Genomic DNA, 57,671 nt, shown 5'->3' on the forward strand with positions numbered 1-57,671 from the left:
CACGCACTTCCGGGGAAAATTTGTTCGCGTTGTTCTTGCTCATGGCTCCATTCTCTCAAGAGTTGGAGCCTCCGCGAAACCCGGGGCGGTTCACTTGGCTGGCAGGCCGAAACAGGCGGTATTGACTGGGAGCATCTGAAAAACCTGCGCAAGAGCGAGGTAAGTCGCCTGAACCAGGTCTACGAAAGGCTGCTGCACGAAGCCGGGGTCGAGTTGCACCGCGGTTGGGCGACGCTCACGGGACCGAACTCCTTAGCCGTTGGCACGCGAGCGATCCGAGCGCGCCATATTCTCCTGGCTCCTGGTGGCAAACCTGTGCGGCCACCCATTTCTGGCGTCGATCTCGCCATCACGTCCGATGACGTGTTCGATCTCGTCAGCTTGCCGCGTAACCTGGCCGTCGTAGGCTCTGGCTACATCGCGGTGGAGTTTGCATCGATTTTCACCGGGCTCGGGGTCCAGGTAGATCTCATCTACCGAGGCAGCCGTCTTCTCAAGGATTTTGACAGGGAGACGTCCGAGTTTCTCGCCAACGAGCTGGAGAAGGCGGGGGTGCGCCTCCACCCTCACAGCGGCATAGAGAGTATCGAATCCGACGGTCGGCAGCGAATCGTGACCACCAAAGCGGGACGCAGGCTCTCAGCAGATCAGGTTCTTTTAGCAACCGGTCGGCAGCCGAATCTGGATCGTCTGGGATTGCAAGCGGCCGGCGTCCATCTCACCGAATCCGGCGCGATCCAAGTCGAAGATCATCGGACTTCCGTGAGTTCGATATGGGCAGTAGGAGATGCGGTTGGGGGCCCCCAACTCACGCCCGTTGCACTGGCCCAAGCCATGGACGCAGTCGGCCTGATCTTCCCCGCTGGCGGGGCGCGGCGTCGCGTGTCCCTGGAGCACATCCCTACCGCGATCTTCACCTCGCCTTCGCTCGCGTGCTGCGGTATGACCGAGCGGGTGGCCAAGGAGCGCTACGGCAAGGTCGAAGTGTTTCGAAGCGACTTTCGATCGTTGAAGGATACCGTTGGCAGTACTCCGGCTAGAACGTTCCTCAAAGTCATCGTAGACACTTGCTCCGATCGCGTCGTCGGGTTGCACATGGTTGGTCGAGATGCTGGAGAAATTGTGCAGGGTTTTGCGGTTGCGATGCAGTGCGGGCTAACCAAAGCTGATCTGGACGCAGCGGTTGGCATCCACCCTACCGTGGCAGAAGACTTTCTCTCCATGCGGTCCTGGAAAGAGGCCGAGCCGAACTGACGTCATGATCGAGTTCTATTTCTGGCCCACTCCAAACTGCAGAAAGATCTCCATCCTTCTGGAAGAGCTGCAGCTTCCCTTCGCGCTACATCGCATCGACATCCATTCAGGACAGCAAAAGTTGCCGCAGTTCCTTGAGGTCAATCCGAACGGACGCGTGCCCGCCATCGTCGATCACGAACCCGCGGAGGGTGGCAAGGTTGTACTGGCCGAGTCAGGTGCGATCCTTGTGTATTTGGCCGGAAAGGTGGAAGGGTGGCTCCCACGGAAGCAGTCAGACTTGGCCGAAGTCTTGCAGTGGCTGTTTTGGCAGATGTCGGCCCTCGGGCCGATGCAGGGTCAGGCCTCGCATTTCCTGAACAGTGCCTCCGATCCTTGCACGTACGCCCGCGACCGATTCAAGGCAGAGGTAGCGCGGCTCTACCAGGTTCTTGAAGATCGCCTCGCCACCCGCCAGTACCTGTGCCGGTCGTTCGGCCTCGCCGACATTGCTTGCTTTCCTTGGGTCAGCCTGAGCGCACGCGGCGGCATCGACTTGAGCAAGTACCCATCGGTATCAAGATGGATGGACGCCCTGTCCGCTCGACCGGCAGTTGGACGCGGCATGGTGCTCACTTAGTCCTGCGGCCTCTCACGCTTCGCCGCCTAGCAGGCTCAACCTGTGTCGCTGCGGCACACCGGGGACAAACAGTTGCGCTTTTCATCAAAGTGAGTGACAAGGCCGCCAGAGGATCTCAGGCTCATGGACTGGATGGCATAAAGTCAGACACATCGCGTTACCAGCTTCGCAGTGGAGTCGGAAACCTCCGTCGTTGCATCGTCGCACTCTGTGCTGATGCGTAGCCGTCGCCTCCGTTCTCGTAGGCCGCGAGGCAATCCTACTGCCGAATGATTACCCGGGAAGAAAGGCTTCATGCTTAAGAGCATCGAGAAGATCAAAGGACTTGGCGTTTACCAGAGTTACGTCAAGCCTGCAGGCACTCAAGATTTTGGCCTCAAGAATCTCATCTACGGCTGGAATTACTCGGGCAAGACCACACTCTCTCGTCTTTTCGCTCAGCTCGAGAGCCGATCACCAAATCCTGACCTGACGGGTTGCGAGTTCACATTCGGCGGCCTTGAGGAACCGATCACGGAGAAGAATTTCAGCCGTTGCGGACTGTCGGTCCGCGTCTTCAATTCGGACTTCATCAGCGCCAATCTTCACTTCAACGGGCAGAGTTTCAATCCCATATTGTTGCTCGGCAAGGACTCCGAGGAGGCGCTGCGAAGTATCGACCACCTCAGCGCACGGATCAAAACGGCGGAGCACATTCAGCGCAGACTGAACGAACGCATCGATGAACTCAAGACGCGGGTTGCGAACGCCAAGACCGACACGGCAAAGACCATTCGGCAACGCCTCAAGATCGATCCATACACGGCCTCTCATCTGGGGCAGGACCTCCTCGCGGTCAGCAAACTTCAGTCTCAGCTTCTCGAAGAGAATGAGCTTGCGGCAGCCATCGAACTCGCTCTGACACCCGACTCGGAAAAGCCGAGCACGGTGGAGAAGATCCTGAGTTCTCCGTCGATCGTGAAGTTGCATAGTGAGGCCGTCACCGTCCTTGCCGCAACCCCTAGTGTTGCCAGCATGTTGGCGCCGACCCAAAACTGACCATCTAGAAGACGAAGTGCCGATCCAAAATTGACCAGGGTGTTCCACTGACCTGCTGAAACTTTCGGCAGGGAGCAAGGTGATCACCATGGACATGATTGGCAAGGTCAGGCGCATGAAGTTGCGCGACCAACTCTCCCTCAGCGAGATCGCAAAGCGCACCGGGTTGTCGCGCAACACGGTCAAGAAGTGGCTCAAGGCGCCCAGCGAGGCGGTGCCCAAGTACGAACGGGTCAGCGCCCCGGGCAAGCTCACGGCCTTCGAGCCGACGTTGCACCAGGCCCTGACGGCCGACAGCTATCGTCCCAAGCAAGGTCGGCGCACTGGTCGTGCCTTGCTGGTGCAAATCCAGGCCCAGGGTTACCGCGGCGGCTACAGCGCCGTCACCGACTACATCCGGCGCTGGCGTGTCCAGGCCCTGGCCAGCCCGAGCAAAGCCTTTGTCCCGCTCAGCTTCGAGCTGGGCGAGGCCTTCCAGTTCGACTGGAGCGATGAGGCCATGGTTGTCGGCGGGGTGTTCTACAACGTCCAAGTGGCGCACCTGAAGCTGTGCGCCAGCCGGGCCTTCTGGCTGGTGGCCTACCCGAGCCAGGGCCACGAGATGCTGTTCGACGCCCACACCCGTTCGTTCCAGGCGCTCGGCGGCGTCACGCGGCGAGGCATCTACGACAACATGCGCACCGCCGTGGACAAGGTGCAGCGTGGCAAGCAGCGCATCGTCAATGCGCGCTTCGCCGCCATGTGCAGCCACTACCTGTTCGATCCCGACTTCTGCAACGTCGCCTCGGGCTGGGAGAAAGGCGTGGTCGAGAAGAACGTGCAGGACAGCCGGCGGCGCATCTGGATCGAAGCTGGCACGCGGCGCTTCGGCTCCTTCAGCGAACTGAACGCCTGGCTGGGTGAGCGCTGCCGTTCTGTCTGGGCCGACACCGCGCACCCGATCCACCGGCAGTTCACGGTCGCCGAGATGTGGGAGCTGGAGAAAGGCCACCTGATGTCCATGCCGGCCCCGTTCGATGGCTACGTCGAACGGCTGGCCCGGGTCAGCAGCACCTGCTTGGTGACGGCCGCCCGCAACCGCTACTCCGTGCCCTGTGAATGGGCTGGCCACATCGTCAGCACCCGCGTCTATCCCGGGCGCATCGACGTGGCCGCGGCCGACGCCGTGGTGGCCAGCCATGCGCGGCTGCCGGGCAGCGGCCAGACCAGCTACGACTGGCAGCACTACATCGAACTGGTGCAGCGCAAGCCCGGTGCTTTGCGCAATGGCACGCCATTCTTGGACCTGCCGGCGCCGCTGCTGCGCTTGCGCCAATCCCTGCTGCGCCATCCTGGCGGGGACCGCGTCATGGCCCAGGTACTGGCCGTGGTGCCGCAGGCCGGTCTGGAGGCGGTGCTGGTGGCCGTCGAATTGGTGCTCGAAGGCATGGCGCCCAGTGGCAGCATCAGCGTCGAGCATGTGCGCAACGTGCTGGCCCGGCTGAACAACCCTGTCACCCCGGAGCAGGCCAAGACCTCGCTGCGGCTCAACCAAGTCCCGGTGGCCGATACGGCACGGTACGACCGACTGCGACCGACCCATCTGGACGGACAGGAGGTCGGCCATGCGTGACGCCACCAACGATGTGCAGGCGCAACTGAAGGCGCTGCGGCTGAACGGTATGGCCACTGCCTGGGCCGATCTGACCGAGCAAGGGGGCGATACCACCTTGGCCGCTTCACGCTGGCTGATCGAGCACCTGCTGCAGGCCGAGGACGCCGACCGGGCCATGCGTTCGATTGCCCATCAGATGAAGTCCGCCCGCTTCCCCATGCACCGCGACCTGGCTGGCTTCGACTTCGCCGTCTCGCAAGTCGACCAGCAGTTGATCAAGAAGCTGGCCGATCTGACGTTCACCCAGGATGCGCAGAACGTGGTGCTGGTCGGTGGACCGGGCACTGGCAAGACCCATCTGGCCACGGCGCTGGGCATCTCGGGACTGACCCGGCACGGCAAGCGGGTGCGCTTTTACTCCACGGTCGATCTGGTCAATGCGCTGGAGCAGGAGAAGACCCAGGGGCGGGCTGGCCGCATCGCCATGAGCCTGGTGCGCATGGACTTGGTCGTGCTGGATGAATTGGGCTACCTGCCGTTCAGCCAGGCCGGCGGCGCGCTGCTGTTCCATCTGCTGTCCAAGCTGTACGAACACACCAGCGTGATGATCACCACCAACCTGACGTTCGCTGAGTGGTCCAGCGTGTTCGGCGATGCCAAGATGACCACGGCCTTGCTGGACCGGCTGACCCACCACTGCCACATCATCGAGACGGGCAACGAGTCCTACCGGTTCCGCCACAGCAGCCATGAGGCCAAGGGGCGGATCAAGACGCGGGAGCAGAGCCGCAAGGTGACAACTGCTCAGTTCGTTGGAGACGCGGAGGGGGCCTCGCCTGACGGCTCGGGAACAGCCCAAACCAATGCAAGAAAAGGAGGCTCGACCGAGGCGGACAACCTATAGTTATTCACAGCTGGCCTTCACGAGGGCCGCTCCAGCCCCTGGTCAATATTCGATTGGCACTGGTGGTCAAGATTGGATCGGCGCCGACAGCCAGCACCCTCAGGCATCTCGAAGACAACCCGGCCTTGGAGCGTTGGGTGGAGTCTGGTTTGCCGCTTCACGACCGTTCCGATACCTGCAAGTTTTGCGGCCATGAACTGCCTCACGATCTGCTGGAAGCCTTTCGGGCCCATTTCTCGAAGGACTTGGCGGATCACAAGTCGCGTGTGGAGGCGTTGCTTGCACGGGTCAAGGCGGCGACGCTCACCTTGAATTTGCCAAAGGCTGCTGAACTCAATGCGCAGTTTCGCAAGCGCTACACCGCGGCGAGGGAGCCACTTCCCGCAGCGGTCGAGCTGTTCAACAAGGCCATCGACCAACTCGCGAAAGAAGTCCAATGCAAAGCCGATGACCCCCGCAGAGCCATGGAACCCAGCCCGTTGGTACCTGGCCTGGAAAGCGGCATCACCGATGCGGTGGCCTCGGTCAACCGGCTCATCGACGAGAACAACGCGCTGGCCTCGAACTTCACGGCTGCAAGAGCGAAGGCCTTGCTGCGAGCGCGATACCACCATGTAAAACAATTCGATGAAGAGCAGAAGGCCGAAGGTCGGGAGCGTCGCAAGGCGCAGCTTGCCGCAAGGCGCGACGCGCTGGTGTCCTATTGCGAGAATTTGAAGCCAGTCATCAGCAACCTACAGGCTCAGATCAGCCGCGCTCAGAAAGGCCGCGAGACGATCAACGAACGGTTGTTGTCCATGCTCGGCAGTGAGGCTGTCCAGATCCAGGTTGTCAAAGATGCGTCAAACCAAGAGCGATTCCAACTGGTCCGCAAGACAGGAGCCGTCGCCAGGAACATGAGCGACGGGGAACGGACAGCGATTGCCTTCTCGTACTTCCTCACAAAGCTCCAGGAGATCAAGCCCGCAGACTTCAAGGACACCATCGTCTACATCGACGATCCCATCTCGAGCCTGGACGCCAACCACATCTTTCAGGTGACCGCGGCCATTCGCGCGATGTTCTTCGAACAGCAGGACAAAAATGCACCGTGGCAGACCACCTGCAGGCAGCTCTTCATCTCCACGCACAATTTCGAGTTCTTCAATCTCCTGCGGGAGATCAAGCCGGTCGCGAGCAGCAAGGGTGCGCGGCTGTACTTGATCAGAAGGGTGTCCGACAAGTCCTCGACGCTTGAGGACATGCCCTCCTCACTCGCCCGTTACCTGTCTGAATATCACTTTCTTTTCGAGGTCATCCATCGCTTCCACAAAGCACCTGACAAGACGGCTCAGGAAGTCTTGATGCTGCTACCCAACGCTATGAGGCGCTTCATCGAACTTTATACGTATTCTCGACTACCAGGACCGAAAGATTCGGAGCAAGTCGACGAGCGTGCCGAAAGTCTCTTCGGCGCCGAGCGTGCGAAGCGGATCCTCAAAATCTTCCATTACTTCAGTCATGGCAACACGCTCGATCGGCTCGCCGGCAACAACGAACTGATCTTCAACCTTGAACACGCGGTGAAAGACTTGATCGATGCCATCACCGAAACGGACAAGGCGCACATGGATGCCTTGATTGCCGCATCACAAGCCTGACAGATCGTTCCAAGTCCGGCGCCGGTGCGACTTCGCTTGGCCATGATCACGGCGGCTCAAGCGAGGGGACACACTCAGAAAGCGTGCTGCGCTAGTCGTCCAGCAGATAGCCGAGATCGCGAGACAAGGCACCGGCCAGCTCGACAACACGCGGCGCCAACTGCCGCATCCTCGCCATCGTCAAGCGCTCGAGCGGTCCGGAGATCCCAAGGGCCGCGACGGGCCGTTCGAAACCGTTGAAGATCGGCGCGGCCACTCCGCCCACCCCCTCCCGCCACTCGCCGCGATTGACCGCATAGCCGAAGCGGGCAGCTTTGGCCAGTTCCTCCCGCAGGACTTTTCGATCGACGACCGTCGACGGTGTGAAGCGAGGCAGCTTGGTCGGCAACGTGTTGATGCCGCTATCGCGTTGCGCAGCGAGCAGAGCCTTTCCGGTCGCGACCGCGTGGGCGGGAGCACGCCCTCCTACCATCGAGTAAGCTCTGATCGGCTGCACGCTGTCGATCTTGTCGATGTAAATGACCTCAGCGCCCTCGAGGATCGATAGATGCACCGTCTCGCCGGTTTCTTTGGCCAACGTCGCCATGTACCCAGGTGCGATCTTTCGAACGTCGAGTTGGCCGAGCTGCCGAACACCCAAGGCGAACATTTTCATCGTGCCGCGGTACCCGCCCTCTGCGGGGTCACGCTCCACGTAACCCGCATGGGTCAGGGTCTGCAACGTCCGATGTGCATTGCTACGCGTCAAGCCAGTCCGAGCAGCCACGTCTTCGATGATTTTGGCCTCACCTTGCATCTCCGCCAAGGTCTCCAGCACTGCTAAGCCTTTGAGCAGCGTCTTGTCCATTTCTCACCGTGCGTCTTAAATGATAGGAAATCAGCTTAGCACACCAACGACTCGCGACATGTCCAAGATGCGTCATGTCCAGGCAATTCATGCCGCGCCAATGCTCGGCGGCATTTGTCGAGAAGGATCCGCGGAACGTTCCGGCCGTCCGCATGAACTCAGCGGTCTGCAGGGGATATGCTAGGATGATTTCCCAATTATTGAGACATTTGCGCTCGGCATGGACAAAACTCTGCTCAAGGGTCTGGCTGTTTTGGAAGCGATTGCCGATATGCAAGGCGAAGCGCGCGTCATCGAGGACGTGGCCGCGCGAACCGGGCTCACGCGGAGTAACGCGCACCGTACCATGCAGACGCTCATGCACGCTGGCTACGTGGAGCGCGATCCCGTCGATGGAGGCTATCGAGGGACCAGCAAGATGTTTGCAGTCGGGGTCAGGCAGCAAGGCCGGCTCGATGTGCGAAAGATTGCCCCACCGCACATGGCTACGCTGGCGCGCGATGTGGGCGAGACCGTCCACCTATCCATCCTGAATGGATTCGAGGTGATCTACATCGACAAGATCGACAGCGATCAACCCATTCGCGCCTATTCGATGATCGGCGGACGGGCGCCTGCGCACGCTGTAGCAACCGGTAAAGCGCTTCTCGCTGCACAGCCGGCCGAGTTCCTGGAATCTCTTCCTGCCAAGCTTGAGCGCTACACGCAGACCACGATCGTTGATCGCGAGGCTCTCATCGCAGAACTGAGCAAGGCAGCGAAACAGCGTTATGCGGTCAATCGCGGCGAATGGCGTGACACGGTAGGAGGCATTGCTTCCCCTGTCTTCAACGCGTACGGCCGACCGGTCGCAGCGCTGGGGATCTCGGGTCCGCTCGATCGGCTGACGCCCTCCTTGATGAAGTCTGGCGCAGCCCGCGTCGTCGAGGTCGCAGGCGGACTGTCTCGCGCGTTAGGATTCACGGGCACCTGACGTGACCTCTGCCTCTACACTCTAGTCGAAGGCATCAAGGCGCATTACCGGCCCGCCTCACCATCCGCAAATCCTTTGGCGCGACCCGATCACCTGGCGTCGCAAGGACGCGGTCGACCACGCCGTCCAGATCGGCAGTGACGTGTGCTTTCGTCTCCATAGCATCAAGCACGCACACGCACGATGGCATGGATCGCATTCTGCAAGCACTTGCTGCTGCATTCGGCGCAGGGCTGTGTCAGTCTCCTACCGAGAAGAGCCAACTGTGTCGTCGACTGCGCGTCAGCAACGCTCAAAGATGGCAGCAATGCCTTGGCCACCGCCGATGCACATGGTGACCAGCGCGTACTGACCGCCCACACGATGCAACTCCGCAATGGCTTTGGTCGCGATGATAGCGCCGGTTGCGCCCACAGGATGCCCCAACGAGATGCCGGAGCCGTTGGGATTGACCACCGCGGGGTCCAGGTCAAGCTCATGTGCCACTGCGCAGGCCTGGGCTGCGAACGCTTCGTTGGCTTCAATGACTGATATGTCGCGCACGGAGAGGCCGGCGCGCTTCAGAACGCTCTTCGTCGCCGGCACGGGGCCGATGCCCATGTAGGCGGGCTCGACGCCTGAGTGTGCGTACGCCACCAGCCTCGCCAGAGGCTTCAGCCCCAACGCCGCGGCGCGGCCGCCTTCAACAAGTGCCAGTGCGCCGGCGCCGTCGTTGATGCCCGATGCGTTGCCAGCAGTGACCGTGCCCTCTTCCTTCTTGAAGGCTGGGCGCATCTTGGAGAGCGTATCGATGGTGGTGTCGGCTTTCACATGCTCGTCTACTTCGAACAGCGCGACGCCTTTGCGCGTCTTCAGCTCGACGGGAACGATTTGCTCCTTGAAGCGCCCCTCAGCGATGGCAGTTGCGGCCCGACGATGGCTCTCCACAGCAAGCTGGTCCTGCTGCTCACGGGTCACGCCATACCGAACCGCAACATTCTCGGCGGTGATGCCCATATGGACCTTCTGCCACGGGTCGTGGAGGATGCCCAGCATGTAGTCGACCAACGCAACGTCGCCCATTCGCGCACCGTGCCGCGTGGCCAGGTCCAAGTACGGCCCCCGGCTCATCGACTCCGCCCCAGCGCCGACGGCGACGTCGCAGTCGCCAAGCAGAATGGACTGCGCCGCGGTCACGATGGCATGCAGGCCGGAGCCGCACAGTCGGTTCACGTTGAACGCGACTGTTTCGATGCTGCAGCCCGCGTCAATCGCTGCGACGCGGCTGAGATAGGCGTCACGTGGCTCTGTTGGAACGACATTGCCCATTGCGACCTGTCCGACCTCACGCGGGTCGACACCAGCACGCTCCAGCGCCGCCTTGACAACCGTGGTCGCCAGTTGCGTCGGCGGGACATCCTTGAGTGCTCCACCAAACGTGCCGATTGCGGTGCGCGCGGCACCGACGACGAAAACTTCTCGCTTGCTCATTCAAAACTCCATGGAAGGACGCGGGGCCGCGGGAAAAAAATGCCCGTCCGCAAGAGCCAAGGGAACCCCGGGCTCTCACGCGCAGGTCGGTCAGGTCAGTCGACGGAAATCTTCGAGTCGCGAACGATGGCTGACCACCGGTCGGCGTCCGCTTTAACGAAACCGGTGAAAGCAGCCGCATCCTGGTACGCGACTTCGAGGCCCACCCGGGCAAGCTGCTGTTTCACCGCGGGGTCGGCCACGGCCTTCTCGACCGCCTGTTGCAGCTCAATCACGGTTGCAGCTGGCGTTTTCTTCGGGACGAAGAGGCCCTGCCAGTTCTCCAGTTCGATGCCTGGCACGCCCAGCTCGGTCAGGGTTGCCACATCAGGCAGAGCGGCGGCCCGGTGCTGTCCCACCACTGCGAGAACGCGAATCTTGCCGGACTTCGCCTGCTCCACGTGGTCGGGTACCAAGTCGATGGCCACGTCGATGTGACCTGCAATCAAGTCGGTGGTCATTCCGCTGCCGCCCTTGAACGGCACCATCGTCCACTCGATACCCGCCGACTTTGCAATCAGGTGGCCTACGAAGTGCGGGATGGTGCCAACTCCAGCGGTGCCGTAGTTCAGCTTGTTAGGATTCTTCTTGGCCATGGCCACCAAGTCCTGGAACGTCTGAATCTTCGACGATGCAGGTACCGCCACACTGAAGCCGGTCTTGACCACCTTCGCGACGGCGACATAGTCCTTATCCATGTCGTAGTTCAGCTTTCCGGCGTAGAGGTGTGGGGCGACCGTGATGGGAGCAGGCAGACCCACCAGCACCGCGGAGCCGTCGGCCTGCATGTTCTTGATGAGGCCCACGGCCAGGCGGCCACCCGCGCCGGGTTTGTTGTCGACGATGACCGGGCGTGGCAGGATGGTCTGCATCTTGGCGGCCAGGATTCGAGCCATGACGTCCGACGTGCCGCCGGCACCGTAGGGAACGTAGAGCGTCACCGCCCTGGCACCATCTTGCGCCACCGCGCTTGAGAGTCCAGCTACGGCGACTGCCGCAGCCACAAAGGCTTTCAGGATTTTGTTCATGATGTTTTCCCCGGGTCGCATGGACCCGATGTCGTCCAGGAATGGATGTGCCGGCGGAACCGGCCATCCGCTACGTGCAACCTCGGATGAGGCTTCCGATGCGCTCGATGCCGGTCTTGATGTTTGAGTCCGACGCGGTGGCGAAGCTCAACCGCATCGTGTTGCGCTCCGGGTGCTCCACGTAGAACGGAGCGCCGGGAACGAAGGCGACGCCGGCGGCGAGCGCCTTCGGCAGCAATTCGGTGGTGTCAATGTGTTCAGGCAGGGTAAGCCACATAAACATGCCGCCTTTGGGCTCTTCGAACCTCACAGAGGGTGGCATGTGCGTTCTGACCGCGCCGCACATGACCTGGCTCTTGCGGGCGTACAACTCGCGGATGCGCTGGAGATGGCCGTCCATGAAGCCGCTCTCCAACAAGGTCGCCATCGCCATCTGCGTGAGCCCTGAAGTGTGCAGGTCGATGCCCTGCTTGACCTGTTCCATGGCTCGGATGACGTGGACAGGCGCGATGACAAACCCCAGCCGGATGCCGGGTGACAGAATCTTGGAGAAAGACCCCAGGTGAATCACGTTGCCAGGTGACAGCGACAGCAGGGACGGCAACGAGGACCCGTCGAAGGACAGCTCCGCGTAGGGGTCGTCTTCTACGATGACCAGTCCGCGCGACTGGGCGACATGGTCAAGTGCTTCCCGCCTGGCTGCATCGAGGGTGCGGCCCGACGGGTTCGGGAAGTTCGGCACCACGTACACGAGCCCGGCCCTGCCGCCGCCGCAGGCGCTCGAGCGCTCCGCGAGCGCGTCGACCACCAAGCCCTTTTGGTCGCTGCCGATGCCCACGAACGCTGGCCCGTAGGCACGCAGGGCTTGGGTTGCGCCCAGGTAGGTTGGGGATTCCGTGAACACCGTGGCGCCTTCATCGACCAACACGCGTCCGACGAGGTCGAGCCCTTGCTGCGAGCCACAGGTAATGAGCACGTTCTCGGCCTGGATTGCCACGCCGCGGCCGCGCCACTGACTGGCGATGAGCTCGCGCAGGGGCAAGTACCCGTCCGTCGCTCCGTATTGCAGTGCGACTCGCCCTTGCTTGCTCAGCACCGCGTCAAAGCACGCACGCATTTCCTCCACCGGGAAGGAATCGGGTGACGGAAGGCCACCCGCAAGGGAGATGATGTTCGGGTTGAGGACGGTCTTCTTGGCAATCTCACGAATGGCCGAACCGCCGCCTGGTTGAATCTTTTTTGCAAGCTGCACGTGCTACCCCTTTTCTGATTTCTGGTGCTTGGTCGGTACAACGCCGGTGCCCTTGGGCACAGTGCTTGGGCTATGCGGTTACGGTCTCAGCAAGGGCGACGTAGCGGTCCAGATGCACGTCGTCGTCCCCCAGACGCGAGCTCAGCATGGAGAGCCAGCTGGCATAGTGGGCAGGCTCAAGCTCCCATGTCATCCCAATGCCGCCGTGAAGCTGGATGGCTTCCTCGGCGATGCGACGCGCGGCTTGGTTTGCGGTGAGCTTCGCGGCTGAAATTGCCTGAAGCTGTGCGGAGCCACTGAGGGCCGCTGCATTGATGACGGCGGACCGGGCCTTCTCCAGCTCGAGCATCATTTCAACGATGCGGTGCTGCAGCGCCTGGTTTGCGCCGATGGGTGCACCGAACTGCTTGCGCACCTTGAGATATTCGGTCGTGGCCTGGACGAGCTGGTCCATCGCGCCGACAGCCTGGGCGCTGATGGCCAGCGTGCCCGCAGCGATGGCTTGCTGAAGCGCGGTGTGCCCTTCGTGCACCGGCCCAATGCGGGCGCTGTCGGCAACGACAACCGACTCCAGCACCACTTCGCCCGCGCGACCGCCGTCAATCTCCGGATACGGCCGGACGCGCAGTCCTTCCGCTGACGCATCGACCAGGAAGGGCGTGATGCCGTCCTCGTCCGCGCTTGCACCAGCAGTTCGCGCGCTGACCACGAAGTGCTGCGCGTCCTGCGCGTTCGGCACGGCTGCCTTGATGCCGTCCAAGACCCATGCGCCTGAGCGCTGCTGCGCGCATGCAGTCACGTACGAAGGCTCCCACAACGCGCCAGGCTCGCAATGCGCCAGCGTCACCACCTGCTCGCCAGAGACGAGCTTGTCCAGTACCGGATGCGTGGCCGGCGTGCTTGCCAGAACCTGGCCTGCCATCAAGGCCCCGAGGAACGGCAGGTCCACGACCAGCTCCCGTCCCAACGCTTCGAAGACGTTGACGACATCGAACGTGTCGTCACCGAACCCGCCGACGTCTTGCTGGAACAGGGCACCGACAGCGCCAATCTCCGCCAGGCTTCGCCAGCCTTGCGTCTTGGCGGCAGTCGAGCCAAACTGCTTGGAGCGGTGGGAGGGGGTGGACAGGTTGTCGCGAGCGAAACGAGCGATGCTCTCTGCGAGGGCTTTGCGTTCGTAGCTGAATTCGAAATCCATGGTGCTGACCTCAGAGACCAATCGTCTTGGAAATGATGTTCATCTGGACCTCGTTGGAGCCACCGAAGATGGACAGCTTTCGGTTGTTCAGGTACGTGACAGCGGCCCGCGTGGAGGCGGCCGGTCCGATGTCCTGAAGGTCGAGCTCGGCCTCGTCGGTGAGGTCGTTCACCACGCGCGGGCCATACACGCCCATCGCACGCAGTGACAGCGCGTTGATGGCCTGCCGCAGTCGCGAACCTTGAATCTTCAGCATGGAGGCCGCGGCAGCGGAGCCACCGCCCTTCTCGACAGCTGCGAGCGTGCGGAAATTGGTGACGCGCAGGTTGCCCGCTTCAATTTCCAGGAGCGCGAGCTCTCGGCGAAAGCCGGGCTGCGACAGGAGAGGAGCGCCGCGTCGCTGCACTGTTGCCGCGGCCTTCTTCAGGCGGTAGAGCGCCGCGTATGCGTAGCCCACGCCGGCCATGCCGGTGCGCTCATAGCCGAGCAGGTACTTGGCACACGTCCATCCGTGCCCTTGCTGCCCCACGAGGTTCTCCACGGGAACCTCGACATTGGTCAGGAACACCTCGTTGACTTCGTGTTCGCCGTCGATGGTGATGATGGGGCGGACCTCGATGCCAGGCATCCGCATGTCGATGAGCAGAAAGCTGATGCCCTCCTGCTTCTTCGCAGTCTTCTCCGTGCGCACCAGGCAGAACATCATGTTGGCGTGCTGCCCAAGCGTCGTCCACGTCTTCTGGCCGTTGACGATGTACTTGTCGCCGCGCAACTCGGCTGTGGTCTTGAGCGAGGCAAGGTCCGAGCCGGCACCCGGCTCGGAGTAGCCCTGACACCACCAGTCGCTGCCATCCAGAATGCGCGGCAGGTAGTGCGCCTTCTGTTCCTCGCTGCCGAACTTGATGAGCACGGGCCCCAGCATGTTGATGCCGAACTGGATGGGCCGCGGCGCGTTCGCCATTGCGCTCTCATACTCGAAGATGTAGCGCTGCGTGGCGGTCCAGCCGGGACCGCCGTGCTCCTTCGGCCAGTGGTTGGCCAACCAGCCACGTGCTTGGAGGATGGCATGCCAGCGCACCATGTCCTCGCGGCTGAGGCGCTCGTCCATGGCGACCTTGTTGGCAATGTCTTCAGGGAGTTCTGCGCGCAGGAAGGATGCAACCTCCTGGCGGAACTGCTCCTCTTGGGGCGTGAAGTCGAGATTCATGTTGGGTCACAGCCGGCTTCGAAGCCGGCAACGAGATGGTGCGGGGGGGGCGGGCTCAGCGAACGGCGGTGTCGGCGAACATGCGGGTGGCGCTTGCCAGCGATGCGCGGCAGTCCTGCAGCATGCGGTCGATGAGTGCCTGGCACGTCGGGATGTCGTCGATGAGGCCGATGCACTGGCCGGCCCAGATGAGACCGTCGTCTGCTTGGCCGGACTCGAGAGCTGCGCGTCCCCGAGCACCAGAGACCAGCGGCCTGAGGTCTTCGAACGTGGCGCCCTCGGCGCGACGCTCGAGCTGGTTCACTTGTGCTGCAACGGCGTTGCGCCAGACGCGAGCCGTGTTGCGCAGGCCGCGGAAGATGAGTGTGGTGTCGTTCTCGCTGGCACCCGTCAACGCCTCCTTCACATCCACATGGATGGGGGCCTCCTGGGTCATCATGAAGCGCGTTCCCATGTTGACCCCCTGAGCACCCAGCGACAGCGCCGCGGCCATCGTGCGTCCGTCCGCGATGCCGCCCGAGGCGACAACGGGGATGTTCAGCCTGGCGCACGCAGCGGGAATCAGGATGAGGCCCGGAATGTCATCCTCACCGGGATGTCCAGCGCATTCGAAGCCGTCGATGCTGATGGCGTCCACCCCGCGCTTCTGCGCAGATAGGGCGTGGCGAACCGAGGTGCATTTGTGGATGAGCTTGATGCCGGCGCGCTTGAAGGCTTCCGTCATCTCGTCGGGGTGTCGGCCGGCAGTCTCCACAATCTTCACGCCGCTCTCGATGATGGCCTGTGCGTAGTCGCCGTAGGGCGGCGGCGACGCGGTGGGCAGAATCGTCAGGTTCACCGCGAACGGCGCAGAGGTCATCGCCCGGCAGCGCTCGATTTCGGCGAGCAGTGCCTGCGGCGTGGGCTGCGTCAAGGCAGTCAGTGTCCCGAGGCCGCCTGCATTAGACACAGCGGCGGCCAGCTCAGCGCGCCCCACCCACATCATTCCCCCTTGGATGATGGGATAGCGGATGTTCAGCAGTTCGGTAATGGCGGTTTTCACAGTTCAGTTCTCCTTGGCAGCGTCAGGCCGACTTGTTGCTCTTGACGGGACCGAGTGGTTTGCCACCGAACACGTCGAACTCGGTACACGCCTTGGACCAGGCTGCCGGCGGCATGTGCAGGGTGGCGGCGCGCATGCCCGACTTGACCGCAGCGACGGCATTGGCTGGGAATGCTGCGATGGCGGTCGCGCGCTCTCGCGTTCTGGCCAGCACTTGGTCGTCCTCCACACACTCGGTACCGATGCCAAGGCGGACCAAGTCGTCCGCGGGGATGCGCTCCGCCGTCAGACAAAGACGTGCTGCGACCGCTTCGCTGTGGCGCAAAGCAAGCCAGGCCGCAATACGGGGCGCGGCCATGCCGATGCTGATTTCCCCCACCTGCAGGAAGGCGCTGCGGCCGCAGACCATGAGGTCGCCGGCCAGCGCGAGAGCGGCCCCGCCATTGATGGCGTAGCGCTCAAGGGCGACAAGCCACACCTTCTTGCTGGACACCAGGGCGGTGTGGACAGATTCCCACAGGGAGGGCCATCCGGCTACCCAGTCGGGTTTGGGCTCTGCCGAGAACGCTTTGGTGTCCAGGCCCGAACAGAATGCACCGCCTGCGCCGCGGAGCACGACGGCGCGGATATCCTGGTCCTCTTCTATCTGAGCGATAGCGTCCTTCAACGCGCTGGCCAAGGTTCCTTCGACCGCGTTCTTTCGGTCCGGCCGGTTGAGGATGAGTTCGCACCAACCTGGGTGCTTTTCGAGAAGGACGACGTCCATGGTGACTTCCGCTTTGTGGGGGTTCGGTTATTGCGCAGGACGGATGCCTGTGCTCTTGGCGACGGCGGTCCAGCGCTTGAGCTCATCGGACAGGAAGCTGCCGAACGCTTCCGCGGTGCCGCCGGTTGGCGTCAATCCGAGCGAGCGAATGGACTCGATGACGCGCGGGTTCTTCAACGCGGTGTTGGCTGCGGCGTTGAGCTTGGCCGCGATGTCCTGGGGCAAGTTCGCAGGGCCGACCAAACCGAGGAAGCTCTCAGCGTCCACATCCTTGAACCCGGACTCCCGCGCCGTCGGCAGGTTGGGCAGGCCTGGCGCGCGAGCGGCTCCTGGCGTCACGATGCCTTGCAGCTTGCCTTGCGCAATCAGCGCTGCGGTCACGCCGCCCAAGTCGAACAGCAGCGGCACATCGCCAGCAAGGGCTGCGCGAGACGCTTCCGCCGAACCCTTGTACGGGACGTGCGTCAGCTTGAGCTTGTACTTCTGGGCCAGCATCTCGCCCCAGCTCTGGGTCAGCGTCCCGGCTCCCGGGCTGGCATATGGCACGGACTCAGGTTGCGCGCGAATCCATTCGATGAGGGAACCGAGGTCCTTTGCGGGCACTTTCGGATTGACCGCAACCAGGATGGGCATGTTGGCCAGGGCCGCGATGGGCTTCAGGTCCCTGAGCGCGTCGTACGGGGTCTCGATGCCTGTCGCCGGATTAAGCACAAGGTTCGCAGCGACCACCAGCAGGGTGTAGCCATCCGGCTGGGCACGAACGACGTAATTGGTACCGATGGAACTCGCACCGCCTGCCTTGTTCTCCACGATGATGGGCGTGCCGAGCTCGGTCGACATGGCCTGTCCGACGATGCGGGCAACCGCGTCCGTGGGACCCCCGGCGCCGTAGGGGACCACCAGGCGAATCGGTTGCTTTGGATAACCCTGTTGTGCCGAGGCCACCCCGCAGAATGCGGCGCTTGCCATCACCGCTGTTGCCCAAAATTTGTTCAATTTCATGTCGTCTCCTCTGAAAAAGGCCGAACGCGGCCACCCTTCCCCAATGGAAGGGAAAAAAACGCGAATGGAATCAGGCGGTCTGGTCTTCTTCTGTGGGCGCCTGAGCCCCGGTCAGGCGCTGGCGCACCTGCGTGGAAACCGGCGCGGTCAACGCTCCGGTCAGCATGTCGATGAGGTTTTCAATCGCACGCTGCATGTCAAAGCCTCGGTTCTTGCGACTGCGGCGGGCGCTGACGCGCTCAAAGTCCGCAAGGCTGAAGAACAGATAACTGATGGCTGAGAGGTAGCGCTGCCGCAGGAGGGTCTCCGGCAGTTCTGGCAGCGCTGGGCCCATGTACTGGTAGACCCGTCGGAAACCGCGGTCGATGTCATCAGCGGTAGCTGCCGAAAGTTCGATGTCCGGATGCAGCTGCACAGCTGCGAGGAAGCGGTTGTACGTGTTGCCGTTGCTCGTCATGAGCTTGGACGCCAAGGGCCAGACGAGGGCCTCGACCAGGCCACGCACATCGCGCTGACGTTCGGTGGCCAAGAGGCGACTGATGTAGTCGTTGCGCAGGATGTCCAGTTCTCGCATTCCCGCCTGCAGGATTGCGCGCACCAAGGCCTCTTTGGAGCCAAAGTGGTAGTGCAGCGCGGAGTTGTTGCGCTGTCCAGCTTCCCGGGCAATCTCGCGCATGGAGACCGCATCGATTCCGCGCTCTGCAAACAGGCGTTGCGCCGTCTCGAGCAGCAGCTCCGTGCCCTCGCTCTTGGATGCAGCGGCGCGCGGGGATGCCTTGGGCTTTGGGGTGGAACCGGTCGTGGCCATCGTTTTCCTTGGAAGGGAGCCGCAGGCGGCTCCTTAGAGAATCACCTCAATCAGAGACGGTCCACCGGATGCAAGTGAGCTCCGCATGGCCGCCGCGAACTCGGCCAGGTTCGTGACTCGGGTGGCACCGACACCATGACCGCGTGCCAGCGACACCCAGTCAAGCGCTGGCCTGTCGATGGTGAGCATATCCGTCGCCCGCGCACCAGGTTCCCCTGCACCCACATTGGCGAATTCACCCCGCAGAATCTGGTAGGTCCGGTTTGCGAAGATGACCGTGGTGACGTCCAGGCCTTCTCGAGCCATGGTCCACAGCGCTTGCAAGGTGTACATAGCACTGCCGTCGCCAACGAGTGCGACGACCTTGCGCTCGGGCGCTGCGATGGCGGCCCCGACCGCCACTGGCAGCGCATAGCCAATGGAGCCCCCCATCGTGGTCAGCCACTCATGCGGTGCAGCATCGTGCGTGACCCCATCGAACCCGCGACCGGTGCTGACCGCCTCGTCGACCACAACGGCGTTCTCGGGAATCAACGTGGCCAGCAAGGCACCAATCGAAGCGGGTGTCAGCGGGCCTTCAGTGTCCGCCGCCTGGCGCCGGCTCGGCGTCACGAACGCAGTGCGTGTGGCGTCCGTTGCTTCGGCGAGCATGCGAAGCGCGCCTTCGACATCGTTCCCGCGATGGGCCAGCCGATGCAGGTTCGTCCCGGGCGAGTACAACCGCCCCGGCTTGTTCGGGTAGGCGAAGAACGCGACTGGTGGCATAGCGCCCACCAAGACAATGTGCTCGAAGGCAGCGAGCTTCTGCACCGCGGCGTCGACGCTGTAGGGGAGCCGAGGCAATGGAAATCTGCCAGCACCACGGGAAATCCGTTCTGCGTAGAACTCGCACATCACGGCACAGCCAGTTGCGGCCGCGATGCGGCCTGCCCACTGGGCCGCGCCTTCGCGGACAGCGGGTCCGCCCAGGAGCAGCAAGGTGGACTTGCCGGAAGACCGCAGCGTCTTTGCGATGGACAAGACGGACTCGGCGTCCACCGCGTCTGGTGCCGCAGTCATGACTGCGCCTTGGGCCGCAGGGGCATCGCCGAACTCGGACCAAGCTTTGTCGGCGGGAAGAATCAAGCTGGCAATTTGCCCCGGTCGGGCGCTCGCAGCGGACACCGCGGCACGGCCGGCGTTCGCGACTTTGTCCACCGATTCCACCGTGTGCACCCAGTGCGACATCGGGCGCGCAACGCCTTCCACGTCCGATGTCAGAGGGGCGTCGAGTTCCAGATGCGCGGTCGCGTGCTCGCCCACGACGTTGACGATGCCCGAATGCGCCTTCTTGGCGTTGTGCAGGTTCGCAAGACCGTTGGCCAAGCCCGGACCCAGGTGCAAAAGGGTTGCGGCCGGGCGGTCGGCGAGTCGGTAGTACCCGTCGGCGGCACCGGTCACGACGCCCTCGAACAGTCCGAGCACGCAGCGCATGCCGGCAATCCGGTCCAGCGCGGCGACGAAATGCATCTCAGAGGTGCCGGGGTTGGCAAAGCACGTATCGACGCCTGCGTCCAGCAGGGAGTGCACCAGGGCTTCAGCACCGTTCACGTTTGTTCTCCAGTTTTTGGGTCTTGATGCGGCCGAAGTCTAGGGGCGCCAGTTCTGTTAAGTCAAGTGCTTTAGAAAAACAGTCGAATGCTTGATTCTGTGTAAAGCAAGTGCTTTAATTGCGCTCCCGACCAAGCGGCCCGCGCACGTCGCACGTGGCGCATCGGCGAACGAAGGAGACAAGAGTGGCTTTGGCAAGACGACATTTCCTGCGGCAGTGCAGCGCCCTGGTGAGCACGAACGCTCTGCGCGCGTCGGGGGCGGCAGCCCTGGTTCTCGGCAGCGGAAGCGCGATGGCGCAGGCTACCCGGACGACCACACTGCTCGTCGGCTTCCCCGCCGGCAGCGGTGTGGACTACGTCGCCAGGCTCCTGGCGGACCGGCTTCAGCAGGTCCTGAACCGCACCTTCATCGTCGACAACCGAGTCGGAGCGAGCGGTCGCATTGCAATGGAGCAACTCAAGCGTGCACCGAACGACGGGTCCGTTCTCGCAGTCGTTCCGTCTGGCATGTTGAGCATCTTCCCGAGCTTCTACCGCAAGCTGGCGTACGACCCGCTCAAGGACTACACCGCCGTCGCCAAGTTCTGCGACTACCACATGGGCTTGGCCTCGGCGACGACGGCGCCCTACAAGACGCTCCCCGAATTCTTGGAGTGGGCCAAGCGCAACCCTGCGAACTACGGCCATCCCGGCATGGGAACAGCCCCCCACTTCACCGGCTACCTGCTGGCTCAGGACGCGGGCGTGAAGCTCCAGGATGTGAGTTACCGCGGTGGCCCCCAGCTCACCCAGGCCACCATTGGCGGCGAGATTGCGTTGGCTGCAAACCTTTCCGGCACGTTCCGCGAGCTTGCCAAGGGCGGGCGCATTCGTCTGCTGGCGGTCACCGCTCCGCAGCGCTCACCGACGACCCCGGACGTGCCCACCCTTGCGGAGTTGGGCTTCCCGAACGGCGTGGTCCAGGAAAACATCGGCCTGCTTGCTCCTGTGGGCTTGGACAGGGCACTGGTTGCCCAACTTGCCGATGCCGTTCGCCAAGTCGCGGCAGAGCAGGCGTTCCAAGAGAAGCTGCAGGTGGGCGACTACTCCTCGGCCTACCTCGACGGCGCCGCATACGTCGGGCTGACGACGAATGCCCAGGCACGGTGGGCAAAGGTCATCGAGCGTTCGGGATTCCGCGCCGACGAGTGACCTGAGCACAACGCGGTCTCGACCATACAAACCCACCCCCCTTTTCTTCCTCAAGTCCTCGAAGTACTGCCATGCATGAACTTCCGCTCAGCGGCATCCGCATTCTTGACATGGCGACGGTGTTGGCCGCGCCGTTCGCCGCAACGCTCTGCGCCGACATGGGCGCAGACGTCGTGAAGTTGGAGCTACCCAATGGCAACGACACGTTGCGCGGCCTGGCTCCAGTATTTCAAGGCCATCCGCTGTTCTGGAAAACGGCAAACCGTGGCAAGAAGGGAATCTCCCTGGACGTGCGCAAGCCGGCGGGCCGCGACCTGTTCCTCAAGCTCATCGCCGACTTCGATGTGCTGGTCGAGAATTTCCGGACCGGAACCCTCGACGGGTGGGGGCTCGACATTGCGACGCTCCACCGCCACAACCCTCGGCTGGTTGTGCTGCGCCTCACTGGTTTCGGGCAGAACGGCCCCTACGCGCGCCGGCCCGGCTTCGCGCGTATCTTTGAGGCGATGAGCGGCTTTGCGAACCTCACCGGCGAACGCGACGGCCCGCCGCAGCACATGAACTTTCCGCTCGGCGATGCCATCTCCGGTTTGTTCGGGGCGTTCTCGATAGCGACCGCTCTGGTGGAACGCAATGCGAAGCCGCGCAACGAGCAGCGGGGCGTCGAGATTGACCTCGCAGCCACCGAAGCAATGATGCGCCTTCTGGACCCGCTCGCTGCCGAATACGTGGTTGCCGGAGTAGACCGGATGCGCTCTGGCTCGCGGGCGACCTACACCGCGCCGTCAAACGTATACCGAAGCGCTGACGGAGCGTGGATTACGCTGGTCGGCTCCGGTGATGTCACGTTCAAGCGTGTTTGCGTGGCCATGGACCGGCCCGACCTTGTCGACGATGACCGCTTCTCCTCCTCCGTGAATCGCACAGCCAACTTGGAAGCTCTGGACCAGCTCATCGACACATGGTGCGTCGGTCAAACATTCGAGCAGCTGTCGAAGAGGCTCCAGAACGCGCAGGTTCCCTTCAGCAAGGTTTACACGACAGCTGACTTGGTCAACGACCCGCACTTCCGAGAACGCAAGGCGTTCATTGAACTGCAAGACCCGGACGTCGGTTCGATTCCTGCGCCGGCACCGGTACCGCGATTCATCGGTCGCCTTGCTCGCATTCCCTCTGTCGGCCCGGCAACGGGGCAGCATAACGAGCAGGTCTACGGCAGCGTCGGAGTTTCAAAAGAGGAGCTTTCTGATCTGAAGGCGTCGGGCGTCATCTAGTTCAACGCTACAGGAGGACGCGGGCCGGGAGCTGGCCACCTCGCGGTCTCGGTCGCCGACGCCGGCTATGCAGTGCTGCTGACAGACCACCCCGCAATGCACTGATGGTGGATGGCGCCATCGCTCAGCGCAGCACGCTGCTGCGGCAAACCTTCTGCGCCGGCGTGTACCTGTCGAAGTCATCCATTGGACCACGGCCATGGCAGTGGCGATCCGCGAGGTCTAGCCGGCGCTGGTCCTGGGCTTCAATCACTTCCGCACCGAGACGCAGATCTTCCACTGCGGCGCGGCGCGGGTGCTCGACCCCCAGGGCGGGTGGTCCGCGCCGTCGACGTCAGCAGCGACATGCCGGGCCTGGTTGACAGCACACTGTGGTTGGCCTCGCGCTGTGCCCACCGCATCGAGCACCGGCGGTTCCAGCGCATACCGGCGCTCGTGCATGTGGAGATCGACGCCGGCGGCGCGGCCAGCGTGCCCTCCGGCAGCGGCGCATAGTTGGCCTTCAGGGAGGGTGGCGAATTGGTGGCCGCCGACCGCGCGGCGCGGCAGCTTCTCGGTCTGGCAGCCGGGCCGCCGTCGGCCAAGCCATTCGAGCAACTGTTTAGCGTGGGCTTTGGGGCCTGGATGTCCGCGCTGCGCCACGCGCGTCAGGGCGCGGCGATGCGGCTTGCCGACGGCGTGCGGCTGCGTGCCGTGGCGATGGAGATGGTGCAGCCGGCGGCCCGCACGGCCCCGCTGCAGCTGCGCGCGGCTACTCCGTCCGCGCAGGCGGCGCTCAGCGACGAGCTGCTGGTACTGGCCTACGACCGCGGCCTGCGTGTCGCGTCAGTCGGGCTGCCCATACTGGTCACGGGCGAGACCGGCACCAGCAAGGAGGTTGCGGCCCGCGCGCTGCATGCTGCAGGCCCGAGCGCGGCCGGGCCGCTGGTCGCGCTGAACTGCGCGGCGATCCCGGGCGAGCTGCTGGCCGGCGACCTGTTCGGCTATGTGGACGGCACGTTCACCGGCACCCGGCGCGGTCGCGCCCCGGGAAAGATCGAGGGCGCGCACGGCAGCACGCATTCCCTGGGCGAGGTCGGCGACATGCCGCTCGCTTTGCAGGTCTCGCTGCTGCACCTGCTCGACAGCTTCAAGGTGGTGCGCCCGGCCTGCATGCGTGCGCGGCCGGTGGACGTGCACCTGGTCTGCGCCTCCCACCGCGGCCTGCCGGTGCCGGTGCGCCAGGGCAGCCGGGGTGACCTGATATAGCGCATTGCGAGCCACACGCTGCAGCTGCTTCCACTGCGAGAGCGGCACGACTTCAATGCCGTTCTTGATGCGCTGCTGCGGCGCTTCAACGCGCTGCCGGCCCGGGTGCCATTGCAGGTGCGTCATGCACTGCGCACATCGACTTGGCCAGGCAACATGCGTGAGCTTGCCCATGCGGTCCAGCGCGCGCTCGCGCTGGCACCGGTGGATGCCCCGCTGGCGCGCACGGCTTCGGTGTTACCGATGTCATGACGCCGGCAGTCAGTTCGAGAGTCGCGTCGCCTCGGCGAGGCGGCCATGCGCGAGTCGGCCGCCAGCCGCCGCGGTGCCATCTAGCCCACGACGGTAAGCCGTCGGCGTCTGCCCTGTCCATTCCCGGAAAGCACGGTTGAAGCTCGCTTCGTTCTGAAACCCCACCGAACCTGCAACCTGCTTCAGCGGCCGGCCGTTGTGTGCCAACGATGCGATCGCGGCGTCTCGGCGCACATCGTTCTTGATCGCTTGAAGAGAGAAGCCCTCCTCGGCAAGGTGCCGGTGCAGGCTCCGCACCGACAAGTTCAACTTCGACGCCAGGTCCGAGGCTGCCAGAGACTTGGAGGTGTGCGCTCTGAGCAGGTTGCGGACTTGCCTCCCAACCAGCCGCACACGCGGGTACTGGTGCACCAGCAGGGGCAAGGGCCGCTTGAGCATCTGGCGAAGATCCGCATCGTCCCGCACCACCCGCATGCCAAGGCAGTGCGCATCGAAGCGGATGGACGCCTGCTTCTCATCGAAGCACAAGCCGGCGCCGAACATGCAGCTGTAGGCCGCCGAGTGCTCCGGCGGCGGGTAAGGAAAGGCCGCGCTCCGCAGCGCAATGCGCGAGTCCACCAACCAGCACGCGACGCCGTGAACGGACCGCAGCATGCTCACCAGGGCGAACTCGCGCTGCTCTCCGAGGTCCTTGCGCTCTTCGACCTCCACGGTGACCAATGCGTTGCGAACAGAGATGCGCATGGCGATGGCATCCACCATCAAGCCGTGGTGCCGGCACCAGCGTTTCAGCGCCACCCCCAGGGTCGGCGACGGCAACGCCGCTCTGCAGAGCATCCCGTTCGTTCCCCAGGGCAACGTGCGGCTGAACCAGCCGAGCGCCTCATCGTCCAGCTCCCGCATCGCGAAGTGGCAGATAGACTCCATCTGTTCGGCCGTGACGCGCGCCATGGGGTCGTCGACCTGGCTGCGCACCAGTCCGCCGGATCGCAGTGCATGGGTCGCGTCCTTCCCCGCCTTGGCGTACGCCAGCACGATCGCGCGGATGAAGGCCATCGGCGTCTGTGCCCGGGCGTTTCCCGTTCGCGTTGCAACCGGTGCGGTCTGCATCCTGCCTAGTCGATCTTCAGGCCAACGCTCTTCACCAATGCGCCCCACTTCTTGCGCTCGGCTGCCGCGAAGGTCCCCAACTGCTCCGGCGTGCCACCGGCCACCTCGTGGCCCAACTCCAGCAGACGACGCTGTGCCTCGGGCTGGGCCAGGATCTTGGCCACTTCCGCGTTGATCCGTTGGACGACTGCCGCCGGTGTTCCACGCGGGGCGTACAGACCGTTCCAGGCAAGGACTTCGAAGTCGTTCAATCCCGACGACGCGACGCTCTTGGCGCCGGGTAGCAGGGTGGATTCGCTGCGCGAGGTCACCGCCAGGGCCTTGAGCCGGCCATTGGAGACGAACGGCCTTGCCGCGCTTGCCGTGTCGATGCCGACCAGCACCTGGCCGCCGATCAGATCGGTCATGGAGGTGCCCGAGCCCTTGTAGGGGACCGCGCGCAGGTGCGTCCCGCTCTGTTGCTGCAGAAGTTCCAGAACCAGCCGCGCCGTGGTGCTGGGCAGCGCCACGTTGACCGTGTCCGGGCGGGCCTTGGCTTCGGCCATGAACTCGGCGAAGGTGTTGTACGGGACACTGACATTCGCGAGGATGACCATCGGGAAAGTGCTGACGAGCGCGACCGGCTCGAAGTCCTTTTCGGTGTCGTAGGGCATGGACGGATACAGAAACTGGTTCAGCACGTGCGTCCCATTGGTCCCCATGACAAAGGTGTAGCCGTCCCCGGCCGCTCGCGCCGCCTCGGCTGCTCCGATGTTTCCGCCGGCGCCGGCCTTGTTCTCCACGATCACGGCCTGGCCCAAGCTCTTGCTCAGCTGGTCCGCGATGTAGCGCGTCGCCACATCGGTCCCCTGCCCCGCTTGGTATGGAACGATGATGCGGATCGGCTTCGATGGGTATTGCGCGCCGAAAGCCGCGGCGCTGAGGAAGGCGATGGCCCAGGCCATCAGGAATCGGAATACGGTCATGTCGTTGTCTCCTTTTGAATAAGCGGGTCGAAACCAAGGCGGCGTGCTAGGGCGGTGCGCTCTGATGGAGGACGCCCTGCTCCATCAGCTGTCGGACATCAAGCTCGGAGAAGCCGGCCTCTCCGAGGATCTGGCTGGCGTGCTCGCCGAACCTTGGCGGCTCGCGCTTGGCGGAGCCCGGCGTGCGCGACAGCACGGCCGGCAGGCCGATGCCGCGGTACGCCCCCATCTCGACGCAAGCCCCTCGGTGCGCGGCGTGCGCTTGCGCGAAGGCCTCGGGCACGGTGTTCACGGGGCCGATCGGAACGCCGATGCGCATCAGCTGGGCACACAGGGCATCGCGGCTCCAACCCGAAAGCGCAGCTTCGATCTCGCCGCTCAACGCGGTTCGGTGCTGCAAACGGGCTGCATTCGTTGCGAAGCGGGCATCCTCGGCGAGCTGCTCCATGCCCACGAAGCGGCAGAACTTCATGAACTGCCGATCGTTGAGGATGCCCAGGAAGACAAGCCCGTCCGCGCACGCGAACTTGTCGTAGGGGGCGATGTTCGGGTGCGCGCTTCCCAAAAGGCCTGGCACCGCGCCGGAGTACATCCAGTTGGCCGCATGCGGGACCAGCAGGCTCATGGCCGTGTCGAACAGCGTGGCCTCCACGCGCTGCCCATGGCCCGAGACGTGCCGCTCGTTCAGGGCCATCAGGATGCCGGTCAACGCTACGTAGGCCGTCAGATGATCGACGATCGGCACACCGATCCGTGTGGGCCCGCATGCCTCGTCGCCGTTGACGCTCATGAGCCCGCACATCGCCTGCAGCACGGCGTCGTAGCCCGGGAGGCCCCCGAGCGGGCCGTCGGCTCCAAAGCCCGTCACCGCGCAGTAGATCAGTCGCGGAAACCGCGGCTTAAGCGACGCCTCGTAGTCCAGGCCCCACCGCGCCATCGTGCCGGGAACGAAGTTCTCGATCAGAACATCGGCGTCCTCGATGAGGCGGAACAAGGTGTCCCGCCCCGCTGGGTCGGCCAGATTCATGGCCATGGCGCGCTTGCCGCGGTTCACAGCCGTGAAGTAGGCGGCATCGCCGTGCTTGTCGAACGGCGGGCCCAGGGACCGCGTCTCGTCACCGCTGGGCGGCTCGATCTTGATGATGTCTGCGCCATGGTCGGACAGCATCTGGGTGCAGAGCGGACCAGCCAGCACCCTGGAGAGATCGATGACGCGCAGCCCGGCGAGGGCGCCTGGCGCGTGCGCGCCGGCGTGAGTGGGACGTTCCATGGCCGCTCTCGTGAAGGCATGGCTCCGCGAACCGGCTGGCGAGCCGGCTGCGGGTCTGTGCCGAAGATTCGATCGGCGGCCCTGCACGGGCCACCGGGGGTCAGTCGCGCAGGCTCAACCGCGCGACGGCAGCTCGACGACGCCGGAAGCCACCACCGACAGTTCGTCGTCCTGGTTGTGCGCCTCCTGCGAGATCTCCACCAGATGGCGGCCGTCTTCCACGAACTTGCGCTTGACCATGCCCTTGATGAAGAGCATGTCGCCCTCGGGGTTGTGGCGACGGATCTTGCAGTGCGATCGACACAGGAAGCCGGCGTCGCCCATCCAGTTGGTCAGGTGGTGCGTCATCCAGGAAGTGCGCTCGGGGCCGTAGTCGTAGGCACCGGGCGCGCCCACTTCCAGCGCGAAGTCTTCTTCCCAGTGCACGCGCTCGGGCACGTCCGGAATGCCGAGGCGGTTGGTGATGCCCACGCCCGGGTGTGCATCGATCAGGCGCCAGGCCAGCTTGTTGGCGCGGATGTACAGGCCGCCCCAACCCTGCGCGTAGGCGATGAAGCCAGTCACCGTCATCGGGCCCTTGAACATCACGGGCAGCGCCTCGCCTTCCTTGACATCCTCCCAGTACCGTGGCGTGCTGCCACGCACTTCTTCCTGGGCGTACAGTTTGTACGCTTCCTGGATCTCCTCGGGCGAATAGCGGCGCGGGGCGCGCTCGCGCACTTCCTTGTACTTGCTCCCCTGCTCGCGCGCATGGTCGCGCTCGGTCCGGAAGCACCAGCTGTCGGCCTCGGCGACCTTGTCGCCGTCCTGGTTGAAGAAGTCCACGTGGTAGATCTGCTGAACGGCACGGCCGGCGAAGCGTGTCTGGTGCTCGACCAGATCCTTGAGGTAGGCCTCGGTCGAGATGGTGTCGTTGCGCTTCACGGGCTTGTGCCACTGCCAGTCTGCACCGGACCACATGGCGTGCACTCCTGGCAGACCGCCGACATAGCCGGAGACGATGCGGCTCGTCGAGAACAGGAAGCTCGGCAATGCGATGATGCCGCCGTACTGGGTCTTGGCCGCGTAGTCAGGGTCGCACCACAGCGGGTTGTCGTCGCCGATGCCGTGGGCGTAGTGGCGGATGTTGTCGCGCGTGGCCTCATAGCACCAGGGCTCGGCGGTGGCGCCGATTTTCAGGCCGATGCGCTTGCGCAGGTCCTCCATGCCCTCGTCGGTGATCTTCGGGAACGTGCGCTCGGTGGTCGTAGACATGCTGTCTCCTTGTGGTGAAACGGTTCAGGGTTGGGGAGCGAGCGAGGCCTGCTCGGCCAGCTCGGCGTTGGCCGCTTCCTGCTCGCGCAGCTTCTTGCGGTGGATCTTTCCGGCGGGCGTCTTAGGGAGCTCCGCGACGAAGGCGACCTGCCGGGGGTACTCGTGCTGGCTCAACCGGGCGCGCACGCCGTCCTGTATTTCCTGGATGAAGCCTTCGCTGCCCGGCCGCTTCGACACGACGAAGGCCTTGACGACCAGCCCGCGCAGGGCATCGGGCACACCGATGGCGGCGGCCTCCAGCACATCGGGGTGCCTGAGGATGGCGTCCTCGACCTCGACGGCACCGATGGTCCAGCCTGCGGAGATGATCACGTCGTCGGCACGGCCGCCGTGCCAGAAGTAGCCGTCCTCGTCCACGCGGCCGAGGTCCTTGGTCGCGATCCATTCACCTTTGCGCCAGAGCTTGAGCTCGCCGGCCACACCCGGAGCGCAGGGCTTGCCATCGGCGTCCTGGACTTCCACACGCAAGCCGGGAACCGGCTTGCCGAGCGACCCCGACTTCACCGGAAAGTCGTTCGCGCCAGGGTAGTTGACCAGGCACACGCCAATCTCGGTGGTGCCGTACATGCTGCACGCTGTGTGCCCGAACGTGGCTTCCACGAATGCAGCCGTCTCGCTGTCGATGGGCTCGCCGGTGAAGGAGACCTTGTCGAGCACATAGCTGAACCGCGCCGCCGCGCCGGAATTGCGCATCATCCGGTAGTGCGTGGCTGCCGCCGACAGGTTGTTGAAGCGATGCTTCGAGAGGGCTTCGAGAAGCTTCTCTCCGCTGAACCTGCCAGCATATGCGCCCACGGTGACACCCATGGCGAGTGGGGCCAATGTGCCGTGCCACAGCCCATGCCCCCACGCAGGTGACGACGGGCACATGAAGCGGTCGCCAGGGCGCACACCCGTGCCGTACAACGCGGCAAGCATCAGCGTGACCAGCGCGCGGTGAGTGTGCTTCACCGCATCCGGCAGCTCGCGGGTGGTGCCCGAGGTGTACTGGAAGATGGCCAGGTCGTCGGCACGGGTCTTCACCGCGTACGTCGCGGGGTAGCCGCGCAAGTCGGCCATGAAGGCCGCGTCGGCGATGAGCACCTCGAGTCCTTCCTGCGTGGGCACGGCAGGCGCCTTCTCGGGGTTGGTGACGACGATGCGAGGCTTGCAATCGGCCACCCGCAGGCGAACGCCGTCGGGACCGAACAACGTGAACAGCGGCACTGCGATGGCGCCCATCTTGATTGCGCCAAAGATCGCGGCGTAGAAGGCCAGCGAAGGCTCCAGCATCACGGCCACGCGGTCGCCAGGTCCAACGCCCCGAGAGACAAGGTAGTGCGCGAAGCGCGAGGACGCTTCGGAGATTGCCGCGAAGGTCAGGACTTCGTCCTCGCCGTCTGGGCGCACCAGCACGACGGCGTCGCGGCCGCTGCCGGCATGACGATCGATGCACTCGTGGGCGATGTTGAGGTGCTCGCGGTCACCGTCGAACAGATCCCACAGGGCAGCTGGACTGCAGTGCGTCTGCGCATCTGCGTAGGAACTGAATTGAGTCAACCGCGTCATGTGCATGTCTCCGATTTCGATGGAGACATTTTTTCGGCGGCAGCCTAGAATTGTCAAATACAACTGCCAATTGTCTTGATACAATTGATTGAAGCATGACCTCTACACCTTTCGACGGGTTGATGGCAAGGCGAAGAGACGTATCCTCGGGACGCTCTCGACACGCCCCTATGCCCTCTCCTTCTACCTCTACCACTTCGCAGCGTTCCAAGACGCCCCGCGTGCGGCCAGTACCGGCCGTGTCACGGGCATTGGCGATCCTGCGGTTCCTCGCCCAACAGACCGAACCCTCGACGCTGAAGACGATCTCGCAGGAACTGGAGATGGTCACGAGCACCTGCCTGCACATCCTCCGAGCGCTAGTCGAGGAGCAGATGGTCCAAGTCGACGCTTCGACCAAGCGCTACACGCTGGGCGTGGGCGTGCTGTCGCTGGCGCGCAGCGTTGCCGAAAACAATCCCTTTCACACGCTGGCCCAGCCGGTGCTAGACAAGATCGCCGAGGACTGGAACGTCACAACCATCGGCGTGAAGGTGGCCGGCATCGAGGACCTTGTCGTCCTCGCGCTGGCGCGCTCGCGCTCGCCGTTCAGCTTCTACGTCGAGGTGGGCAGCCGTTTTCCGGCGCTGACCAGCGCCACCGGCCGGCTGGTAGCCGCACACTCAGCGCTCTCTGACGCCGACCTCCTGAAGCAGTTCAAGCAGCTGCGTTGGGACAACGCGCCCGAGTTCGCGCAGTGGCAGAAGGAAGTTAACGCTGCCAGTCGCCAAGGCTTCAGCATCGACCAAGGCAACTACATGAGCGGGATCACGGTCATCGCGGTGCCCGTCCTCACGACGCAGGCGCGCATGACGCACGCGTTAGTCGCGGTGGGCGTAACCGGCCAGCTGACGAAGGGCATCACGCAAGCGCTTGCCAAGGCATTGCTCGAGGAGTCGCGGACCTTGTCCCTGACACTCGGAGGCCGGCCATGACCGCCCCGGCTGCCGATAAGGTCGAGGAGCTGCGAGCGCTCGGCTGGAAGCAACGTGAGCTGCTAGGGTTCGCCGAAAGGTTTGGTCCACTCTGGACGCTGAAAGAAGAGCGTGGCTGGGCCTACGGTGTCCTGGCAGAGGATGAACACCTCAATCCGGATGGGGCGGTTCATGGCGGCGCATTGACGTCCTTGCTTGACCACGCCCTCAGCGCTATCGCTTGGGAGCTGATCGGCCGCCGTCCCTGCGTAACGGTGCAACTGGACGCGCAGTTTCTCAACGCAGCAGCAACCGGCGACTTCCTCGTCGCTCGTGGGCAGTTGATCCAGGCCACAGGATCGCTGGCCTTCATGCGCGGAACGGTCTCAGTGCACGACAAGCCAATCCTGAACGGCTCTGCCGTGATGAAGGTTCTCGGCGCTCGGAAGTGACCTAACGCAATCTGTGCTCAGCGCCTCTGTCGGACCTGGAGATTGCTCTCACGCGGGTGTGTGAGTGAACCGGCCTCCGCGGAGGCTGTTTGGTATAAGTCAGACCGCCACCGCGGCGGTCTGACTGGCGAGTTGCCACTTCCGCCGGCCCGATCTTGCGCGGCTGCTGCCGGCCGAGCGCGCGGCCCATCCGCCGCGCATCCTGCTGCTCTACGGGTCGATGCGTCAGCGCTCCTACAGCCGGATGCTGACCGAGGAAGCGGCCCGGCTGCTGCAGGCCATGGGCGCCGAGCCGCGCATCTTCGATCTGCGCGGCCTGCCGCATCCCGATGGCGCGCCCAAGGACCATCCGAAGGTGCAGCAGCTGCGCGAGCTGGCGCAGTGGTCCGAGGGCATGGTGTGGTGCTCGCCCGAGCGGCACGGGGCCATGACCGCATCATGAAGTCGCAGATCGACTAGATTCCCCAGCGGCTCGGTGCGGCCGACGCAGGGCAAGACGCTGGCCGTCATGGAGGTGTCGGGCGGCTCGCAGTCCTTCAACGCGGTGAACCAGTTGCGCGTGCTGGGCCGCTGGATGCGCATGCTGACCATCCCCAACCAGTCGTCGGTGGCCAAGGCCTTCGCCGAGTTCGAAGAAGACGGCCGCATGAAGGCCTCGCCGTACTACGAGCGCGTGGTGGACGTGATGGAGGAGCTGGTGAAGTTCAGGCTGCTGACGCGCGACTGCGCCGGCTAACTGGTGAACCGCTATAGCGAGCGGCGCGAGAGCGCCGAGGCGCTGTCCCAGCGCGCGCGTGAACCTGCGCAGCATCTAAAGCCCGGAACGAACACGAAAGCAGACATCCGCGACTGGCGGCTGATGGCCGAAAGATGAAGTTGGGCAGACCGCTCTCGAGTGAGGCTCAGGCCATGAACATGATCAGGTCTTTCCCCAGAACTTCGCCATCGCCTTCATTCGCCGCTTGTCCTCGGTTGTCACGTAGATCGTCGTCGTCGCTAGCGAGGAGTGCCCCAAGATCTCCTTCTCGATCTGCACGGGCGTCAACTGTAGTAATAGTGGATCTTCCGCACTTTGTGTGACGTGCCGCGAAGCGTGCTGATTGACGGTTGGCCAAGCGGAGCCACGAGGCCCCTTTGCCTTGCATGTCGGGTGGACTGCCACGAGGCTGTTGGCAAGCTCAAGCCAGGCTTGCGGTCATGGCACCAGTGGGATCGCCGACGAAGTCTGCTTGCGCGGCCCGCCGTCGCGGGCGCCCTTGCCGCGGTGGTCGGATCAAGTCGGTCGAAGCACACGAAGCCGCAGCAGCTCGACGCTGCCACGACCATACATTTGCCGCTTCAGGAACTTAAGCCTATTGACGTGGCCTTCGGTCTGACCGTTACTCCACGAAAGTTGAAAGGCGGCGCGCACGGCAGGCAGATCCGCCTGCAGGCTGCGGGCGAAGCTCTTCATCTCTGGAGCTTCGCAGCGTGACAACTGCGTTAGCCACCGATCAAACTCGCTCGGCCGGCGACGGTGCATGATTCCGAGGAACTGCCGGGACAGGGATCGCACCTGCGCCACGACTGGCTCGATGTCGCATAGCGCCTGCACGAAGCGCTCGTGGTTTGCGTTTTTTGGTTCTTCAACGGCGAGCTTGCGCCAGCCCACCAACCATCCGAATGCACGCCGTGCCGACGGGCAAGGCATGGTCCGAGCAGTCGGCTCCGAATCAACCAACGCCGGCTTGCCCTGCGGGAAGAGAAGCCGGACCACGCAGGCTTTCACCGAGGCCCGACTTCCGCTGTAGCCGCGCTGGCGCACCTCGCGCCAGATCATCAGCGGGTTGCGAGAACCCTGGGCGATGCGCTCCTCGATGTATTGGAGATGCGCGTCCAGCGGCGTGTGTCCACGCGCCTTGCGGGCGCGCTCTGGGAAAGATCCAGTGTGAACGAACTTGCGGACGGTCTGGTACGAGATGTCAAGTTCGCCGGCGATCGACTTCATCGTTCTGCCTTGGGTGTGGAGTTTCGTCACGCTGTCGTACAACGCCAAGCGGATGGAACGTCGATCGTCGCTCAGACGCTGCCACCATGCCAGCCTGGGCCCCTCGCGTCGCCCTTGGCGGCCGTGGGTCGGTTCGGTAACGACCACCCTTCGGGCAGCCTCACGCATCTGAGAGCCCATTCGCTGCAGCATGCGCTCGACGTTGTCGCGCAGGTTGCTCAAAAGATGCCAGCGATCGGAGACCTGCTGGGCATGGGGCAGCGCGATGTTTACGGCCTCCGAGTACGCGCCGGCCCGATCCCTGGCGACGATCTCGATAGACGGGTTCCTGCGCAGCCACTGCGTCACAGCGGAGGCTTCGCGGCCGACGAGGACCTCGATGGGCTCACGGCGCTCCAGATCGACGATGATCGTTCCATAGTTGTGACCACGCGCGATCGCCCAGTCATCGATCCCAACTATCCGCGGCTTGTAACGACGCCGGCGAATGTCTGTGCGTCGCAGTTGACGCAATACCGTGTCTGCACTGGTGCACAGCCCCAGTGCTGCGGCAAGCCTGGCGGCAGCCTCACCTCCGAGTGCATGGCCAAGAGCTTGCAGGGCGCGAGACTGGGAGTGCGTGCGACGTTGATGGCGGCCGGCCAGAGAGGTGATGGATTCAGCGAAGGTACGGCGCGCACAACCAACATCTGAGCATTTGAATCGACGCATCTCGACGGCCAGAACCAGCCGCTGATCGAGGACGGGGCGTTCCGCGAGATAACGGACGAAGCCGCCATGAACGCGGTCACTCCAGCGGCGGCAGACCGTGCAAGGCGCGGCACGCACCGTACTGCTGACCTCCACGGTGACCACGCCGACCCCCTGCTCGACGTGCAATACGCGCTTGCCGACGCGGGCAAGGAGTCGCTCGAGCCCAGCGAGTAGTTGCATGGTAAGACATACATGGGAGTCAATGGCTCGCAATCAAGGCGCGGCGCGGGCCGTCACACAAAGTGCGGAAGACCCACTATTACTACAGTCCACGGTAAGGGGTCGGTGTGCCCCACGCATTGATCGGATTGCATAGCTCTGGAGAAACAAGTTTGTTCATGTACGTCGTCGGCCTTGTTGACGGAAGTCTAGAGCTGACCTTCGTGATCGCCGCAACAAACGGCGATGGGAGATATCTGAGCGAGCGATAGCGCGCTGCGCGGGTGGCCTTTGACACGGACGCAACGTCAAGCCGTCCCGCAGCGGATAAGCTCAAAGCCATGTTGAGCCCAACCATGCAAATCCCACCAAACATTCAATCCTTCTGGAAGCGCTTTGAGGCCAATGCCGGCACTACGATGCACGAACGCTTTTACGAGGCCTTTCACTTCGATAACAACGAGGTGGGAGCGGCTTCGTTGGCGGAGTTGGTACTTGAAGGACGCAAGCGCGCCACCGCGAGTCTGGACTGGATCTTTGATGCCACAGGGCGTGCGCGCCCGCGCTCGGGTCACCTGAGCGTCGTGACAGACTGGCGGGGAAATCCGCTGTGTGTTATTCAGACCCTAGAGGTGTCTGTAGTCCAATTTGCAGAGGTCGGCCTGGACTTCGCCGCCGAAGAGGGCGAAGGTGACGGCTCACTGAAGCATTGGAGGGATTGTCATTGGCTCTACTTCAGTGCGGAGTGCAAGCGCATCGGTCGGGTCCCGGACCTGGCTATGCCTGTGTTGTGCGAGCGCTTTGAGTTGTCCTACCGCGAATAAGCTGTCTGCCAGTCCATTTCTAGGGTTGCGCAATTAAATTACTAGGGAAGGTCTGCGCAAATCGCGCCGCGATGTGCTGATCAGCGGTGACCAGGCGCAGAGACAGCGTTGCGATGGCCTGCGCACGAGAGGTTGCCGCTACTGTTTGCCGCCCGGCATCAGCACATCTCGAAGCGCACTGCGCAGAGAGTCCCTAGGTGAGTCAGATTTCAGATAGGGCGTTAAAGGATTTTGCGCATCAGCGCGTTCGGCAGTGTTACACCGCGGCGTACTGGAAATCGACGCTCGACAACCTGGAAGCCGTTAGCTGCGAAGAATGGCTCGGCGGTGAGACTCACATCCGACGTCAGATCGACTATGGCGGCACGGTGCGCTTCTTCGATGATGTGCAACATCAGGCACTGGCCGATGCCCATTCGAGCGTGCACGCCTGAAACGAAAAATTGGTCGATGTAACCCGACGGTTGAAGATCCGCATAGCCAACTGGCTCCCCGTCGATCTCGGCAACGAAGGGATCGAGGCGCTGAATCCGGCAGACCCATTCAGCCATGTCTGTATCAGGCGGCACCCAAGCCTCAAGCTGTTCGCGAGAGTAGTCACGTGCCGCGATCCGGTGAACCGCCGAAAAATGGATGCTGAAGAGCTTCTCCGCTTCACCGGGCACCAACCTTCGAACTTTCACGATGGCTCCTGCGTTTCTCGAAGGTAGAAGTTTGCCATGGTGTTTCACCTTCCATGCATCGGAGGGCTACCACCAAAGCTCACCTTCGAAGCCCGAGCCTGGATTTTCCATGAAGCAGCGTCGGCAGCGTTGTGCCGAGTGACTTGCTATAGGTGCCCGTCAAAGCATGGGCATCCCAGCCGTTGACAATGGGGCAAAGGTGGTGAGAGCCCGCAGCGCATTACCGCTGCCAAGCTCAAACCGCGCGGCGCCTGCGCGTGCGGGATCCTACGGTCGGCGCAACCGCGCGGGCGCGCAGCCCGTCCACCAGCGTGTGCACCATAGCGTCGGCCAGCCGCTCGCGATGGGCCGCGCCATCGCCGCGCTCGGGCCGGTACCAGACCAGCGACCACTGCAGCCCGCCCAGCAGCGTCTTGACCGCGATGGACGGAGACACCGCGGCCACCAAGCCCTGCTGCTGGCCCAGCTCCAGCTGCTGGCGGAACAGCTGCTCGAAGCAGTCGCGGCTGGCGATCAGTTCGTCGAGCACCTTGCGCTGCGCCGGCGTGGTGGCGCCGAAGCGGTGCAGGTGCACGCCCTGCACCACCACGCTCTCGAAGGCGTGGTGTTCGAACAAGGCCAGGGCATGCGCGCGCATCATGCCGCCCAGCACCTGCACGGCATCGCCGGGCGCGCGGCTGGCAGGCTCGACCGCCTCGAACAGCAGCTGCATGCCGAGGCGGTGCACGTCGAAGAACAGGTCCATCTTCGACTGGTAGTGGTGGTACACGCGCCCCTTGGTCGCGCCCATGCGCCGGGCCACCACATCGATGCTGGTGGCGTGGAAGCCCTGCTCCATGAAGCAGTCCGCCGCGGCCTCAAGGATCTCGCGCCGCGCAGGCGTGAGGTCCATCGCATCCTGGACGTCTACCATGCCCGTCACACGGAGGCCTCGCCGCGCTGCATGTCCTGCAGCAGCTGTCGCGCGTAGCTACGTGCGTCCACCTCCAGCGCGTAGCGCGCCGTGCCCACGTAGCGTGCGCGCACGCCCTGGGCGTGCCGGTCGATCTCGCGCGACTGCGTGGCCGCGGGCGGCAGGTGCATGGCGCCGCCCAGCAGCGCGGACAGCCAGCGCGACTGCACTTCGACAAGGGGAATCGTCGGGCCGACGGGCTGCACGAGCCCGAGGAAGTACAGGCCCGGCAACTGCGGCGGGGCCATGCGGCGGTAGAGCGCGGGAATGTCTTCGTTCACTTGGAACAGCTGTGGATCGAGGAAGGGGAAACTGGTGCGGTAACCGGTGGCCAGGATGATCGCATCGATGGTCTCCACGCTGCCGTCGTCAAACGCCACCTGCGTGCCGCGCAGTTCCTGCACATTGGGCTTCATGCGAATCCAGCCATGGCCGCAGTAGGGCAGCAGCTCCTGGCTGAGTGTGGTGTGCTCGCGCCAGATGGCATGCTGCGGCCGCGGCACGCCGAAGCGGCGCTGGTCGCCCACGGCCAGCACCGCCAGCCAGCGCACCAGCGTGCGGCTGACAGGGGTGGGCAGATGCAGCTTGCGCGCAAAGAAGCCCGACCACCGGTCAACCGGAATGCCCATGATGTACTTGGGCATGATCCAGGCGCTGCGCCGGGTGGAAAGGAAGGTGCGCCGCGCGCTCTTGCACACGTCCACCGCGATGTCGACCGCGGAATTGCCGATGCCGACCACCAGCACGTTCTGGCCCGCGAACGGCGCTGCCGTTCGGTAGTGGTGCGCATGCAGTTGCTCGCCGTCGAAGCGGCCCGCGAAGCTGGCCACGCGCGGGTCCCAGAGATGGCCATTGGCAACGATCACCGCGCGAAAGCGGCGCTCCGAGCCATCGGCCAGCCGCACACACCAGCTGCCGTCGTCAGCCGGCGCGACCTGCTCCACCTTGCAGCCAAAGCGGAAATGCCGCTTCAGGTCGAAGCGTTGCGCATAGCTCTCCAGCCATTCCAGCACCTCCTCGTGCGAGAGGAAGTCGGGGTAGGTGGACGGGATCGGATGGTCCGGGTAGCCGAGGTTGCCGCGGCTGGTGTCGATGTGCAGGCTGCGGTAGGCCGACGACAGGCCGTTGTCATTCTCGTAGCGCCACATCCCGCCGATGTCCGAGCCGATCTCGAAACCCTCGAACGCAACGCCGCGCGCGGCGAGCGCTTTGGCCGCGGCCATGCCGGAAGAGCCGGCTCCGATGATGCAGACGGAAAGGGAGGCGGTCGTGGTCATGGCGCGGCGCGCTCCTGCGCTAGAAAGGATTGCACCAGCGCATCGGCCGAAGCGTCCGGCGTGAAGCCCAGCGACAGGGCATGCTCGGAGGTGAAGGCCTGGGGCCAGCCATCGACGATGCGCTGGACCGCGGGGTCGGGCTGCCAGTCCACCACCGGGACCTGGCCGGCCGGCAACTGGCGCGCGACCGCCTGCAACAGCGCCGCCGGCGTGACGCTCAGACCGGGCAGGTTCATGCTGCCGCCCAGCGGCAGCGCCGCAGCCGGCAGTGCCGCCAGGCGCAGGAAGCCTTGCACGACCTTGTGCACGGACGCCGTCGCCAGCGGGCTGTCCGGCGCCATGCGGCAGATGGTGCGCTCGCCGCGCAAGGGGCCGCGCACCAGTGCGGCCACCTGGTCGGAGATGCTGCCGCTGGCCGGGCCCGGGTGGGTCAGCACGATGGGCAGGCGCAGCGCGCGGCCGTCGACGAAGCCGCGCCGGCTGTAGTCGGCCAGCAGCAGCTCGGCGACGGCCTTGTGTGTGCCGTAGGAGGTGGTCGGCCGCTGGGGCATGCCGTCGCCCACCACGGCAGGCAGCGGCCCGCCGAAGGTGGCAATCGAACTGGCAAACAGCAGCATCGGCACGCTGGCCTGCGCGCGACAGCGTTCCAGCAGCGCAACGAAGGCCAGCACGTTGGTGTCCAGGCCGCGGCGCACATCGGTCTCGGCGTCTACCGTCAGCGTGGCGGCCAGATGTAGCACGGCATCGACGGGGGCGGCGAACAGCGCGTCGAGCGCGGTGTCGTCGCGCAGGTCGCCGTGCTGAATGCGCACCGGGCAGCGCGCCGCCGCTGGCGCGGCCACGGGCCGCTGGTCGAACAGCAGCACCTCGTCGATTGCCTGGTCGGCGAAACGGGCACTAGCGGCCAAGTGTGCGGCCAGATGGGTGCCAAGGAAACCGCCGGCGCCGAGCAGAGCGACGCGCATCTCAGGTCGTCCCCACGGGCGTGACGGGCGAGCCCACGGCGCCCGGCAGGCGCAGCGGCGGCGCCGTCAGCAGAAAGCGCGAACGGCCCGCTGCGCGCAGGTGCCGCGCGAGCGGCGTGAGCCACCACAGTTCGCCCAGGTGGACACCCAGCTTGAATAGGCAGTGCTCATGCAGCGGCAGCGCCGCGCAGCAGCCGGCGCGGTGCGTGGCGGGATAGGCCTCCACCGCGTAGTTGTCGGCAGCGATAGCGGCGATGCCGCTGTCGGTGATCCATTGCAGCAGCGCGTCGTCGCGGCCGTCGAGCACGCAGCCCGTCTGCTCCAGCGTCTCGTGGCTGGGTTCCCGGCCCATGGCAAGCACGGCCTGCGCGAAGCCGGTGTGCAGGCACAGGATGTCGCCCGGCTCGACCACCACCTTATCGGCCGCCAACACCTGCGCCAGCTGCTCGTAGCCGACCAGCGTGCGGCCATCGCCGAAGTGGGCGTGCAGGTCGACCATCACGGCGCGGCCCTGCACAGCCTTCTCGGCCATGTGCTCGATGCCCAGCGCCTGCGCGGACGAGGTGCTCGCCAGCTGCGTGCCGTGGGCGCCTGCGTCACCGGGGGCATCGGGGCCGCGCACGTCGTGGTGGGCCCGGTAGCCGTTGTAGTAGACCGCCTCGGGCAGCCCGTCGCCATCGGCGTCGAACAGCGAACCCACATGGGCCAGGCTGTCCCACTGCGTCGAATACTGCAGGTGCAGGATCGCCAAGTCGTCGCTGAGCACGTCGCTGCGGTCGGCGACCAGATCGGCCAGGCGGAAGTTGAAGTTCACGCGGCCCTGGCGCAGCGTGGGCCGCAGCACAGGCGGATGCCGGTTGGGGTTGAGCACGTTGCCTCCGGGGTAGTCCAGCGGCAGGCTCAGGCAGAAGCTGCGGCCGTCGCGGACCTCGGCCACGCCCTGGCGCACCTTCTCGGGCGTCAGCAGGTTGAGGCGGCCGAGCTGGTCGTCAGGGCCGAAGTCGCCCCAGTTCGCGCCAGGAGGGCGTCGTTTCCAGCGAGGAGAAGAGGTCAATGCTTGTCTCCAAGAAAAGATACTGGGTAGTATGTTTCCTGGTATTGACCATGTCAAACTTTGCCGCGTTCGCTACGCGTATGGCAGATATGGAAAAGCTATGGGCACCAAGTCCTATTGGTGAGGTGGTGAGTGAGCGCAGCTTACGCAGCAGTGCAGAGTAAAGCTGCGATGCAGCTTCAGCTCGGGCAGGACGCCCGTGTCCACCCCGAGTGAAGGAGGCTGCCCTCGATCACGTTGGTGCCGGCGACTTTCAGCTTCACAGCATTTGCCCTTTTCCCCGGCGCAGCGCGCGTGGAGGCATCCCATAGCCGCGCAGGAACGTCTCACACAGGCGGCGCCGGTCCCGGAAACCCGTCTCACGCGCCCGACCTCCAACGGGTGGCGGCTCTGCTCGATCATGAGCCGCGCCGTCCAGCCGTAGCCCCTCCACCGCCTTGGCAGGCGACTGTCCCGTCTCGGCGGTGAAGACGCGGCAGAGCTGACGCGGGCTCAGCTTGGCGGCCTCAGCCAAGATTCCACGTTCAGCGGTTCAGCCAGGTGGCTGCGCGCATAGGCGAGCGCCTGCTGGATGCCGTCGGACTTGGCTGCCAACCGCAGCATTCCCGAATGCTGCGACTGCCCGCCCGCACGGCGCTGATGCCTCACGAGCTTGTGCGCTACTTCACGTGCCGCCTCGCTACCCATCGCCGAACGAGGCGCGCACGTCGCCGCCCGATTCTGAGTACGTTTCGACGGCGTAGAAGGGCGCACCCGCTACCGGGTTGGCGAACTCGAAAACGGTCTGGGTCCCGTGCGCATTGAACTTGGTGCAGGCCGCACGTGCTGCGCGGCCTGCGCTGCCAACTGGCACAGTCCAGTCTTCGCCCTTTGTGCTCAGATGTCTGCAGCCGCCCATGGCGTGTGGCACCGTTGCCTTCGCCTGAAAGCCACTAGGTGGCCACGCTCAAGACGCTGAACGACTGACGCGGGCATTGCGGCATTGGCGCCTGACACCGGCGGCGTCCTGTGCACCCCTGAGCCAGCCCAGCGTCCATGCCATCGCCTGCATTTGCTCCAACTGACAACCGTTCTGGCGGTACGCATTGGCGGATCGGGGACGGCCCGCCACGGAGGCGAAATACCCCTGTTCGAACGCTTTGTCGACCTCCATAGCCATGCTACCGTTCTAAGATCGTCGGTGCTGATCTGATGTAGGACTTGTACGGCTGCGGCGCCTCCGTTGGTGCTGCTACCTGTGCGATCAGTGCAAACGCGGCCTGACGACCTACAAGCCGGCCCTCGACATCGTGCTGCACCTACAGCACACTGACTTCGCAGCCTCCTTCGTGCCCTGACTGCCGAGCAATTTGAGTGCACCTTGTGGGGTGCGCCATGGATTTTCGGCAGGCTTTCGATGAATGGGCACTCGCCCACCATGCGGCGCATCAAGCAGAGGTCAAGGTACTTCAGGCTCTACCCGGCATGACCACGCTCCCTGACCGGGAGTGCGCCGCCCAGTTGCGACAGATCGCCTCGCAGAAATTGCGCGTCATGCTCGCCGCCTCGGCAGCCACTGCCGCCGCATGCCGCGCTCCGTAGGTCCCCGGCCACCTACGGCTGAGCCGTTCTACGCCCACCGCAAATGCAAGCTCCTATCCGGTATTGGCGCTCGGGCGCAAGGTTGCATGCGACACGCCAGGGAAATCGTACAACTTCCGTGTTGTGGCGCTATCCTTCATGCCCTCGACGGCAACTGCGCTGTCACCAGGCACGGGCGCATGGGCCCGGCATCATCCCTTTTGTTCAGCCTGGAACATGCAGCCAAACATCCCGCGCGACCAGTTGGAGCAATGCCTTTCGGCGCTGGCACATGCCGAAGCGTCCGATGAGATGCGCTCGCTTGCCCAGGACCTGCTGGAAAGCCTGCTTCGCCTGCAGAGCGCCGACCGGTTGACGAAGGATGTCTTCATGCTTGCGCTGGACTCCTTGGCTTTGATCCCGGACCTGGAGCCGCACATCGCCGGTTTGAAGGTCCACGCAGGGACGAGCAGGCCTGCAGAGCTCGAATGATTCCTCGGTTCGCTCCTCCACGTCGCCCACGGCAGCAGCGTTCGCTTGAGCGCTGCGCCGCAACAGCCTCGCCTTGGCACCAGTTCCCGCCAGTCGTGGACCACTATCCATCCTCGACTTCGCGGTCGCCCGGCATCAGCAGCTGAGGGAGTACGGAAAATCGCCTCTGCTCAGCTGGCCCGTCGACCAGCCAGATCAGGTCGAACCTGTGTTCTGGCCACGCACTGGGTACCTGTGCCGCAGCAGCGCTGCCGCGCAGGAACGCACGTGCCAGCCCCGGTAGGCCATGGTGCGACCATGCAACCAAGGCCGTGCCGGATGCCTGTGCAAGGAAGTCGGCCAGGCGCGCTTCGTCTTGTTTCTCGAACGTGTCGTCGACCTGCAATCCAAGTGCTACGGCGAGGGCATGCAGCGTCTGCACCGAACGCAGACTCGGCGCCGTGGCCGTGGCCCGGCATGCAAACAGCAGTGACGGCCGAGCGAGGGCGGCGTTGAACGCCTGGGGACATCGGAAATACGGGACCAGTGCACCTGCACGCTGCCAACCTGCCACGCTGAGGCTGTGCTCACAGGCAGTTCCGTCCGGACGGGCGCCCGCCTGGCGGCTGCCAGGGCGCTCCGCATGGCGGATCATGAGTAGGTGTTCAAGAGGCATGGGCAGAACTCGCCGCGCAGAGGTTCGTTGACCAGTCGCTCAGTGTCAGCGCTAGATCCAAGCTCCAGGGCAGGACTGGACGCTGGGACCAGGTCGGCGAGCGTACGCAGGCCCACCGCGCCGGAGCCCGACGCGTCCCGGTGACGATAGCCGCTATGGCTCCCCTTGAGGCTATCGCGCGCGCATCACTCGAACGCGAAGGACACGCTCACGGCGAGCGCTGCCCCAGCCATGGCGGTCAATCCCGAAAGGAAGATCCATACGAGGGCAATGCGCTCAAAGCGCAGCCCCTCACGTTCAGTCGCGCTCCAGTCATGCGCCCCATCGCGAAACGGCTGGGTGTCGCGCGGCGCCTCGGGCCAGCGCGCGTCGGCGTTGCCGGCCCCGCATGCTTGCGCATCACCCTCTGTTCCCGATGGGCCCATTCGCATCCCCACGCCCCGCGTTCCTGTTCAATGGGCCCGATGCGGGTGCAAAGTCAGATCAACGGCACTCCGCCGGTCACGGCAATCGTCGCGCCGGAGATGTACGAGCCGCCTTCCGAGGCGAGCATCACGTACGCGGCCGCCAGTTCGGCCGGCTGACCGGGTCGCTTCAAAGGCACCTGGGCGCCGAACTGCGAAGCCTTCTCAGCGTCCATGGTGCTGGGAATCAAAGGTGTCCACACCGGGCCTGGTGCTACGCAGTTGACCCGAATGCCCTTCTCGGCGAGCAACTGGGCCAGCCCTCCGGTCAGGTTCTGGAGCGCTCCTTTGGTCGCAGCGTAGGCAACCAGCGTGGCATTCGGCTTGTCGGCATTGATGGAAGCCGTGTTGATGACACTGCTCCCGGGAGGCATGTGGGGAACGGCTGCCTGCGTCAGAAAGAACGTCGCGTAGACGTTGGTGCGGAAGGTGCGGTCGAACTCATGCGCCGAGAACTCGCTCAGATCCTTGTGCGACATCTGGAAAGCGGCATTGTTGACAAGGATGTCGATGCCTCCGAGTTCATCGACCGCGCGCTGGATGATCTCTTTGCAGTGCTCCTGGTCCTGGATGTCGCCGGGCACCAGCACGCACTTGCGTCCAGCGTCGCGCACGAGCTGAGCCGTGGACTGCGCGTCCTCGTGCTCGTCCAGGTACGAGATCAGAATGTCAGCGCCTTCGCGCGCGTAAGCGATGGCCACGGCCCTGCCGATGCCGCTGTCGCCGCCGGTGATGACGGCCTTGCGCCCAGCCAGCTTGCCAGCACCGGCATAGGAGGACTCGCCGCAATCCGGGACCGGTTGCATCTGGGACTGCTCTCCTGGCACATCCTGCTGTTGCTTGGGGAACGGCGGCACCGGGTACTTGGTGCGGGGATCCTGAAGGGAATTGTCAGCCATGGGCACGCTCCGTGTTGCGCTTGCGCGTTGCCGCAGCCTTCTTGGCAGATGCCGAACGCTCGGCATCTGAACGCGTCGCCGACGCGTGTCCGCCGGCCTTGCCGCCCTTGTGCGAGGACGACTTGTTGTCGGGCTTGCCCCGACCAGAGCCGCTGGCGTTGCCGCCTCCCGATTCCTTGTTCACGGTGGCCCAAGCGCGCCGCTCGGCTTCGGCCTTCGGTGTGCCACGAGATTCGTAGCTGTCTTCGATGTGCTCGGCCTTGCGCTGCTGCTTGGACGAATAGGACGATTTGTCGCCGCGTGGCATGTGACTCTCCAGACGATGAGGGGATGGCCATCGTTACCCGCTCATGGGTCTGGCGGCGCCCGCAAGCGCCGACGCACTGCGTCGGTCGGGCCGCCGCTCAACGTTGCGCGCTGTCGTACAGCCGGTGACCAAGACGCCGGCACGAGGCCCTCCGACCCGTGCTCGTCCTTCGCCTGACGTACAAGAAGGCCGGCGTTGAATGCAGCTCCGACGACGCGCGTCCGTCACAGCCACCTTGCCACGATCCATCCACACTTGGGTCGTGTGGCGCAAGGCCAAGGAGTAGATGAAGTGGCGTGTGGCGCATTAGACCGAGTGGACTGTGTGCGAAAGCGTGTCCAGCCCAGTCGCCAGGCCATGCGGAGGAATCAGCTGGACCAGCCGGCTCGTCGCTGTAGGGGTTGTCGCTCTCGACCATGCCAACCAGGCCGGCCTGCCAGCCCGCGCTGAACGCTGCGTCGAGATCGGTATGTGGCATACGGCAGTCACGGCAAGCGGTGCTCCCGACTTCCGGAAAGGCGCCAGTCCGCCTGCGGTACGCCTCGAACTCAAGTGCGGCGATGGCCGCGGCGCGCTGCTCCTGCGTGGGAACGTGGGGAGCGCCCGTTTGGTGGCAAGTCAGCAATTGCGGCAACGCTGACCTCAAAGAGGCCAGTGCCGCCGCACTTCTTCAGCGGCCCGAACCGCCGCTGCCCGAACCAGAACCAGAGCCAGACCCGCCGCCCGAGGAGCCGCCCGAACCGCTTCCCGGGGTACCACCGGAGCCGCCGCCTGTCGCGCCACCCATGCTGCCGCCGGTGCCCGTGCCTGCGCCACCGGAAGTGCTGCCACCCCCGGTGCCACTGCCAGAGCTCCCGCCGCTGGCGCCGCCGCTGCCGTCGCGCCGGTTACCGCCGCGGTTGCCGCCTTGGCGGTCGTGTGGCGCCGAGCTAGGCGATTGCGCCGACGCCGCCCCAGTGCCTGCTGTGCTTGCGCCGCTGCGGTTCGGCATGGTGGTCGCGCCGCTGCCTGAAGCACCGCCGCTGCCACTACCCGTTGTCTGCCCTTGCACGGCGGGCGTCAAGACGGCCATGCAGCCGCCCAAGATGGCCGCCGCCATCGGCGTGCGGATGCGTTTTCCAATGAAGTGCATGTGTCTCTCCTAGAAGGTTGGAACGAGGGCCGATGAGGCCCCGAAGAGATGGGGCAATCGGCGGGCCGCACGTGTAGGGGAGCAAGGACAACAGCGGCGCACACAGCCTTCACTCCCCACGCTGCTCCTGCACCACCGTTACAGCGCACTCGTGCACCTCAGGCGAGAACTTGTTCGACTCTCCAGGGCTCAAGCCTCTCAGAGTGGCGAGCGGCGTACGGGGGCAGTTCAGTTCGCACAGAATTGCAGCATGCCCATGGACTACCTGCTTTCGATCGAACACGTGCACCTTCCCTTCCGGGTGACGGACGAGCATGCGTTGCAGTGCGTGCGCGTGTTGAAGGCCGCAGGGTTGATCGAAGCCAGCATCGTTGGCTCTGATGTCCCGGGGAAGGACAGTGTTGCGGATATCCGCGCGATCACAGGCAAAGGACGTGTTGCCATCGCGCACCGTAGGCAAGGCAAGCCGTTGCCTTAGGCGCACTTGGGCGGTCCCGCCCAGATGGCGGCCTTCGCGGCCTACGTTGCTGCGCCCCGCAGACGGATTGCTCCGGACGAACATGTGGCGTCTGCCTTCTCGAGGAGCAACTAGGAGACCTCGCACTCAATGCAGCGCTTCGCCCAGGATCGACAGTGCCCGGTATCTTGCAGCGGTTTTCACATCGCCGGTTTCCCAAGCGAAGACGCGCCCCACGCGGCTCCCTGAGGTAAAGAGCGCAAGCGCCCGTCGTAGCGGCCCTGTATGCTTGCGCTTCACGGCCCGAGAAGAGCGCTACAACATGGTCGTCCACTCTGGCTGCCCGTCAGCCGGAAAATGCATTGAGAGGGAGAGAGGGGGCCTATATGCGCGACTGGCCATTCAAAGTCCAACCGGCTGGAGGGGACTGCGCAGCAGCATGTGCCGAAGGCATCGGATCCCAGGCACTTGGCAGCTTCGTCCAGGCCAAATGTGCTGTGCAGCCTGCTGAGGCCTGCCTGCCTGGGTCCGGTCTGCAGGGGACCGAAGCGGCTCCCCCAGCCGAAGTCCAACAAGTGCCTTCGTCGGCGTGACGGCCCCTCAGGTGGAACGCTGGATTGCAACGGCGGTCCACACCGACGGCCTGCATCTTGAGGCGGAAATCGCTCAGGCGCACATGCCCACGCTTGAGGAATTCGCAGCGGCACTGCTTGTTCAAGTGTCTTCGCTCCCCGTGCGCCCGCTGCGTGGAGGCGCGCGCCATCGGTCCAACTTCAGAAAGCTCAAGGACTACGGCTTCAGCATCGACGGCATAACGGTGATGGAGAGGGAATCCAGGTCCACCTGATGCCCGACGCCGCGTACCGGCCGTGCGACCTTGCTTCGCCGCATCGCGCGCCCCTGCAGCGGCCTTCGCCTTTTCACCGTCCCGGCAGCTGGCTTTGCACACGTCCAGGGACTGGAGATCTCCATCTAGGACATCGTGCTCAGAGGCAGGCAGACGGTGTCACGCCGTTGGTCAAACCGGTTTTCCGCTGAGTCTGTTTGGTTTAATGTTCGCAACGCCGATTTGAGCCACGCGCCGAGATTGCAATGACAAGGTTGCATACGCCGAAAGTGACAGTGGCATGCGGCGCGTCGATAGTGGCTCCCTCGCCGGTGGGCACATGGCTCAAATCGGCGTCAGCGGCAATACCCCTGCGAGAACTTTCGGTCGAGAAAATGGTTGCGACATGCTTATGCGCGGGCTCAGTGCGTTCGCGTAGCTTGGCACGTATGGTCCTCCACATGCGCCATGAGACTTTCCCCAATCACTTGCCCGAGTCGCACGGGAACAGCATTTCCGATCAAGCGACCAACAGTGGTCATGTGGATTCGCTCACCGGCCTTCACGAACTGGTATCCCCGCGGAAATGTCTGCAGGATTGCGCCCTCGCGCAGAGAGAGCGCACGGTCCTGCTCGGGATGACCAAATCGACCGCTGCCGAAGCCGTAGAACTGAGTAGTGATAGTGGGAGACGGAAAATCCCAATCCATCCGTCCATACACGCCGGGAAAGCTCTGTCCTGTTTCGCTCTTGTGGCACGGCGCAAGCAGATCAGGATCCCAATCGCGCCAGCTTCCGCCAGGGCGAGCGGCCCTGATTCGGCGCTCGTTGAGTTCGGTGAGCCGACTCGTCCGGTGGATTGGATCGTGTTGAGAAGCTTCACCCGCACCAAGCGCCTGCATTCCCTGTATTGCCGACCGAACAGTGCGTCGCCGGTCACGCTTAGGGTCGCGATCACGCAACTTCAACTCGCCGAGTCGCGAGGCAAGCAAGACCAAACGGGCGCGGGCCTGCGGAATTCCGTACTCCTCGCACTTAACGATGCTGACACTCACTTGATAGTCGTTGTCGCGGAGCGTCTGGACGAACCCAGCGAAGACCGCATGCTTTCGCACCTGCGGAACGTTCTCCATGGTCACCAGTGTCGGCAGGCACTCCTCAACAATACGGCCGAAATGCTCCAGCATCGGCCACCGAGCGTCGGACTCGTCGGTCTTGTGAAGGCTGTAAGCAGAGAACGGCTGGCAGGGTGCGCACCCAGCCAAAAGTGAGATCGAATCCTTGTTCCTGCCGAAATGCGCGTCGATCTGGGCGCCGGTCAGCTCACCAACATCCGCGCGATGGAATTTCGCTCGACCGTTGTTCTTCTCATACGGCCATTCACAAGCTGCATCTATGTCGTAACCAGCGACGACACCAATACCAGCCTTGCGCAGCCCGTGGGTCAGCCCTCCCACGCCACAGAAAAGGTCCACTGCAGTAATAGAAGGCATGGCTCAGAGCAAAACGTCACTGCGTTCGATGTTATCCGATCGACCTCACGAAGAGCCTGCCGGCGCCCGCGCGAGCTCGCCCAGCCGCGCGACGATTGCGGCCACGGCGTCCTCGACTGGTTCATGCTCCCAGATCCGTAAAACCGACCACCCGGCCCCGGCAAGCCTCACGTCGGAATCTCGGTCCCGCGCCGTGTTGGCAGCGATCTTCTGCCTCCACCACTCCGCATTCGTCTTGGGCTGTGTGGCATGCCGCGGGCAACCGTGCCAGAAGCAGCCGTCGCAGAACACTGCAAGTTGATATCGAGTGAAAGCGATGTCGACCGTTCTCGTCGTACCCACAATGGCTCGGAAGTGGATACGAAATCGGAACCCCATCTTGTGGAGCGCAGATCTGATCGCGCGCTCGCGCGCGTTGTCGAAGCCACGTGTACGGGCCATTCGACGGCTAGTTGCCGCCGCGGTTTCGGTCCGAGCGAACGCTGTCATGATCCAATCAGAACGGGCGGCGTACGAACACGTGTTGGTCAACCGCTTCTGGTCATGCGTTGCGATCCACCGGCGCGCGGGCGAGCCGACCGCTCCTCGCGAGGTCGATGGCGCGCTGCGGCCTGCGCGATGCATGGAACGTGTCGATCAACCAAGTCGTTCCTTCGAACTCCGTGCCCAAACTCTCCAGCGCTGTGGCCTCCGACCACAGTGGGTGTACCAGAACATATCGTTCCCTGCTGCGTCTACGCACGACGGCGGGCAGCTGCAACGACCCTGCCGATTCCAATGTGAAGACGTCCGGACTGAGCGAAACGAGGTCCATGGCAATATCGCGAGCATCGGTGGGCCAGTCCTCCAGCTCCGCGGCGGTAGTCCAATTGCCGTCGCTGCCTGCGGCCCAAGCGGGGTCCACGAGGACACGCAAGGCGGCCAAGCCGAGCCGCCAGTCCAAGAGCCCGTGGTACTGACGGTTGCCATAGCGCAGCATGCATTCATAGCAGGCGGCTTTGCAATTGCGCCGATGATGAAGCGTGAGATACCCCTTGATCAGCGGATCAGTGGTGGGCGTCTCCACCATACTGCGTATCAGTCTCAGCACCTCCGGCTCAGCGCCCGCCCCCAGACGGCGACAGAATCCGGCACCGTTCGGTAGGAAGTCGCTGATCTGAAGCACCGGCTTGCCATTCCTCAAACGCGGCTCCAGAGGGTCGAACTCTGCAGGGTCGATATCCATTGCGAGTGCAGCGCGTTGCACCAGGAGTTGCGTCGCACTGACGAGCGCCGCACGAACGCCAGTGTCAGCCACGTCTCGTCCAATACGCCCCACATCCAGGCGAGCAGAAACCGAAGTTGGCGTCAGGAACAAGGCATCCGTCGTCTTGCGGGACATCAAGCGCACGACCTCGGCATCACCTTGGCCATCGATACGCTTCCAGGCCGCGAGCTTCTGGCAGGCCTCTGGAGTCAGCATCTGACCTGGAAGCCGCCAGTCCCGTCGGGGGGCGATCTGCACTCGATGCGACTCCACCGGGAAAAGTGTGAAAGGGCGGACGCTATCACCATCGCCGATACCATCGTTGAGCCTCAGTACGGTGGCCTTGTCCGAACTCCCCACCGATAGGTTGCTGCCTTCGATCTCGCGGATCGCGATGTCGTTGGCTTCGATCGTCACCACACGACGGAAAGCTACGAGGTCCTCGTTCTCATCCGCGGGTTCAGATCGAAATGTCGTCGTGAAAGCGCGAGGTGTCACATAGCGTTCGAACAGTTCCTTCGCAAGCGAGGTACGGCAGTCGCAGCAACTCACCGAAACCGTCGGCTCCTGGACGACGCTTGCAACGGCGCCGCAGGAGGGGCACGCAGCGATCCATCGTTCTTCGTCCATCCAAGCTTCCGCGATAGTCGCATCGCTCCCCCGTCGAAACGGGCTAGGAGACAATAGCACCGAAGACAGCCCGACCGACTCGAAGCGACGCTTGTCGCGTACCAGCGAACGTCCCGGTGCGAACTCGAAGATCGCAAGATCCTGCTCCCGGTCGACAGTGGAGAACTCGGCCGCAGCACGGCCCTCCTGCTTCGCACCCATGTACAACGGCTTGACTCGTGTCGGCATGCCGTACATGGGCAGGATCCCGTGTTCGGCCAAGAACTCTCCGAGCGGCTTAGGCGACGCAGCGCCTTCCTTTTCGAAGGACCAGATCAGGGCGACGAGATCATCGACCTGCAACCCACCGATCATTTCATTCGAAAGCGTTGGGTCGCGGTCCGCTAAAGCAGCTATGACCGCATCCCGCGTTGAGACCGTCTTGGATAGCGCAAATCCGAGCCGCGACTTCCAATCGCCATCGGTCGCGTAGACGGCCGAAGCCCCAGGGAACTCACCATGCGTGTCGTGGAGCAGATCCCCCGGATACGCTGCGCCATCCTCGGCACGCAGCAGGCCGAAGGCGCCGACCAACCAAGCCTTTCGTGCCACGCGAAGTGCAATGTCTCCGTGTCCGCGCGTCAGAAAGGGCGGCGGCGGCGGATCGCCGGTGATCGCCTCTGGGTTCCGAAAGTAGTGAAGGTCGTGGCTGCGACTTCGACAGAGCGTGGCAACGAAGGAGAATGCTTGGCCTCGCCGGCCGGCGCGGCCCACACGCTGCTGATAGTTGAACCGCTGCGGCGGCATGTTGGCCTGGTAGACGGCCTGCAATGGCCCGATGTCGATACCGACCTCCATGGTCGTCGTGACGGACAACAGGTCCGTCTCGATGGCGCGTCTTCTGAGCGAGATCTTCTCGGGGCGCCCTTCGTCCACAAAGATCCCCTTGAAAGCGCGCAGCCTATCGGCCGGCGACTCGGTCTGGCCGGTCAACTCCGCGCACGAGAGCCTGAATGCCGCGTCCTCGGTTTGGAAACCTCGGGCCAGTCGACGCGCAAGGAAATTTGCTCGCTGCAGCTCATCGACGGATCCACTCGGGACGGTGGGGAGCGGTTCTAGGCATCGCGTGCAGAATCCAGTTCCACGGTGCAGGTGCACTCGATCGCATGTGGCGCATCGATAGAACGGATCTCCCGGCTTCGATAGCTTGACATACAGACCGATCAATCGAATCACTCCACGGTCGTGGTCGTTTCGCGAAAGCTCCTCCAGTAGTCTGCGCATCACCGCGTTCGGGTCTTGTCCCACTGAAGAGGCCTCAGCAAACCTACGAATGCGTCTTGGCAGTTCCTCCGGTCTGTCGACATACGCCGGATCCGTCCATTTGTTCCCCTCGACGCTATAGCTATCGCCGAAGACTCGCAGATATGCATCGAGTCGGTCCGAATCGGGCGTCGCGTTGGCAGTGATGGAGGGGTAGCCAATGCCCGTCTCCTCTAACGCGAAATAGTTCTTCGAGAACAGCACCTCGTACGTCAACGGCCGTTGCTCTGCCACCATGGCGCTGCGTGCAAGACCAGGCTGGTCGTTCTGGTCGATCGAGATCCATTCAGGAGTTCCTGACCGCCCCTTCGGATCGACCCACTCGAACCATGGCCTGTCTTGGACCAGGTTGACGCCCGCCGGATCGATAGGATGAACGCCAAGCTCCACGTGTCGACGCATCAGTGGCCTCAGAATCGCATCGCGCGGCGCTTGAGGCTCGAGCAGGTCGGCGAGTGCAACACGCGAACCGTCGCCTCGCTGTCGAGCAAGCTCCGCCAGGTCGAACAGGCGACGGTACTCGGCCTTGTCCTTCCTATCGAAGGCTTCGTCGGCCTGCCGTTCCAGCTCTGCGGCATCCATGCATACATTCTCTTCGGCGAGCCTTCGAATCTCGGCGACGAGAAGCTGACGACGCATGTCCTGGTGGTGACGGCGCTCGATGTCGAGGGCCGCTCGGGCGGCATCCTGCCGACTGTCTGAGAAGACGATCGATTTCGTGGCGGTCCCACTCACGTGGAGAAGCGAGAAGACCTCAGTCGCAAGCAGCTGAGAGGCCTTGGCGAAACCTGTTCGGAAACTGCGGAGCGGCGAGAGAGCACCCATGCCCTTCTTTCTCGCAGAGTAGTCGCTCCCACACGAGGGGCACGCCCTTGGGAGCGCAGAACCCGCAGTGCTCGCTCTGAGCGACGTGCGAAACAGCGAGCCGGGAACTGTGAACTCCCCGCTCCCTGTTGGAAGTATCACGCTGTTGCGTGTGTCCAGAACTCGGTGGACCCATTCCTCAGTCGCAGGAACGTTCCTGGGTTCGGCGCGCGACGGCCAGAACATTGCGTACTCGTCGTGTGCCAACTTCTCGTAGAGCGTATCGCTCGAGCGCTCCGGCAACTGCTCGAGATCGGGAGACGTCGTAAGGAGCTCGGATCCCTTGGACGATTGGGCACTTCGACGACCGCCAATAAAGAGCTCCCCGCAACACTCGCAATAGATCATCTCGAACATGCGCCTGGAGCGCATGTCGTTGCCAACGGAATGAGTCTGACCCCGCTCGATGCTTGGCTCGTCGTATCGAACGACGGACCCTTCCATGCGTGGCGCACAGAAGAGGCCCTCCATGCTTCGGAAGAACGTGTGCACTCGAAAACTTGGGAGATGCGCAGGTAACTTTGCCGTGTAGAGGCCCTTTTCCCCGATGCGGTCGCCCAGACCCCGAAGAAGACAAAGGCCTTGAAGGGCAGCTTCCCGATCTGGGTCTTCCTCCCCAAAGATTGCCGACGCGACTGAACTGGCGGCCGTTGCTCTGGATGTGCCGCCTTGAGCAGGACCACATGCGTGCGCCAGGATTCGAGCAGTCTCGGCCACGAGATCGACTGCCACCTGAGGAATGGGCCGAGCCGCTACTTCGATGCCCAGCGCGCTGGCTGCGTCGATGATCAACCCGTCGAGCACATGCGGCGGTGCTTCGATCCGAGCAACGAAGCGATCGGCACCGGAAGCCAAAGTATCGACCAATGCAACGAACGGCTTCGTCGGCAACTGCGCGTGCGCTGTAGGCGGTTCGTGGACCGGCGTGCCCTTCACGACAGCCCCAAGCCACGTCTCGCGGCTGGCGTCGCCCATAAGGCCAGGAGCGGCAGAGGTGCCAAACGTTCCGAAGAAGTCCTGCAGGTACTGCGCCGTCTCATCCGCTTCGGCCCCTTCAGTCGGCAAGGAGGCGCTGGAGGCCAGCACGCGCAGCTTGTGCCGCATCTCCGGAAGGTGAAGATCGAGCCTGGCGATGAGCGTTCTGAGCAGGCCGACGACCTCCGCACCCGACGAGCCGCGGATCAGGTGCAGTTCGTCCAGGATCAGGAAGAAGTAGGCCTCTGGCGACGATCTCAACCACTTGCGCGTGGCATCCCAGATCGGGGCCTCGACGTCGCGCACGAGCATGGTCGCCAACATCGACGTGTTCGTGACGAGAATGTCCGGAGGCGACATCTGCATATCCCACCTTGAGACAAGCTCACCCCCGTCCAAGGAGGGGAACATGTACCGGGTCGGCTCGGGAGGCTCCACACCACTTTGCCGTGCTTCAGCGGCTCCACGCGCGTCGTACCGGCGAGCGGTATCCTGGTCGTCGTCGAGATCCTTCATTGCCGTTGCGAGCTTTTCGATCCGTGTCGCACGCCTGCGCACCTCGTCGGGATCCCCCGCGAGACGCGGATGGTCGAGATGTCCGGTGACCGGCGCCTGCCCGGTGTATCGCCCGAAGAACACCCTGTTCCCGCGGAAGCGATCGTCCATCACGGCGTGCGCTTCGGGCGAATCGAACGTCTTCCTGAGGCGTCCCATCTGATCCTCCACCAATGCATTCATCGGGTAGAGCAACAACGCCCTCACTGCCATCGGCCGCTTCGGATGCTCGAAATCTCGACGTGGAAGGAATGTTCCTCCCCGAGTGAACCATCGGGTCGGAGAAGCCGGCCGGAGCGGCTCCGGCCAATGGACTGCCTCCTTGGACAACGCCGCGAGCAGCGGCAGCATGAACGATTCGGTCTTTCCGGAGCCAGTGCCGGAGGTGACGATGCCCGGACTGCCGAACAGAACACCCTTGGCGAGCATGTCCATCTGATGCCGGTACGGCTTGAAGAATCGAGCCCGCCTCAGCTCACCCGATTTCGTTGCCTTGCCCGGAAAAAGTCCAGACAGGGCAAGTTCGATGAAAGCCCGGCGCTCATCGTGGGAGAACGCCTCCAACGGGTTCCCGCTTCCCTTGAGCTTGAGAAGATCCTCCAGAGCATGCTCGGATTCCATGTAGCGAGCGACGGGCTCCAGGAACAGTTCCGTGGTCAATGCCCCAGGGCTACGAAGCAGACGCCTGCGAGCCTCCGCCAGATCCGGGTCGGCGATCCTGAACGCGGTGTCAAGGTAGCTCAGCCAGAATTCGCGAACTCGCTCAAGGGATCCTATCGGGTCGATCATCAGTCTCGATCAGCGTTGTAAGTGGAGGGCCTTCAGCTCGGCATGCGCACCGCGAAGGGGTTCATCGAGGTCATCAAGCCGACCTGTCGTGAGGAACGTTGCCCAGGACAGCGCGACATCTGACGCCTGCGATCCTTCGAGCGCGGCCCTGAGGCGGAGGGCTCGAGCCACCGTAACTGGTGCGTGCTCATCGCGGCGAAGCTGTGTAGGCGGACTTTTGGGTTTGAGAGCGCGCGACGCCAGATCGGCCGTCAGCGTGGTCGGAATTCCCGCCTCGGCGCCCAACGCGTAGTCGCACCGGTACCCGTCCGGTTCGAACCGAGCCTTGATGGCGATGAGGTCACGCCGGAGCGCAAACGCATCGGGGAACTCATCGTCGTCCGAGTCACGACCGACCATCGTCGACACCACCAGGAGATTCGATGGTCGAGAGGAAGAATTCAGGACTGCCCGCAGTGAGCCGATCCAGAGCCTGAACGGCGCCGAATCAAGGTTCCGAAGGCACAGGAGCACCGTGCTTTCAGGCTCCAGTACCGCACGGTTCCACGCCATGGCGAACGCAGTCGGGCGATGACTTCCAGGTACTCGCCAGAGATCATCCAAGCCGATCGCACTCGGATCCAAGACCTGATTGCGCACCCTCCCGCCCGCCACTGCACGCGCGAGCGCGCCAAGCGCCAACTCCGAAGCGACTCCAACGAGGAGGACGAGCTCACCAGCTCGAAGTGCACCATCGAGCAGCTGAACATCCGCTGTCTGCACGCCAAAGAAGCGTGCTTCGTGGTCGAGCCTGCTGGGGAGCTCTGCCAACCCGATCTCCAACGGGGCATCACCGGTCGGCGACCACCACGGGGCGCTGTGCATGGGCGTTGCGGAAGAACCCAGTAGTCCCTTGAGGCGAAGACCCAGCTGGGCAGCACGCTCGTCGCCGACCAGGTTGGCTGCTTCGGTCGAATCGAGAAGCTGCGCTGCGAGCCCCTCGAGCTCAAGCTTGAAGCTGCGAACTCGTTGTTCGGCCACCGATTCCTCGCTGGCGGCCGTCATGGCTCTGGCCTCCGCGGCCGCTCTGTTCCTGTCGGACGCAGCGAGCTCCTCAGCCGATCGACTGAGAGCGCGCTGACGAACCGCAAGTTCGTCGCCCGCACTCTTCACTTTCCTGTCAGCCTCGTCCGCGGCTTCTCGCGCTCTGATTCCCTCTGTTTCGAGCCTCAGTTTCTCGGAAAGAAGCGTCTGAATCTCGTCGTCCAGGCCGCGCACCTCTTCCCGTCGCTGCCGCAGTGACTCTTCGAGCGTCGCACGCGCTTGCCTCTCGATGTCCGCCAACATCGTTTGCGCCCTGCTCGCCACCACGCGTTCGAGCAGCGACTTGCCAGCTTCCGATTTGATCAGCAGCTCGCCCAGCTCCTGCACGGCATCCAACGACTCGACCGCCGCGGGCCAACCTTCGCGCAGTCGTCTGATCGACACGTCACTGATACGCGCTTCCTCACCAACGACGCGCGCGTCGGTCAACGACTTGAGGAGGCGCTTCGCGGGATCTTCCACACCCTTCGAGCTGAGACCGAAGTAGGAGTCGACGGCTGCCCTGTAGCGTTCCAGAATCCTTGCGAGGAACTCACGATCAGGCGTCCAATCGATCAGTTCCCCGGTCGACCCCGTGCCCGCTTCGATGGGAAGGTAGGCGAAGTCATCCGAGTGTTGATATGGATTCCAGGAAGCATCGATCGTTGGCAGCTCGACGACGCCATCCGCGGGTAGTCTGGCCACCCAAGTCGTGCCGGACTTCTCGAACTTGAAGCGCCCGTACCGCCCTTCGGACAACAATACAAATGCCTGACGAGGCTGGTGGTCGGGAAGCCGGACACCATCCCTCAGGATTCTTTTTCGAGCCTCCGCGGTAGTTAGATGCCGAAGATCCAGAACAGGGATCGCTCGCGTTGGCACAGCGGCTGATGGTCGCTTGTCCGAGTCACCCAAAGCCTCGCGGGGGAAGAACCAGAAGCTCCCGATGCTCCCATGTCCGTTCAGCTCTCCCCGGGCAACTTGAACACCACTGCTGCGAGTGAACCGCTTCCTTCGATCGTCCAAGCGAACCCAAGCGCCATCCTGCAGCATCGCCAGAGGGTCGAAACGCGCAAAGAATTGGTTGACCTCGGCAAGCTTGCCGAAGAAGCTGTCAAGGGCTGTTGACGGCTGAGGTAACTCGTTCATGAGGCAAATGTTCGCATGGTGCGATCCGCTCGGTGACGCGCCATCCCGATCGATCTTGAGCTGAGCGGATCATTGAACCTGGTCGGTGCGGCCTCGCTTCGAACGATGTGGCGTCCGAGGCAGGCTCGTACTGCGTTGAGCCCAAGGGCACAGGAAGGGTACGCGTATCCCCAACTCGTGCCACATGGGATGACGCCTGGCGATCTCAATGTAAGGGCGTGCAATGTGCAAGCCAGGTGCAGCGGCAGGTGTCCGCTAGCGGACAACCTCGTGAGCAACGCGCCGCGCTCCAGAAACATCGCCCTGCGCG

At 63.8% G+C, this 57,671-nt stretch carries 51 protein-coding genes and 1 pseudogene; 20 read left to right on the plus strand and 32 right to left on the minus strand.

Features of this window, described 5'->3' with window-relative positions; all coding sequences use genetic code 11:
* From DES41_RS36470 to DES41_RS36495, 6 genes are all read left to right on the plus strand, one after another.
* Positions 1–1,254, plus strand: a 1,254-nt coding sequence (locus DES41_RS36470; RefSeq protein WP_147283056.1) for an FAD-dependent oxidoreductase, incomplete at its 5' end; no start/stop codon positions are given.
* A gap of 4 nt (positions 1,255–1,258) precedes the next feature.
* Positions 1,259–1,873: a glutathione S-transferase family protein gene (locus tag DES41_RS36475; protein ID WP_114472593.1), complete on the plus strand. Its 615-nt coding sequence runs from the start codon at positions 1,259–1,261 to the stop codon at positions 1,871–1,873.
* 294 nt (positions 1,874–2,167) lie between these two features.
* Positions 2,168–2,911, plus strand: a complete 744-nt coding sequence (locus tag DES41_RS36480; RefSeq protein ID WP_114472594.1) for an AAA family ATPase — start codon at positions 2,168–2,170, stop codon at positions 2,909–2,911.
* 88 nt (positions 2,912–2,999) lie between these two features.
* Positions 3,000–4,523, plus strand: a complete 1,524-nt coding sequence (gene istA / locus DES41_RS36485) for an IS21 family transposase (RefSeq protein ID WP_114472642.1) — start codon at positions 3,000–3,002, stop codon at positions 4,521–4,523.
* A complete protein-coding gene (istB, locus tag DES41_RS36490) occupies positions 4,516–5,409 on the plus strand; it encodes an IS21-like element helper ATPase IstB (protein ID WP_114472595.1) in 894 nt (297 codons plus the stop codon). Before istA ends, istB begins: the two co-directional genes overlap by 8 nt.
* Positions 5,410–5,471: 62 nt before the next feature.
* Positions 5,472–7,049 (plus strand): AAA family ATPase, encoded by a 1,578-nt coding sequence (locus DES41_RS36495; protein ID WP_245966047.1) that lies wholly within the window; start codon positions 5,472–5,474, stop codon positions 7,047–7,049.
* A gap of 91 nt (positions 7,050–7,140) precedes the next feature.
* Here the strand turns inward: DES41_RS36495 and DES41_RS36500 are convergent, their stop codons facing one another.
* Entirely contained in the window at positions 7,141–7,896 is a 756-nt protein-coding gene (locus DES41_RS36500) for an IclR family transcriptional regulator (RefSeq protein ID WP_114472597.1), read from the minus strand.
* A gap of 220 nt (positions 7,897–8,116) precedes the next feature.
* Here DES41_RS36500 and DES41_RS36505 point away from each other — a divergent pair, with 220 nt between their 5' ends.
* Positions 8,117–8,869, plus strand: coding sequence for an IclR family transcriptional regulator (locus DES41_RS36505; RefSeq protein WP_114472598.1), 753 nt, complete (start codon positions 8,117–8,119; stop codon positions 8,867–8,869).
* Between the two features lie 282 nt (positions 8,870–9,151).
* Here DES41_RS36505 and DES41_RS36510 read toward each other — a convergent pair whose 3' ends face one another.
* From DES41_RS36510 to DES41_RS36555, 10 genes are all read right to left on the minus strand, one after another.
* Positions 9,152–10,339 (minus strand): acetyl-CoA C-acyltransferase family protein, encoded by a 1,188-nt coding sequence (locus DES41_RS36510; protein ID WP_114472599.1) that lies wholly within the window; start codon positions 10,337–10,339, stop codon positions 9,152–9,154.
* A gap of 95 nt (positions 10,340–10,434) precedes the next feature.
* Positions 10,435–11,406 carry a Bug family tripartite tricarboxylate transporter substrate binding protein gene (locus DES41_RS36515; protein ID WP_170168404.1) on the minus strand — a complete coding sequence of 324 codons (972 nt, stop codon included), beginning with the start codon at positions 11,404–11,406 and terminating at the stop codon, positions 10,435–10,437.
* Between the two features lie 70 nt (positions 11,407–11,476).
* Positions 11,477–12,658: an aminotransferase-like domain-containing protein gene (locus tag DES41_RS36520; RefSeq protein ID WP_114472601.1), complete on the minus strand. Its 1,182-nt coding sequence runs from the start codon at positions 12,656–12,658 to the stop codon at positions 11,477–11,479.
* A 70-nt stretch (positions 12,659–12,728) separates the two neighbouring features.
* Positions 12,729–13,856 carry an acyl-CoA dehydrogenase family protein gene (locus tag DES41_RS36525; protein ID WP_114472643.1) on the minus strand — a complete coding sequence of 376 codons (1,128 nt, stop codon included), beginning with the start codon at positions 13,854–13,856 and terminating at the stop codon, positions 12,729–12,731.
* A gap of 10 nt (positions 13,857–13,866) precedes the next feature.
* A complete protein-coding gene (locus DES41_RS36530) occupies positions 13,867–15,063 on the minus strand; it encodes an acyl-CoA dehydrogenase family protein (protein ID WP_114472602.1) in 1,197 nt (398 codons plus the stop codon).
* Between the two features lie 55 nt (positions 15,064–15,118).
* Entirely contained in the window at positions 15,119–16,105 is a 987-nt protein-coding gene (locus DES41_RS36535) for an NAD(P)H-dependent flavin oxidoreductase (RefSeq protein WP_114472603.1), read from the minus strand.
* 22 nt (positions 16,106–16,127) lie between these two features.
* Positions 16,128–16,871 (minus strand): enoyl-CoA hydratase/isomerase family protein, encoded by a 744-nt coding sequence (locus DES41_RS36540; protein WP_114472604.1) that lies wholly within the window; start codon positions 16,869–16,871, stop codon positions 16,128–16,130.
* A 27-nt stretch (positions 16,872–16,898) separates the two neighbouring features.
* A complete protein-coding gene (locus DES41_RS36545) occupies positions 16,899–17,873 on the minus strand; it encodes a Bug family tripartite tricarboxylate transporter substrate binding protein (RefSeq protein WP_114472605.1) in 975 nt (324 codons plus the stop codon).
* 70 nt (positions 17,874–17,943) lie between these two features.
* Positions 17,944–18,681 carry a TetR/AcrR family transcriptional regulator gene (locus tag DES41_RS36550; protein WP_114472606.1) on the minus strand — a complete coding sequence of 246 codons (738 nt, stop codon included), beginning with the start codon at positions 18,679–18,681 and terminating at the stop codon, positions 17,944–17,946.
* 33 nt (positions 18,682–18,714) lie between these two features.
* Positions 18,715–20,271 (minus strand): acetolactate synthase large subunit, encoded by a 1,557-nt coding sequence (locus tag DES41_RS36555; protein ID WP_114472607.1) that lies wholly within the window; start codon positions 20,269–20,271, stop codon positions 18,715–18,717.
* A 185-nt stretch (positions 20,272–20,456) separates the two neighbouring features.
* Between DES41_RS36555 and DES41_RS36560 the strand changes: the two genes are divergently transcribed.
* From DES41_RS36560 to DES41_RS39990, 5 genes are all read left to right on the plus strand, one after another.
* The gene (locus DES41_RS36560; RefSeq protein WP_147283057.1) at positions 20,457–21,464 is read left to right on the plus strand and encodes a Bug family tripartite tricarboxylate transporter substrate binding protein; all 1,008 of its coding nucleotides are present in this window, start codon (positions 20,457–20,459) and stop codon (positions 21,462–21,464) included.
* Positions 21,465–21,535: 71 nt separating this feature from the next.
* On the plus strand, positions 21,536–22,738 hold the full coding sequence (locus DES41_RS36565) for a CaiB/BaiF CoA transferase family protein (RefSeq protein WP_114472609.1): 1,203 nt from the start codon (positions 21,536–21,538) through the stop codon (positions 22,736–22,738).
* Between the two features lie 345 nt (positions 22,739–23,083).
* Positions 23,084–23,233: a hypothetical protein gene (locus tag DES41_RS38650; protein WP_170168405.1), complete on the plus strand. Its 150-nt coding sequence runs from the start codon at positions 23,084–23,086 to the stop codon at positions 23,231–23,233.
* Positions 23,234–23,260: 27 nt separating this feature from the next.
* A complete protein-coding gene (locus DES41_RS36575) occupies positions 23,261–23,986 on the plus strand; it encodes a sigma 54-interacting transcriptional regulator (protein ID WP_147283058.1) in 726 nt (241 codons plus the stop codon).
* Positions 23,987–24,019: 33 nt separating this feature from the next.
* The gene (locus DES41_RS39990) at positions 24,020–24,238 is read left to right on the plus strand and encodes an AAA-type ATPase lid domain-containing protein (RefSeq protein WP_484280912.1); all 219 of its coding nucleotides are present in this window, start codon (positions 24,020–24,022) and stop codon (positions 24,236–24,238) included.
* Positions 24,239–24,247: 9 nt separating this feature from the next.
* On the opposite strand, the gene DES41_RS36580 is transcribed toward DES41_RS39990, so the two are convergent.
* Genes DES41_RS36580 through DES41_RS36600 form a run of 5 tightly spaced genes read right to left on the minus strand, consistent with a single transcriptional unit; the run spans position 24,248 to position 30,445 of the window.
* Positions 24,248–25,294, minus strand: a complete 1,047-nt coding sequence (locus DES41_RS36580; RefSeq protein ID WP_211333163.1) for an AraC family transcriptional regulator — start codon at positions 25,292–25,294, stop codon at positions 24,248–24,250.
* A 59-nt stretch (positions 25,295–25,353) separates the two neighbouring features.
* Positions 25,354–26,313 carry a Bug family tripartite tricarboxylate transporter substrate binding protein gene (locus tag DES41_RS36585; protein WP_114472613.1) on the minus strand — a complete coding sequence of 320 codons (960 nt, stop codon included), beginning with the start codon at positions 26,311–26,313 and terminating at the stop codon, positions 25,354–25,356.
* Positions 26,314–26,359: 46 nt separating this feature from the next.
* Positions 26,360–27,670 carry a CaiB/BaiF CoA transferase family protein gene (locus DES41_RS36590; RefSeq protein ID WP_245966044.1) on the minus strand — a complete coding sequence of 437 codons (1,311 nt, stop codon included), beginning with the start codon at positions 27,668–27,670 and terminating at the stop codon, positions 26,360–26,362.
* Positions 27,671–27,697: 27 nt separating this feature from the next.
* Positions 27,698–28,837: an FAS1-like dehydratase domain-containing protein gene (locus DES41_RS36595; protein WP_114472615.1), complete on the minus strand. Its 1,140-nt coding sequence runs from the start codon at positions 28,835–28,837 to the stop codon at positions 27,698–27,700.
* Positions 28,838–28,861: 24 nt separating this feature from the next.
* Positions 28,862–30,445, minus strand: coding sequence for an acetate--CoA ligase (locus tag DES41_RS36600; protein ID WP_114472616.1), 1,584 nt, complete (start codon positions 30,443–30,445; stop codon positions 28,862–28,864).
* A gap of 221 nt (positions 30,446–30,666) precedes the next feature.
* Here DES41_RS36600 and DES41_RS36605 point away from each other — a divergent pair, with 221 nt between their 5' ends.
* From DES41_RS36605 to DES41_RS39730, 4 genes and pseudogenes are all read left to right on the plus strand, one after another.
* Entirely contained in the window at positions 30,667–31,419 is a 753-nt protein-coding gene (locus tag DES41_RS36605; protein WP_245966045.1) for an IclR family transcriptional regulator, read from the plus strand.
* The gene (locus DES41_RS36610) at positions 31,416–31,850 is read left to right on the plus strand and encodes a PaaI family thioesterase (protein ID WP_114472618.1); all 435 of its coding nucleotides are present in this window, start codon (positions 31,416–31,418) and stop codon (positions 31,848–31,850) included. The genes DES41_RS36605 and DES41_RS36610 overlap by 4 nt, the downstream gene beginning before the upstream one ends.
* Before the next feature lie 244 nt (positions 31,851–32,094).
* A pseudogene (locus DES41_RS36615) lies at positions 32,095–32,586 on the plus strand (NAD(P)H-dependent oxidoreductase).
* A gap of 3 nt (positions 32,587–32,589) precedes the next feature.
* The gene (locus DES41_RS39730; RefSeq protein ID WP_281277272.1) at positions 32,590–32,724 is read left to right on the plus strand and encodes a hypothetical protein; all 135 of its coding nucleotides are present in this window, start codon (positions 32,590–32,592) and stop codon (positions 32,722–32,724) included.
* Between the two features lie 399 nt (positions 32,725–33,123).
* Here the strand turns inward: DES41_RS39730 and DES41_RS36620 are convergent, their stop codons facing one another.
* Positions 33,124–34,770, minus strand: a complete 1,647-nt coding sequence (locus tag DES41_RS36620; protein WP_114472619.1) for an ISL3 family transposase — start codon at positions 34,768–34,770, stop codon at positions 33,124–33,126.
* Positions 34,771–35,105: 335 nt separating this feature from the next.
* On the opposite strand from DES41_RS36620, the gene DES41_RS36625 reads away from it, so the two are divergent.
* On the plus strand, positions 35,106–35,573 hold the full coding sequence (locus DES41_RS36625) for an ASCH domain-containing protein (protein WP_114472620.1): 468 nt from the start codon (positions 35,106–35,108) through the stop codon (positions 35,571–35,573).
* A gap of 221 nt (positions 35,574–35,794) precedes the next feature.
* Here DES41_RS36625 and DES41_RS36630 read toward each other — a convergent pair whose 3' ends face one another.
* The 7 genes from DES41_RS36630 to DES41_RS39970 form a co-directional block, all read right to left on the minus strand.
* The gene (locus tag DES41_RS36630) at positions 35,795–36,256 is read right to left on the minus strand and encodes a GNAT family N-acetyltransferase (protein WP_114472621.1); all 462 of its coding nucleotides are present in this window, start codon (positions 36,254–36,256) and stop codon (positions 35,795–35,797) included.
* 235 nt (positions 36,257–36,491) lie between these two features.
* On the minus strand, positions 36,492–37,169 hold the full coding sequence (locus tag DES41_RS36635; RefSeq protein ID WP_114472622.1) for a TetR/AcrR family transcriptional regulator: 678 nt from the start codon (positions 37,167–37,169) through the stop codon (positions 36,492–36,494).
* A 5-nt stretch (positions 37,170–37,174) separates the two neighbouring features.
* Positions 37,175–38,485, minus strand: coding sequence for a flavin-containing monooxygenase (locus DES41_RS36640; RefSeq protein ID WP_114472623.1), 1,311 nt, complete (start codon positions 38,483–38,485; stop codon positions 37,175–37,177).
* Positions 38,482–39,450 (minus strand): NAD-dependent epimerase/dehydratase family protein, encoded by a 969-nt coding sequence (locus DES41_RS36645; protein WP_114472624.1) that lies wholly within the window; start codon positions 39,448–39,450, stop codon positions 38,482–38,484. Before DES41_RS36645 ends, DES41_RS36640 begins: the two co-directional genes overlap by 4 nt.
* Position 39,451: 1 nt before the next feature.
* Positions 39,452–40,504, minus strand: coding sequence for a cyclase family protein (locus DES41_RS36650; protein WP_114472625.1), 1,053 nt, complete (start codon positions 40,502–40,504; stop codon positions 39,452–39,454).
* 259 nt (positions 40,505–40,763) lie between these two features.
* Positions 40,764–41,018, minus strand: coding sequence for a helix-turn-helix domain-containing protein (locus tag DES41_RS39965; protein ID WP_170168406.1), 255 nt, complete (start codon positions 41,016–41,018; stop codon positions 40,764–40,766).
* 432 nt (positions 41,019–41,450) lie between these two features.
* Positions 41,451–41,663, minus strand: a complete 213-nt coding sequence (locus DES41_RS39970; protein ID WP_425466420.1) for a ribosome modulation factor — start codon at positions 41,661–41,663, stop codon at positions 41,451–41,453.
* A gap of 638 nt (positions 41,664–42,301) precedes the next feature.
* Here DES41_RS39970 and DES41_RS36670 point away from each other — a divergent pair.
* Positions 42,302–42,556, plus strand: a complete 255-nt coding sequence (locus DES41_RS36670; RefSeq protein WP_114472629.1) for a hypothetical protein — start codon at positions 42,302–42,304, stop codon at positions 42,554–42,556.
* Between the two features lie 103 nt (positions 42,557–42,659).
* On the opposite strand, the gene DES41_RS38175 is transcribed toward DES41_RS36670, so the two are convergent.
* The 4 genes from DES41_RS38175 to DES41_RS36690 all read right to left on the minus strand — a co-directional run bounded on the left by DES41_RS38175 (position 42,660) and on the right by DES41_RS36690 (position 44,881).
* Positions 42,660–43,211 (minus strand): histidine phosphatase family protein, encoded by a 552-nt coding sequence (locus DES41_RS38175; protein ID WP_147283059.1) that lies wholly within the window; start codon positions 43,209–43,211, stop codon positions 42,660–42,662.
* 185 nt (positions 43,212–43,396) lie between these two features.
* Positions 43,397–43,636, minus strand: a complete 240-nt coding sequence (locus tag DES41_RS36680; protein WP_114472631.1) for a hypothetical protein — start codon at positions 43,634–43,636, stop codon at positions 43,397–43,399.
* Between the two features lie 53 nt (positions 43,637–43,689).
* On the minus strand, positions 43,690–44,574 hold the full coding sequence (locus DES41_RS36685) for a glucose 1-dehydrogenase (RefSeq protein ID WP_170168407.1): 885 nt from the start codon (positions 44,572–44,574) through the stop codon (positions 43,690–43,692).
* Positions 44,567–44,881 carry a plasmid stabilization protein gene (locus tag DES41_RS36690; protein WP_114472633.1) on the minus strand — a complete coding sequence of 105 codons (315 nt, stop codon included), beginning with the start codon at positions 44,879–44,881 and terminating at the stop codon, positions 44,567–44,569. Before DES41_RS36690 ends, DES41_RS36685 begins: the two co-directional genes overlap by 8 nt.
* A 1,388-nt stretch (positions 44,882–46,269) precedes the next feature.
* Here DES41_RS36690 and DES41_RS36700 point away from each other — a divergent pair.
* Both DES41_RS36700 and DES41_RS36705 read left to right on the plus strand, forming a co-directional pair.
* Complete coding sequence (locus DES41_RS36700; protein WP_114472634.1) at positions 46,270–46,491, plus strand: hypothetical protein; 222 nt, start codon at positions 46,270–46,272, stop codon at positions 46,489–46,491.
* Between the two features lie 568 nt (positions 46,492–47,059).
* The gene (locus DES41_RS36705) at positions 47,060–47,317 is read left to right on the plus strand and encodes a hypothetical protein (protein WP_114472635.1); all 258 of its coding nucleotides are present in this window, start codon (positions 47,060–47,062) and stop codon (positions 47,315–47,317) included.
* 401 nt (positions 47,318–47,718) lie between these two features.
* Here the strand turns inward: DES41_RS36705 and DES41_RS36710 are convergent, their stop codons facing one another.
* The 4 genes from DES41_RS36710 to DES41_RS36725 are packed head-to-tail and all read right to left on the minus strand — an operon-like array spanning position 47,719 to position 57,361.
* Positions 47,719–48,789: a DNA cytosine methyltransferase gene (locus DES41_RS36710; protein ID WP_114472636.1), complete on the minus strand. Its 1,071-nt coding sequence runs from the start codon at positions 48,787–48,789 to the stop codon at positions 47,719–47,721.
* A gap of 45 nt (positions 48,790–48,834) precedes the next feature.
* Complete coding sequence (locus DES41_RS36715) at positions 48,835–49,413, minus strand: very short patch repair endonuclease (RefSeq protein WP_342769702.1); 579 nt, start codon at positions 49,411–49,413, stop codon at positions 48,835–48,837.
* Positions 49,331–55,150, minus strand: a complete 5,820-nt coding sequence (locus tag DES41_RS36720; protein WP_114472638.1) for a DEAD/DEAH box helicase — start codon at positions 55,148–55,150, stop codon at positions 49,331–49,333. The genes DES41_RS36715 and DES41_RS36720 overlap by 83 nt, the downstream gene beginning before the upstream one ends.
* Positions 55,151–55,159: 9 nt before the next feature.
* Complete coding sequence (locus DES41_RS36725) at positions 55,160–57,361, minus strand: hypothetical protein (protein ID WP_147283060.1); 2,202 nt, start codon at positions 57,359–57,361, stop codon at positions 55,160–55,162.
* Positions 57,362–57,671: the final 310 nt, after the last annotated feature.

The organism is Pseudorhodoferax soli, from assembly GCF_003337555.1.
Classification (GTDB): domain Bacteria; phylum Pseudomonadota; class Gammaproteobacteria; order Burkholderiales; family Burkholderiaceae_C; genus Pseudorhodoferax; species Pseudorhodoferax soli.

Excerpts from the sequence above, each read along its gene's own strand:
- DES41_RS36480 (WP_114472594.1), top strand. The coding sequence starts at position 2,168 with ATGCTTAAGAGCATCGAGAAGATCAAAGGACTTGGCGTTTACCAGAGT.
- DES41_RS36525 (WP_114472643.1), bottom strand. The coding sequence starts at position 13,856 with ATGGATTTCGAATTCAGCTACGAACGCAAAGCCCTCGCAGAGAGCATC.
- DES41_RS36620 (WP_114472619.1), bottom strand. The coding sequence starts at position 34,770 with ATGCAACTACTCGCTGGGCTCGAGCGACTCCTTGCCCGCGTCGGCAAG.
- DES41_RS36595 (WP_114472615.1), bottom strand. The coding sequence starts at position 28,837 with ATGTCTACGACCACCGAGCGCACGTTCCCGAAGATCACCGACGAGGGC.
- DES41_RS36585 (WP_114472613.1), bottom strand. The coding sequence starts at position 26,313 with ATGACCGTATTCCGATTCCTGATGGCCTGGGCCATCGCCTTCCTCAGC.
- DES41_RS36550 (WP_114472606.1), bottom strand. The coding sequence starts at position 18,681 with ATGGCCACGACCGGTTCCACCCCAAAGCCCAAGGCATCCCCGCGCGCC.
- DES41_RS36500 (WP_114472597.1), bottom strand. The coding sequence starts at position 7,896 with ATGGACAAGACGCTGCTCAAAGGCTTAGCAGTGCTGGAGACCTTGGCG.
- DES41_RS36725 (WP_147283060.1), bottom strand. The coding sequence starts at position 57,361 with ATGAACGAGTTACCTCAGCCGTCAACAGCCCTTGACAGCTTCTTCGGC.
- DES41_RS36635 (WP_114472622.1), bottom strand. The coding sequence starts at position 37,169 with ATGGTAGACGTCCAGGATGCGATGGACCTCACGCCTGCGCGGCGCGAG.
- DES41_RS39970 (WP_425466420.1), bottom strand. The coding sequence starts at position 41,663 with ATGGCTATGGAGGTCGACAAAGCGTTCGAACAGGGGTATTTCGCCTCC.
- DES41_RS36670 (WP_114472629.1), top strand. The coding sequence starts at position 42,302 with ATGCAGCCAAACATCCCGCGCGACCAGTTGGAGCAATGCCTTTCGGCG.
- DES41_RS36515 (WP_170168404.1), bottom strand. The coding sequence starts at position 11,406 with ATGAACAAAATCCTGAAAGCCTTTGTGGCTGCGGCAGTCGCCGTAGCT.
- DES41_RS36645 (WP_114472624.1), bottom strand. The coding sequence starts at position 39,450 with ATGCGCGTCGCTCTGCTCGGCGCCGGCGGTTTCCTTGGCACCCATCTG.
- DES41_RS36680 (WP_114472631.1), bottom strand. The coding sequence starts at position 43,636 with ATGGGCCCATCGGGAACAGAGGGTGATGCGCAAGCATGCGGGGCCGGC.
- DES41_RS38650 (WP_170168405.1), top strand. The coding sequence starts at position 23,084 with ATGCCGGGCCTGGTTGACAGCACACTGTGGTTGGCCTCGCGCTGTGCC.
- DES41_RS36530 (WP_114472602.1), bottom strand. The coding sequence starts at position 15,063 with ATGAATCTCGACTTCACGCCCCAAGAGGAGCAGTTCCGCCAGGAGGTT.
- DES41_RS36475 (WP_114472593.1), top strand. The coding sequence starts at position 1,259 with ATGATCGAGTTCTATTTCTGGCCCACTCCAAACTGCAGAAAGATCTCC.
- DES41_RS36545 (WP_114472605.1), bottom strand. The coding sequence starts at position 17,873 with ATGAAATTGAACAAATTTTGGGCAACAGCGGTGATGGCAAGCGCCGCA.
- DES41_RS36640 (WP_114472623.1), bottom strand. The coding sequence starts at position 38,485 with ATGACCACGACCGCCTCCCTTTCCGTCTGCATCATCGGAGCCGGCTCT.
- DES41_RS36510 (WP_114472599.1), bottom strand. The coding sequence starts at position 10,339 with ATGAGCAAGCGAGAAGTTTTCGTCGTCGGTGCCGCGCGCACCGCAATC.
- DES41_RS36600 (WP_114472616.1), bottom strand. The coding sequence starts at position 30,445 with ATGACGCGGTTGACTCAATTCAGTTCCTACGCAGATGCGCAGACGCAC.
- DES41_RS36685 (WP_170168407.1), bottom strand. The coding sequence starts at position 44,574 with ATGGCTGACAATTCCCTTCAGGATCCCCGCACCAAGTACCCGGTGCCG.
- DES41_RS36625 (WP_114472620.1), top strand. The coding sequence starts at position 35,106 with ATGCAAATCCCACCAAACATTCAATCCTTCTGGAAGCGCTTTGAGGCC.
- DES41_RS36565 (WP_114472609.1), top strand. The coding sequence starts at position 21,536 with ATGCATGAACTTCCGCTCAGCGGCATCCGCATTCTTGACATGGCGACG.
- DES41_RS36700 (WP_114472634.1), top strand. The coding sequence starts at position 46,270 with ATGGACTACCTGCTTTCGATCGAACACGTGCACCTTCCCTTCCGGGTG.
- DES41_RS36710 (WP_114472636.1), bottom strand. The coding sequence starts at position 48,789 with ATGCCTTCTATTACTGCAGTGGACCTTTTCTGTGGCGTGGGAGGGCTG.
- DES41_RS36505 (WP_114472598.1), top strand. The coding sequence starts at position 8,117 with ATGGACAAAACTCTGCTCAAGGGTCTGGCTGTTTTGGAAGCGATTGCC.
- DES41_RS36610 (WP_114472618.1), top strand. The coding sequence starts at position 31,416 with ATGACCGCCCCGGCTGCCGATAAGGTCGAGGAGCTGCGAGCGCTCGGC.
- DES41_RS36540 (WP_114472604.1), bottom strand. The coding sequence starts at position 16,871 with ATGGACGTCGTCCTTCTCGAAAAGCACCCAGGTTGGTGCGAACTCATC.
- DES41_RS36690 (WP_114472633.1), bottom strand. The coding sequence starts at position 44,881 with ATGCCACGCGGCGACAAATCGTCCTATTCGTCCAAGCAGCAGCGCAAG.
- istA (WP_114472642.1), top strand. The coding sequence starts at position 3,000 with ATGGACATGATTGGCAAGGTCAGGCGCATGAAGTTGCGCGACCAACTC.
- DES41_RS38175 (WP_147283059.1), bottom strand. The coding sequence starts at position 43,211 with ATGCCTCTTGAACACCTACTCATGATCCGCCATGCGGAGCGCCCTGGC.
- DES41_RS36720 (WP_114472638.1), bottom strand. The coding sequence starts at position 55,150 with ATGATCGACCCGATAGGATCCCTTGAGCGAGTTCGCGAATTCTGGCTG.
- DES41_RS36715 (WP_342769702.1), bottom strand. The coding sequence starts at position 49,413 with ATGCATCGCGCAGGCCGCAGCGCGCCATCGACCTCGCGAGGAGCGGTC.
- DES41_RS36580 (WP_211333163.1), bottom strand. The coding sequence starts at position 25,294 with ATGGCCTTCATCCGCGCGATCGTGCTGGCGTACGCCAAGGCGGGGAAG.
- istB (WP_114472595.1), top strand. The coding sequence starts at position 4,516 with ATGCGTGACGCCACCAACGATGTGCAGGCGCAACTGAAGGCGCTGCGG.